Raw genomic sequence first — 45,220 nt, forward strand, 5'->3', positions numbered from 1 at the left:
GGTGGCGAAGATCATCAAGTGACGAATCGGCCCGTGCGCGCGTAAGCGCGCACGGCTTTGCCGATTCGTCATTCCCGCGAAAGCGGGGGTGAGGCGACACCGCTTGCCACGTGCGTTGAAGCGCATGTCGCGTGGCGCCGAACGCCATCGCGCTCTGCGCGATGGCCGGGGTCGAAAGCCGGTGGCGACAGATCTTCGGTTCCAGCTTCATGCTTTAAAGCGGCATCCCCGGATAGCCGCCCGCCCCAAAGAAACCCGCGACGGCTCAAAACCGTCGCCGGTTTTCTCAATCGCGGTCCCGCGACCCCGATTGAGAAAACCGGTAGTCCAAGCCAGGCCCGCAAGGGCAGGCCGTATTCATAGCCCGACGAGCCGAGTGCTTGCACTCCGCTCCAAGCTGCATGTAGAATGCGCGACCACCGCGCCACCCCTGTTCACGCCGGGGCGGCGCAACCAGCGAAATGAGGAGCAGGATGCCCCTCGTATTCGCCAGACAGGGACATGTCGCACGGCAGCGCTCCATACGTTCTGGGCCCGCAAGGGCATCCAAAGAACGCTGATGGGGCCCTTCCTGCGTTCTATTCCGTCTGGGCGGGCCGGGTAACCGGGCCGCCTTAGCTTTTCCAGGCAGGGAAGCTCCGGGGCGAGGGTGTTGTCCTGGAGTGTTTGCATTTCGTGGGGTCGGCGCACCCAGAAGCCGTCCCGTCGCTCTTTCAACCAAGGAATTCCGTCATGGCGGACCAAAAGATCCGGATTCGGCTGAAGGCGTACGATCATCGTTTGATCGACCGTTCGGCCAGCGAGATCGTCGAGACGGCTAAGCGGACCGGCGCGCAAGTGCGCGGCCCGATCCCGCTGCCGACCAAGATCGAGCGTTACACCATCCTGGTGTCCCCGCACGTCGACAAAGACGCGCGTGACCAGTACGAAACCCGCACGCACAAGCGTGTGCTCGATATCGTCGACCCGAACGACAAGACCGTGGACGCGCTGATGAAGCTCGAACTCGCGGCTGGCGTCGACGTGCAGATCAAGCTGACCTGAGGCCACCACTATGACCGCGAAGAAATATTCGTTGGGCATCGTCGGTCGCAAGGCCGGCATGAGCCGCTTCTTCACTGAAGACGGCAAATCGGTTCCGGTGACCCTGATCGAGGCGACCCCGAACCGCATTACCCAGATCAAGACCACGGATACCGACGGCTACAGCGCCGTGCAGGTGACCGTCGGCGTGCGCCGCGCGGCGCTCGTCAACAAGCCCGAAGCCGGACACCTCGCCAAGGCGAAGGTCGAAGCCGGTCGCGGCTTGTGGGAACTGCGCGTGGAAGACGACAAGATCGGCGCGTTCGAAGTCGGCGGCGAAATCAAGGCCGACATCTTCGAAGTGGGCCAGATCGTCGACGTCCAGGGCATCACCAAGGGCAAGGGCTTCCAGGGCACGATCAAGCGCTGGAACTTCAAGATGGGCGACGCGACCCACGGTAACTCGCTGTCGCACCGTTCGCCGGGTTCTATCGGCCAGCGTCAGACGCCGGGCCGCGTGTTTCCGGGCAAGAAGATGTCCGGTCACATGGGTTTCGTTCAGCAGAGCACGCAGGGCCTGGAAGTGGTCAAGGTCGACGCCGAGCGCGGCCTGATCGCGATCAAGGGCGCCGTGCCGGGCGCTCCGGGCGGTGACGTGATCGTCCGCCCGTCGAGCAAGGGAGCATAACGATGGAACTTGCCATCAACGGTAGCGACAAGAAGCTGTCGGTTTCCGACGCCATCTTCGATCGCGAATTCAGCGAAGACCTGATTCACCAGGTGGTCGTGGCCTACCGCAACGCGGGCCGCGCCGGCACCAAGGCGCAGAAGACGCGTTCGGAAGTGAACGGCACCACCAAGAAGTCGAAGAAGCAGAAGGGCGGCGGTGCGCGTCATGGCGCGCTGACGGCTCCGATCTTCGTCGGCGGCGGCGTGACCTTCGCGGCCAAGCCGCGCAGCTTCGCCCAGAAGGTGAATCGCAAGATGTACCGCGCGGCGATCGCGTCGATCCTGTCGGAACTCAACCGCCAGGGCCGCATCACCGTCGTCGAAAAGCTCGACATCGACTCGCCGAAGACCTCGGGCATGATCTCCATGCTGAAGTCGCTCGACATGGGCCGTCGTCCGCTGCTCGTCACCGAGGAAGCCTCCGAGAACCTGTATCTCTCGGCGCGCAACCTGCCTTACGTGGAAGTCCGCGACGTGCAGGGACTCGATCCGGTCGCCCTCGTCGGCGCCGATTCGATCGTGTTCACCGCCGATGCGGTCAAGAAGATCGAGGAGTGGCTGGCATGAACGAGGCCAAGCTCTACAGCATCATCCGCGCGCCGCGCGTGTCCGAAAAGACCGCCCGTCTGCAGGAAGTCTCCAACCAATACGTCTTCGAAGTCGCGACGGACGCTACCAAGGCCGATATCAAAATCGCCGTGGAAAAGCTGTTCGACGTGAAGGTCGAGGCTGTCAATGTGGTCAACGTGAAGGGCAAGAACAAAGCCTTCAAGTTCCGCATGGGCCGTCGCGCCGACTGGCGCAAGGCGTACGTGAAGCTGGCCGAAGGCCAGTCGATCGACGTGATGGCCAAGGCCTGAGGAAAGATCCATGGCATTGATGACATTCAAGCCCACGTCCGCCGGCCGCCGCAACGCGGTTCGCGTCGTGACCCCGGGCCTGCACAAGGGCGCGCCGCACGCGGCGTTGGTCGAAAAGCAGAGCAAGAGCGGCGGTCGTAACCACCACGGCCGCATCACCACCCGTCACATCGGCGGTGGCCACAAGCAGCATTACCGCATCATCGACTTCAAGCGCGACAAGGTCGGCATTCCGGCCCGCGTCGAGCGGATCGAATACGATCCCAACCGCACCGCGCACATCGCGCTGCTGTGCTACGTCGATGGCGAGCGTCGTTACATCATCGCCCCCAAGGGCCTGAAGGACGGCGATCAGGTGATCGCTGGCCGTGACGCCCCGATCCGCGTCGGCAACACGCTGCCGCTGAGCAACATCCCGGTCGGCTCCACGGTGCATTGCATCGAGATGAAGCCGGGCAAGGGCGCTCAGCTCGCCCGCGCCGCCGGCGCCGGCGTCCAGCTGGTCGCTCGCGAACAGGGTTACGCCACGCTGCGTCTTCGCTCCGGCGAAATGCGCAAGGTGCCGGTCGACTGCTGCGCGACCATCGGCGAAGTCGGCAACGACGAGCACAGCCTCGAGAAGCTCGGCAAGGCCGGCGCCAAGCGCTGGCGCGGTATCAAGCCGACCGTCCGCGGCGCCGCCATGAACCCCGTCGACCACCCGCACGGTGGTGGTGAGGCGAAGGCTGGCCAGGGCAACCCGCATCCGGTCACCCCCTGGGGTGTTCCGACCAAGGGTTACAAGACGCGCAAGAACAAGCGCACCACGCAATTCATCGTGCGCGATCGCAGGGGTTAATCGGCCATGGCACGTTCTCTCAAAAAAGGTCCGTTCGTCGACCACCATCTCATCAAGAAGGTGGAGACCGCGGGCAACAACAAGAAGCCGATCAAGACCTGGTCGCGCCGCTCGATGGTGCTGCCGGAAATGGTGGGCTTCACCATCGCCGTGCACAACGGCAAAAACCACATCCCGGTGCTGGTCAACGAAAACATGGTTGGCCACAAGCTTGGCGAATTCGCCCTGACCCGTACGTTCAAGGGTCACGGCGGCGACAAGAAGTCGGGTAAGTAAGGAGATGACCATGGAAGCGAAAGCCATCCTGCGCACCGCGCGCATCTCCCCGCAGAAGGCCCGCCTGGTCGCCGACCAAGTGCGCGGTCTGTCGGCCGAGCGCGCCGTCAACCTGCTGAAGTTCTCGGACAAGAAGGCAGCTGCACTGATCCGCAAGGTCGTGGAGTCCGCCATCGCCAACGCCGAGAACAACCAGGGCGCTGACATCGACGAGCTCAAGGTCACGACCATCATGGTGGACGAGGGTCCCGCACTGAAGCGCTTTATGGCTCGTGCGAAAGGCCGCGGCACCCGCATCCTCAAGCGCACCAGCCACATCACTGTGGTTGTGGGCGCCGGCAAGTAAGGCGGAGTCAGACAATGGGTCATAAAGTTCATCCGACCGGAATCCGCCTTGGTATCTCCAAGGACTGGAATTCCAAGTGGTTTGCCGGCAAGAAGCAGTATGCCGAGTACCTCGCCGCCGACCTCAAGGTCCGCGAGATGCTCCGCAAGAAGCTTGCTCAAGCGGGTATTTCCAAGATCTTCATCGAGCGTCCGGCGAACAACGCCCGCGTGACGATCCACACCGCCCGTCCGGGCGTGGTGATCGGCAAGCGCGGCGAGGACATCGAGAAGCTGCGTAAGGAAGTCAGCACCCTGATGGGCGTTCCGGCGCACATCAACGTGACCGAGGTCCGCAAGCCGGAACTCGACGCGCAGCTGGTCGCCGAGTCCATCGCGCAGCAGCTCGAACGCCGCATCATGTTCCGCCGCGCGATGAAGCGCGCGGTCGGCAATGCGATGCGCCTGGGTGCCCTGGGCATCAAGGTCAACGTCGCCGGCCGCCTCAACGGCGCCGAAATCGCGCGTTCGGAGTGGTACCGCGAAGGTCGCGTGCCGCTGCACACGCTGCGCGCCGACATCGACTACGGCTTCGCTGAAGCCAAGACGACGTACGGCATCATCGGCATCAAGGTATGGGTCTACAAGGGCGAAATCTTCGATTTCTCCCAGGTCGGCCAAGAGAAGCAGGACGATTCGCCGCGCAGCGATCGTGGTGACCGCGGCGATCGCGGTGATCGTAACGACCGCCCGGGCCGTCCTGCCCGCGAACAGAGGTAATCCATCATGTTGCAACCCAAGCGAACCAAGTACCGCAAGGTGCACAAGGGCCGCAATGATGGCCTGAGCTGGAGCGGCAATGCCGTTAGCTTCGGCGAATACGGCCTCAAGGCGACCGCGCACGGTCAGCTGACCGCGCGCCAGATCGAAGCGGCCCGCCGCTCGATCAGCCGCTACGTCAAGCGCGGCGGCAAGATGTGGATCCGCGTGTTCCCGGACAAGCCGATCACCAAGAAGCCGATCGAAGTCCGAATGGGCTCCGGTAAGGGCAACGTCGAGTACTGGGTCGCTCAGATCCAGCCCGGTCGCATGATTTACGAGATCGAAGGCGTGGCCGAAGACGTGGCGCGTGAAGCGTTTCGCCTGGCCGCCGCCAAGCTCTCGGTGACCACCACTTTCGTTACCCGGACGGTGCGCTAATGGAACTCAAGCAACTGCGCCAGAAGTCGGCGGACGAGCTCAAGGCCCACCTGGTCGACCTGCACAAGGAGAGCTTCGCTCTGCGCATGCAGAAGGCCACCGGTCAGCTCGCAAAGACCCATGAAGCCCGCCGTGTGAAGCGCGAGATTGCTCGCGTGAACATGCTGCTGGGCGAGAAGAAGTAAGGACCCGCCATGACCGACAACAATACAGACAAGGCGCTGCGCACGGTTGAAGGCCGGGTCGTCAGCAACAAGATGGACAAGACCGTCACCGTGCTCGTCGAGCGCCAGGTCAAGCACGCGCTGTACGGCAAGTACATCCGTCGCTCGACCAAGCTCCACGCCCACGACGCCGAAAACGCCTGCAAAGAAGGCGATATCGTGCGGGTGAAGGAAATTGCTCCGATGTCCAAGACCAAGAACTGGAGCGTGGTTGAAATCGTCAGCCGCGCGGCCATTTAAGAGGAGGCTGAACCATGATCCAGATGCAAAGCTACCTCGGCGTGGCCGACAACTCCGGTGCTAAGGAAGTGATGTGCATCAAGGTGCTCGGCGGCTCCAAGCGCCGTTACGCGCACATTGGCGACATCATCAAGGTCACCGTGAAAGACGCGATCCCGCGTGGCAAGGTCAAGAAGGGCGACGTCTATGACGCCGTCGTGGTTCGCACCCGCAAGGGTGTGCGCCGTCCGGACGGCTCGCTGATCCGCTTCGATGGCAACGCCGCGGTGTTGCTCAACAACAAGCATGAGCCGATCGGCACCCGTATCTTCGGACCCGTGACTCGCGAGCTTCGCTCGGAGAAGTTCATGAAGATCGTCTCGCTCGCGCCTGAAGTGCTCTGAGCGGAGGAACTAGACCATGAACCGTATCAAGAAGGGCGATCAAGTGATCGTCACTGCCGGCAAGGACAAGGGCAAGAAGGGCGATGTGGTGCGCGTGCTCGGCGACAAGGTCGTCGTGTCGAACATCAACATCATCAAGCGCCACACCAAGCCGAATCCGCAGGCCAATCAGCCGGGCGGCGTGATCGAGCGCGAAGCGCCGATTCACATTTCCAACGTCATGCTGTTCAACCCGGCCTCCGGCAAGGGCGAGCGCATCGGTTTCAAGGTACTGGAGGATGGACGCAAACTGCGTGTGTTCCGCTCCAGTGGTGAGGCGGTTGACGCCTGAGGAATGCTGAAATGACCACCCGTCTGGAAGAGTTCTACAAGAAAGAAGTGGTTCCGGTGCTGACTGAGAAGTTCGGCTACAAGAACCCGATGGAAGTGCCGCGCCTCGTCAAGATCACCCTGAACATGGGCGTGGGCGAAGCGGCCACCAACAAGAAGATCCTGGAAAATGCCGTTGCGGACATGACCAAGATCGCCGGCCAGAAGCCGATCGTGACCAAGTCCCGCGTGTCGGTGGCTTCGTTCAAGATCCGCGACGGTTGGCCGATCGGCGCCAAGGTCACCCTGCGTCGCGCCAAGATGTACGAGTTCCTCGACCGCCTGGTCAACATCTCGTTGCCGCGCGTGCGCGACTTCCGTGGTGTCTCCGGCCGTTCGTTCGACGGCCGTGGCAACTACAACATGGGCGTCAAGGAACAGATCATCTTCCCGGAAATCGATTTCGACCAGGTCGACGCGCTGCGCGGCATGGACATCGCGATCACCACGACCGCGAAGACCGATGCCGAGGCCAAGGCCCTGCTCGAAGCCTTCCGCTTCCCGTTCCGCAACTGAGTCTAGGATTGAACAATGGCTAAGACTTCCATGATCAACCGCGACATCAAGCGGACCAAGCTGGCGAAGAAGTTCGCCGGCAAGCGTGATGCGCTCAAGAAGATCATCTCCAGCGACAACTCGTCGTACGAAGAGAAGGCCGAGGCGGTCATCAAGCTGCAGAAGCTGCCGCGCGACTCCTCGCCGAGCCGCCAGCGCAACCGCTGCGTCCTGACCGGTCGTTCGCGCGGCGTCTACAGCAAGTTCGGCCTCGGCCGCAACAAGCTGCGCGAAGCCACCATGCGCGGCGATGTGCCGGGCCTGCGTAAGGCAAGCTGGTAAATCTCTGGTACGATAGCCGGCTACCCGGTTCAACCGCCGCGGCCCTCGGGCCGCGGCGGCGTTATTGAAAGCGCTGTAACCCGTTGTAATTACTACTGAAATTCGCAATCCCGCGGATATCGGTGCTACTCATAGGTGACTCACAATGAGCATGACTGATCCCATCGCCGACATGCTGGTCCGCATCAAGAATGCGGCCGCTGTGCGCAAGCAGACGGTGAAAATGCCCGCTTCCAAGATCAAGGTGGCGATCGCCGCCGTGTTGAAGGACGAGGGTTACATCCTGGATTCGCGCGTGACCGAAATCGGTCCGGGCAAGTCCGAACTCGAAATTTCGCTGAAGTACTACGAAGGCAAGCCGGTGATCGAGCGCCTGCAGCGCTACTCCCGCTCGGGCCTGCGTCAGTACCGCGGCAAGGACGCGATCCCGAAGGTCCTCGGCGGCCTGGGTATCGCGATCATCTCCACCTCCAAGGGCATCATGACCGATGCGCAGGCGCGCCAGCAGGGCGTCGGCGGTGAAGTCCTGTGCTTCGTGGCTTAAGGGAGTAAACGACCATGTCCCGAGTTGCCAAGAAGCCGATCGCTCTCCCGAAGGGCGTCGAACTCAACATCCAGGCCGATTCGATCGCCGCCAAGGGCCCGAAGGGCACCCTGTCGATCGGTAAGCCGGCCGCCATCAGCCTCAAGGTCGAGAACGGCGAAGCGCTGTTCACCACCGAAGACGCGGCGCTGATCCCGCTGACCGGCACCCTGCGCGCGATCCTCGCCAACATGGTGAAGGGCGTGTCCGAAGGCTTCGAGCGCAAGCTCGAGCTGGTCGGCGTCGGTTACCGCGCCTCGATGCAGGGCGCCGACCTGAACCTGGCCCTGGGTTTCTCCCATCCGGTCCTGTTCAAGGCTCCGGAAGGCATCACCATCGCGACTCCCACCCAGACCGAAATCCTGGTCCAGGGCGCGGACAAGCAGCGCGTCGGTGAAGTTGCCGCCAAGATCCGCGGTTTCCGTCCGCCGGAGCCCTACAAGGGCAAGGGTGTGAAGTACGCCGGCGAAGTCATCATCCGCAAGGAAGCCAAGAAGGCCTAACGGGTAGGGCGCCGGTCCCGCATCGGCTCCCACGACACCAAGCCTTCAGCTTTCGGAGATCAGAACATGAACAAGAACATCGCTCGTCTGCGCCGCGCCAAGTCGACCCGGTCGCACATCCGCAATCTCGGCGTCGCCCGTCTGACCGTGCTGCGCACCGGTCAGCACCTGTACGCCCAGGTCTTCACCGCCGACGGCTCCAAGGTCCTGGCTTCGGCTTCGACCGTGCAGGCCGACGTCAAGGAAGGCCTGAAGAACGGCAAGAACGCCGAAGCCGCCGTCAAGGTCGGCAAGATGATCGCCGAGCGCGCCAAGGCCGCGGGCATCGAGAAGGTCGCGTTCGACCGCTCGGGCTACCGCTACCACGGCCGCATCAAGGCGCTGGCCGATGCCGCTCGCGAAGGCGGTCTGCAGTTCTAAGTCTTTCGAGACTTGAAAGCGTGGAGATTCGTCTCCACGCCTTTCGCACCGAATAGTTTCAACCGCCGACACGGGCTTGTGTCGGGCGCTCTGGTGGATTCCCGCCACGGCGAGGCACCCGAACCACTTCACAATCATAAGCGGCCACGCCGCAAATCCCATTAATCAACGAGACACCGAAATGGCAGACGATAGAGCCCCGCGGGGCCGCGACCGTGATCGCAACCGCGAAGAGATCGACGACGGCATGATCGAGAAGCTGATCGCGGTCAACCGCGTCAGCAAGACCGTCAAGGGCGGTCGCCAGTTCACCTTCACCGCGTTGACGGTGGTCGGTGACGGCAACGGCAAGGTCGGCTTCGGCTACGGCAAGGCGCGCGAAGTGCCGGTCGCGATCCAGAAGTCGATGGAATACGCCCGCAAGGCGATGAACAACGTGGACCTCAACGGCGGCACCTTGTGGCATGCCGTGAAGTCGGGCCATGGCGCGGCGCATGTGTACATGCAGCCGGCGTCGGAAGGTACCGGCGTGATCGCCGGCGGCGCGATGCGCGCCGTGCTCGAAGCGGTCGGCGTCAAGAACGTGCTGGCCAAGGCCACCGGTTCGCGTAACCCGATCAACCTGGTTCGCGCTACGCTCAAGGGTCTGACCGGCATGCACTCGCCGGCCAAGATCGCGGCCAAGCGCGGCAAGAAGGTGGAGGATCTCAACCATGGCTAAGGCTGCTAACACGCCCGTCGAAGGCGGCACCGTCACGGTGCGCCTGGTCAAGGGTCTGCGTGGCTGTCAGTCGCGTCACCGCCTGTCGGTGAAGGCGCTCGGCCTGAACAAGCTCAACGACGTGCGGACGCTGAAAGACAGCCCGCAGGTTCGTGGCCTGATCAATACGGTCCACTACCTGGTTCAGGTCGAGGGCTAAGGAGCACATCATGCGTCTCAATACACTCAAGCCGGCTGACGGCGCCCGCGAAGACCGCAAGCGTGTCGGTCGCGGTATCGGTTCGGGCCTCGGCAAGACCGCGGGCCGCGGCCACAAGGGTTCGTTCGCGCGTTCGGGCAAGGGCAAGATCAAGGCCGGTTTCGAAGGCGGCCAGATGCCCATGCAGCGTCGTCTGCCGAAGATCGGCTTCCGCTCCAAGCTGAAGAACGACACGGCCGAAGTGCTGCTGTATCAGCTGGACAAGCTGGAAGCCGGCGAGATCGATTTCGCCGCGCTCAAGGCCGCGAAGCTGGTTCCGAGCAACGCCAAGCAGGCCAAGATCGTGAAGAAGGGCGAGCTGACCAAGAAGTTCGTGCTCAAGGGCGTGCTGGCCACGGCCGGCGCGAAGGCCGCGGTCGAAGCGGCCGGCGGCAAGGTCGAGGAGTAAGGGCTCAATGGCGCGCAGCGGCAACGCAATGGCTGGAATCGGCGGCGGACTCGGTAAGTTCACCGAGTTGCGTCAGCGTTTGCTGTTCGTCATCGGCGCGTTGATCGTCTATCGCATCGGCAGCTACATCCCGGTGCCGGGTATCAACCCGGAAGCGATGGTCAAGTTCATGGAGACCAAGCAGGGCACCATCGTGGACATGTTCAACATGTTCTCCGGTGGCGCTCTGCACCGCTTCAGCCTGTTCGCGTTGAACGTGATGCCGTATATCTCGGCGTCCATCATCGTGCAGCTGCTGGTGCAGATCGTGCCGAGCCTGAAAGCCATCCAGAAGGAAGGCGAATCGGGTCGTCGCAAGATCAATCAATGGTCGCGCATGGGTGCGATTCCGCTGGCGATCTTCCAGGCCTGGGGCATCGCCACGGGCCTGCAGTCGAGCCTCGCGCCCGACGGCACGCCGGTGGTCTACGCACCGGGCATGGGCTTCATCCTGACCGCGGTGATCGCCTTGACGGCGGGCACCATGTTCCTGATGTGGCTGGGCGAGCAGATCACCGAGCGCGGCGTCGGCAACGGCGTTTCGCTGATCATCTTCGCGGGTATCGTCGCCGGCCTTCCGGCCGCGGTGATCCAGATGTTCGAGCAGATCCGCAACGGCGACATGAGTCCGATCGTGGCGATTCTGATCATCGCCTTGGTGGTGGCCTTCACCTACCTGGTGGTGTTCGTCGAACGCGGCCAGCGTCGGATCACGGTCAACTACGCGCGTCGCCAGGGCGGTCGCAACGCCTACATGAATCAGGCGTCGTTCCTGCCGTTGAAGCTCAACATGTCGGGCGTGATTCCGGCGATCTTCGCCTCCAGCATCGTGATGTTCCCCGCCACCGCCGCGACCTGGTTCGCCCAGAGCAACAGCGGCAGCGGCGTGTCCGGTTTCCTCCAGCGCCTGAGCCAGTGGCTCAGCCCGGGCGAGCCGGTCCACATGATCCTGTATGCTGGCTTGATCATCGGTTTCGCGTTCTTCTACACCGCGCTGGTGTTCAATTCGCAGGAAACCGCCGACAACCTCAAGAAGTCGGGCGCGCTGATCCCGGGCATTCGCCCCGGCAAGGCCACCGCGGACTATGTTGACGGCGTGCTGACCCGCTTGACGGCGGCCGGCGCAATTTACCTGGTGATCGTCTGCCTCCTTCCGGAGGTCATGCGTACCCAGCTCGGCACCTCGTTCTACTTCGGCGGTACGTCGCTGTTGATCGTGGTGGTCGTGATCATGGATTTCATCGCTCAAATCCAGGCTCATCTGATGTCGCATCAGTACGAGAGCCTGTTGAAGAAAGCGAACTTGAAGGGCGGCTCGCGCGGCGGTCTCGCGCGCGGGTGAGTCAGGACCGTTCCGCGCGCCAGAGTAGCGCGCGGGGCTGGGCAGGGCAGGTCATCGCATTGTTCAGCCAGTTCAGACTCGTCGCCGGAGCATGGGCACACTCCCCATGCCGTGGTTCCGTGGCACCTTTGGTGCCGCGGGGCTTCCTATTAACCCGAGACCTAGATATAATTTCCAGTTCACTCCGCCGGGATTAATCCGTCTCGGCCGCCAAATCAGTTGGAGATCGCCTTATGGCGCGTATTGCGGGCGTTAATTTGCCTGCCCAGAAGCATGTCTGGGTTGGCCTGCAAAGCATTTTCGGCATCGGCCGTACCCGTTCGAAGCAGATCTGCCAGACGGCGGGTGTGACTTCGACCACGAAGATCCGTGACCTGTCCGAGCCCGAAGTCGAGCGCTTGCGCGCCGAAGTCGGCAAGTTCGTGGTCGAAGGCGACTTGCGTCGCGAGGTCGGTATTGCGATCAAGCGTTTGATGGACCTGGGCTGCTACCGCGGCCTGCGTCACCGCCGCGGCTTGCCGCTGCGTGGTCAGCGCACGCGTACCAACGCACGTACCCGCAAGGGTCCGCGCAAGGCCATCAAGAAGTAAGGGAACCTAGACCATGGCCAAGCCGGCAGCAGTCAAGACCAAGAAGAAGATCAAGCGCATCGTCACCGACGGTATCGCCCACGTCCACGCTTCTTTCAACAACACCATCATCACGATCACCGACCGCCAGGGCAACGCGCTCTCGTGGGCGACCTCGGGCGGCGCGGGTTTCCGCGGTTCCCGCAAGTCGACCCCGTTCGCCGCCCAGGTGGCAGCCGAAAAGGCTGGCCGTGCTGCGCTCGACTACGGCGTCAAGTCGTTGGAAGTGCGCATCAAGGGCCCGGGTCCGGGTCGTGAGTCCGCCGTTCGTTCCTTGAACAACGTCGGTTACAAGATCATCAACATCATCGACGTGACGCCTATCCCGCACAACGGGTGCCGTCCGCCGAAGAAGCGTCGCGTCTGAGGAGCTGAAGAAAAATGGCTCGTTATATTGGCCCCACCTGTAAGCTCGCCCGTCGCGAAGGCGCCGATCTTGGTCTGAAGTCGTCCGCTCGCGCGCTCGACTCGAAGTGCAAACTGGAGCAGAAGCCCGGTCAGCACGGCCCCACCGCCCGCAAGGGCAAGCTGTCCGACTACGCCACCCAGCTTCGTGAGAAGCAGAAGGTCAAGCGTATCTACGGTCTGCTGGAACGTCAGTTCCGCAACTACTACAAGAAGGCCTCGACCAAGAAGGGCAACACCGGCGAGAACCTGCTGCAGTTGCTGGAAACCCGTCTCGACAACGTCGTCTACCGCATGGGCTTCGCCGTGACTCGTCCGGCTGCCCGTCAGCTGGTCTCGCACCGCGGCGTCACCGTCAACGGCAAGTCGGTCAACCTTCCGTCGTACCAGGTCAAGGCCGGCGACGCGATCGCGTTGTCCGAGCGCGCCCAGAAGCAGCTTCGCGTGCAGGAATCCCTGACCGTGTCGTCGCAGATGGACCTGTCGCCGTCGTGGGTCGAAGTGGACAGCAAGAAGTTCAGCGGCGTGTTCAAGGCGGTTCCGGATCGTGCGGACCTGCCGGCCGACATCAACGAAGCGCTGATCGTCGAGTTGTACAGCAAGTAATAGTGCAGGGCATCCGCCGGCGTCCCTCAGGATCCGGCGGAGAACCCGCAACCCAGGTCGGTGCGCCATGCGCACCGGCCGCTCTCTCGTTAAGAGAGGGCTCCAAGAGCTAAAGCCTCCCGCCGCCCCCCGGTGGAGGTCATTGGAGACACCGAAACATGACGGTTACCGCCAATCAGGTACTGCGCCCGCGTGGTCCGCAGATCGAACGCCTCACCGGCAATCGCGCGAAGGTCGTGATCGAGCCGCTGGAGCGCGGTTACGGCCACACGCTGGGCAACGCGCTGCGGCGCGTGCTGCTGTCGTCGATCCCGGGTTTCGCCATCACCGAGGTCGAAATCGATGGCGTGCTGCATGAATACACCACGGTCGAAGGTCTGGAAGAGGACGTGCTGGAGGTTCTGCTGAACCTCAAGGACGTCGCCATCCGCATGCACACCGGCGACGCGTCGACGCTGTCGCTGGCCAAGCAGGGTCCCGGCATCGTCACCGCCGGCGACATCAAGACCGACCACAACGTCGAAATCCTCAACACCGACCACGTGATCTGCCACCTGACCAAGGATACGGCGATCAACATGCGTCTGAAGATCGAACGCGGTTTCGGCTACCAGCCGGCGGCTTCGCGCCGTCGTCCGGACGAAGAAACCCGCGCGATCGGTCGTCTGATGCTGGACGCGAGCTTCTCGCCGGTTCGTCGCGTCGCCTACGCGGTGGAAGCCGCGCGCGTCGAGCAGCGCACCGACCTCGACAAGCTGGTGCTGGACATCGAAACCAACGGCACGATCGACGCCGAGGAAGCCGTGCGCACCGCCGCCGACATCCTCACCGATCAGCTGTCGGTGTTCGGCGACTTCACCCACCGCGACCGCGGTGCGGCGAAGCCGGCCACCAGCGGCATCGATCCGATCCTGCTGCGTCCGATCGACGATCTCGAGCTCACCGTGCGTTCGGCCAACTGCCTCAAGGCCGAGAGCATCTACTACGTCGGCGATCTGATCCAGAAGACCGAAGTCGAGCTGCTCAAGACCCCGAACCTCGGCAAGAAGTCGCTCACCGAGATCAAGGAAGTGCTGGCTCAGCGCGGCCTGTCGCTCGGCATGAAGCTGGAAAACTGGCCGCCCGCCGGCATCGCCTCGCACGGGATGATGGGGTGAGGCCCAGCCTAGCTCGCGCGGCACTGCCGCGCGGCTGGGCCGAACGCCCTGCGCCCTGCGCAGGGCCGGGAACGAAAAGAGTCCACGCCGAGGTTCCCCGAAGCGTGGGCTCTTGATCCATAAGCAACACCAAAATTCGTAACAAGCACCAAGCACCACCCCGTCGACGGACAAAAAAGCCCGCGACCCGCCGATCAAGGACCGATCGGTTCGGACCACCCGCAGTCCAATGCTCCAACGCCTGGATGGCGACAGCGAAGTCCAACCGTTTCACCATTCATCAGGAATCACAGTCATGCGCCATCAGAAATCCGGCCGTAAGTTCAGCCGCACCAGTGCTCACCGCGACGCCATGTTCACCAACATGGCCGCCTCGCTGATCAAGCACGGTCTCATCCGCACCACCCTGCCGAAGGCCAAGGAGCTGCGTCGCGTCGCCGAGCCGCTCATCACCCTGGCGAAGAAGGACGGCGTGGCCAATCGCCGCCTGGCGTTCTCGCGCCTGCGTGACAAGGAAGCCGTCGGCACCTTGTTCGTCGAACTCGGCCCGCGCTACGCGTCGCGTCCGGGCGGTTACCTGCGCATCCTCAAGTGCGGTTTCCGCGCTGGCGACAATGCGCCGATGGCCTACGTCGAGCTGGTCGATCGTCCGCAAGCCGCGGCCGAGTAATTCCGCCGCGCCGGGCGACCGGCGCAGCGTGGTTCCATCTGCAAGCCTCTACCGTCCATGGCCGTTCGCGGTCGTGGCGGCAGCCAGCAAAGCCCCGGCCTCGGCCGGGGTTTTTGCGTTCTGGCAACGGTTACTCGCGCAACGGTTGCGGTCGAAAGCGACGCGCCGTTGCAGGGTTCGGTCGTCCCATGCATCGGAGGGGTTTTCAGGGTCGTGAACGGGGCGGCAACTTTCGTCCCCGGGCGCAGTCGATGTTGCTGCGACGAAATGCCGCGTTGCGAAAATACATGCCGATTCGACATTGGCACGACCCGACCCAGACCCGTATGGTGTGAGCATGAACCCCCTCAAAGCCTCCTTCCGGATTCAATTTCTGCTTGGTTTTCTGGCCTGCGCGGGCCTGCTCGCGTATGCCTTCTACCTGCAGCTCTACGAGCACCTCGAGCCGTGCCCGCTGTGCATCTTCCAGCGCGTGGCGTTCGCCGCGCTCGGCCTGGTGTTTCTGCTCGGCGCGCTGCACGGCCCCAAGAAGCCCGGCGGGCGTCGCGGTTACGGCGTGCTGGCCCTGCTAGCCTCGCTGGGCGGTATCGCGGTCGCCGGCAATCACGTGCGCCTGCAGCACCTGCCGCCGGACCAGGTCCCGGCCTGCGGCCCGGGCCTGAACTACATGCTCGATGCGATGCCGATCACCGGCGTGATCAAGAAGGTCATGACGGGTTCGGGCGAATGCGCCAACGTGGACTGGACCTTCCTGGGCCTGTCCATGCCGGCCTGGAGCCTGGTCTGCTTCGTCGTGCTGGCGCTGTGGGCGGCCTATGCCGCGTTCCGCGGCCGTTGAACCAGATAAGCCTTCGCCGTTCCATCGCCGTCTCCATCCTCCCATCCATCCCAACCACCCACCACACACCGCGACACCAACTGGAATCAAGGAAATGAGCGCTTCCGATCGCAACAGCAACCTCCGTGCCGTCAACCTGCCCGCCGACTGGAGCCCGACCTCCTGGCGCGAGCGCACCGCACTGCAGTTGCCCAGCTATCCGGACGCGGCCGATCTTGAATCCGCGTTGCAGGAATTGCGTCAGCTGCCGCCGTTGGTGACCTCGTGGGAGATCCTCTCGCTCAAGCAGCAACTGGCCGAAGCGCAGGAAGGCAAGCGATTTTTGCTGCAAGGCGGCGACTGCGCCGAGAGCTTCGACCAGTGTTCGTCGGACGTCATCTCCAACCGTCTGAAGGTGTTGCTGCAGATGAGCCTGGTGCTGGTCCACGGCATGCGCAAGCCGGTGGTGCGGGTCGGGCGTTTCGCCGGCCAGTACGCCAAGCCGCGTTCGGCCGACAGCGAGACCATCGACGGCGTGACCCTGCCGAGCTACCGCGGCGACATGGTCAACGCGCCGGCCTTCAACGAGGCCGCGCGCCGGCCCGACCCGCGTCGCATGATCAAGGGCCATGCGCGTTCGGCGATGACGATGAACTTCGTGCGCGCGCTGATCGACGGCGGTTTCGCCGACCTGCACCATCCCGAGTACTGGAACCTGAGCTGGGTCGGCCATTCGCCGCTGGCCGACGAGTACCGGCGCATGGTCAACGCGATCGGCGACGCGGTGCGCTTCATGGAGACCTTGTCGGGTTCGGAGGTGCACAACCTCAACCGGGTCGATTTCTACACCTCGCACGAAGCGCTGCTGCTGCCGTACGAAGAGTCGATGACCCGGCAGGTGCCGCGTCACTGGGGCCACTTCAATCTCAGCACCCACTACCCGTGGATCGGCATGCGCACCGCCGCGGTCGATGGCGCCCATGCCGAGTACTTCCGCGGCATCCGCAACCCGATCGCGCTCAAGGTCGGTCCGTCGGTCACGCCCGATCAGCTGCTGCGCACGATCGACCTGCTCAATCCCGAGGACGAGCCGGGCCGGTTGACCTTCATCCATCGCATGGGCGCGACCGCGGTCGCCGAGAAGCTGCCGCCGCTGCTCGATGCGATGCGTCGCGACGGTCGTCGCGTGCTATGGGTGTGCGATCCGATGCACGGCAATACCGAGAGCACCAGCAACGGTTACAAGACCCGCCGCTTCCGCAACATCCGCGCCGAGATCGAGACCTCGTTCGAGCTGCATGCCGCGGCCGGCACGCGATTGGGCGGTGTGCATCTGGAGCTGACCGGCGAAGACGTGACCGAATGCCTGGGCGGCGCGCGTGAGTTGACCGAGAGCGATCTCGAGCGCGCTTACCGTTCCACGGTCGATCCGCGTTTGAACTACGAACAGGCGCTGGAGGTGGCGATGCTGATCGTGCGCAAGCAGGCGCAGATCGCGGCGCCGGCCTGAGGCGGGTTGTCGGTCATCGGTTCGCAAGGACCATGAGCGGCGAACGTAATCGGGCCTTGATGGCGGCGGGTGCGCTCAGCGCGCTCGCCGCCTTTTTGCATCTGGGCTGCATCGTGTTCGGCGCGCCGTGGTATCGCGCGCTGGGGGCCGGCGAATGGATGGCGCAGGCCTCGATCGCGGGTCACTGGTATCCGGTGGTCGCCACGCTGGTGATCGCCTCGGTGCTGATGGTCTGGTCGCTGTACGCGTTTTCCGCGGCGGGTGTGTTGCGGCGATTGCCATTGCTGCGCACGGTGCTGGGTCTGGTCACCGCGGTGTATCTGCTGCGCGGGGTGGCCGCGGTGCCGATGATGAGTGCGTTTCCGGGGCGCAGCGTGAGTTTCTGGCTGTGGAGTTCGGGGATTTGCCTTGGCATCGGCGTGGTTCATTTGATTGGCTTGCTGCAGGTGTGGAAGCGGCTTGGGCGGTCGGTGTAACGCGAGCTTGAATGCAGATAACAAAAACCCGCCGATGAGGCGGGTTTTTGGTTTTCGGGGTTTGGTGGCGGGACGTGTTTGCGTCGTTGCCGTGGTGTCGTGGTCGCGGCTTGCGCCGCTCCTACAGGGGGCTGATGCGCTAACGACGCGAGGCGAACTCAGGGACTCAGCGTCACCCGATACCCCGGCGGCGTGCGCGCCAGGGTCAGTTGTTCGAACGCATAGCCCAGCGACAGCAGTTGCGCGTCGCTCCAGCGCTTGCCCATGAACACCAGGCCGATCGGCAGGCCGGAGGCGTCGCCCATCGGCACGGTCAGGCTCGGGTAGCCGGCGACCGCGGCCGCGCCCCAGCTGGCGCCGCCGAACGGGTCGCCGTTGACCGGATCGACCATGAAGGCCGGCGTGGTGGCCGGCGCGATCAGCGCGTCGAGCTTATGCCGCTTGAGCGTCGCGTCGATGCCTTGCGGGCCGGCGAGCTGCCGCGCCTGCGCGGCGAACTTGCGGTAGGCCGGGTCCTTGAGGCTGCCCTTCTTGTTGGCCTGCTCGAACAGTTCCTGGCCGAAGTAAGGCTGCTCGCGCGCGGCGTGGGCCAGGTTGAACGCGATCAGTTCGCCGAGTGTTTTCACCGGCGCGCCGCTTTCGCGCAGATAGCGCTCCAGGCCGTCCTTGAATTCGTAACGCAGCACCTCGCCCTCGGCGCGGTCCCACTGGCCCGCGGTGGCGATCTTGACCTCGACGATGGTGGCGCCGGCGTCGCGCAAGGTCTTGATCGCGCGTTCGAGCGCGGCGTCGATCGCCGGCAACTGACCGACACCCGATTCGCGCAGCAGGCCCAGGCGTGCGCCGTGCAGCGCGTCGCCGTCCAGTCCGGCGACGTAATCGGCCAGACGCTTGTCGGCGCCGGCCAGCGCGGCGCTGTCGCCGCCGGCTTCGGCCGACGCGAGCACGCTGAGCAGTTGCGCGGCGTCGGCGACGCTGCGCGCCATCGGTCCGGCGGTGTCCTGGCTGTGCGAGATCGGAATGATGCCCTGGCGACTGACCAGCCCGACCGTGGGCTTGAACCCGACCAGGCCGTTCATCGCTGCCGGGCACAGGATGCTGCCGTCGGTTTCGGTGCCGACGCCGACCGCGGCCAGGCTGGCGGCGATCGCCGCGCCGGTGCCGCTGCTGGAGCCGCAGGCGGTGCGGTCGAGCACGTAGGGATTGCGGGTCAGGCCGCCGCGGCCGCTCCAGCCGGAGATCGAATGGGTCGAACGGAAATTCGCCCATTCGCTGAGGTTGGTCTTGCCCAGGATCACCGCGCCGGCGCGGCGCAGCGCGGCGACGATCGGCGCGTCGGTCTTGGGCCGGTGTTCGGCCAGGGCCAGCGAGCCGGCCGAATTGACCATCGGGGTGGCGTCGATGTTGTCCTTGATCAGCACCGGGATGCCGTGCAGCGGGCCGCGCAGCTGGCCGGCCTTGCGTTCTTCGTCGAGCTTGCGCGCTTCGGCGATCGCGTCGGGGTTGAGTTCGATCACCGCGTTGAGCTGCGGGCCGGCGTCGTCGAGCGCGGCGATGCGGTCGAGGTAGCCCTGGGTCAGGCGCACGCTGCTGAGCTCGCCGCCGGCCATGCGCGCGCTCAGCGCGGCGGTGTCGGCTTCGGCCAGGCGCAGCGGGTCGGTCGGCAGGAAGCCCTTGGCGGCTTCGTCGGAGGCCGCCACCGGCCGTGGCGCGCGCACGGCCTGGGTGCCGGTGCATGCGGCCAGCGCGAGCGTCAGCGCCGCGAGGCCGAGGCGGGCGGTGCAATGAAAGGCGGGCATGGCCGGTTCCTGATCGTGGCGCGCGAGGGATTCGCTCGAGTATGCCCGCAGTCGGCGACGCGGCAAGCCTGTTCGAACGGCCCAGGATCCCGGGCGGAACGATGGGGTGCCTGCGTGCTTGCGTCGCGCGGTGCGGATGGCACCGTTACGATGTCTCGTGGCCTCGTCGCGGCTTGAGGTGGGTGGTCGCGGCCGCGCGGGTTTTCTATTCGAAAGGACGCAGCGATGATTTCGACGGTTCCGACTCAAGCCGCGCCGCGCGATCCGCGGATCGATGCGGCCATCGCCCATCTGCTGAGCAATCGCGACGACGCGATCGAAGGCACGTTCTGCCATGGGCTGTTCGAGCTCGGCGTGTTCGACGCGGGCTTGTTCGAATCGCTCGTCGCCGACATGCAACTGGTATCGAGCGACGCAACCGCGCGCGCCGCGCATCGCGCGACCATCGTCTGGATTGCGTTGGGCGTGTGCCGTTGCGTGTTCTCCCACTTCGACGTCGACGACGGCTATCGGATCGTCAATCTCGACGATGCGCTGTATTCGACATGGAGCGGCGATTATTTCGAGCGGCTGCGCGAGCTGCTGGACTGACGGTTACCGACGCGAGTCGCCAACGCGGCGTCAGTCAGTCGCGGCCTTGGCGCCTGTCGTGCGCAGGCGGCGGTAGACGAACTCCGGCGCCGGCGCGGCCGACTCGGCTTCGGCCAAAGCGCGAACCCGTGCGTGATCGGGCGATTTCTCGCACACCGGATCGAGGGTGTCGGCGCGGCCGCTGAGCGCCAGCGCTTGGCAGCGGCAACCGCCCCAGTCGATTTCGCGGCGCTCGCAGCCGCGGCAGGGCTCGGGCATCCAGTCGGTGCCGCGGTAACGCACGAACGCGTCGGAGTCGCGCCAGATGTCGCCGAGGCTGCGTTCGCGCACCGAGTCGAAATGCAGCTCGGTCAGGGTCTCGGCGGCGTGGCAGGGCAGCACCTTGCCGTCCGGGGTGATGTTGACGAAGCGCTGCGCCCAGCCGCCCATGCAGGCCTTGGGCCGGCGCGCGTAATAGTCGGGAGTGACGTAGTCGATGGTCAGCCGGCCGCGCAGCCGCTGGCGCGCGTCCTCGACCACGGCGGTGACCGCATCGAGTTGCGCGCGCGTGGGCATCAGCGCGGCGCGATTGGTCAGGCCCCAGCCGTAGTACTGGGTGTGCGCGACTTCGAGCCGGCCGGCGCCCAGGTCGAGCGCGAGTTCGATCATCTGCGCGACGCGTTCGGCGTTGTGCCGATGCACGACGGCGTTGAGGGTCAGCGGCAGATCGAGTTCGCCGCACCAGCGCGCCAGCGCGAGCTTGCGTTCGTGGCTGCCGGCGTAACCGGCGATGCGGTCGGCGCCCGCGGCCTGGCTGTCCTGGATGCTCAGCTGCAGATGATCCAGGCCAGCTTGCTGCAACTCCTGCAGACGCTCGCGCGTCACGCCGACGCCGGAGGTGATCAGGTTGCAGTACAGGCCGAGCGCGCGCGCATGCCGCAGCAGCTCGGGCAGGTCCTTGCGCAAGGTCGGTTCGCCGCCAGAGTAATGCACCTGCAGCACGCCGAGCTCGGCGGCCTGATCGAGCACGCGCAGCCAGTCGGCGGTGGTCAGTTCTTCGCGCATGCCGACCAGTTGCAGCGGGTTGGAGCAGTACGGGCACGACAGCGGGCAGCGATGGGTCAGTTCCAGCAGCACCGCCAGCGGCGGCGCGGGCACGGCTGTCGGCGTCTTGCGTGGCGCAAGCTCCGGGGCGATGCCGACGACGCTGGCGGCCTCGGCGCTCATGGCATCGGCGCGCTCAGCGTGAGCATGCGCTTTTCCAGCAAGGTCGCGAACAGTTCGATCACGTCGCCGTGCACTTGCGAAGGCTCGGCGCCGTACTCGGCGGCCAGCGCCTGCACGATGGTGTCGACGTCGCTCGCGGCATCGACGCGGGCGAGCACGGCGTGAGCGATCTCGTCGAGTTCGACCACCCGTTCCGGCGCGAGCAGCACCCACTGATCGCGCGCGCGATCGTGCTGCAGGCGAACCCCGGCGGGGAAGCGCGGCACCGTGTTCGATTCGATCGTTGCGCTCATGCCGACACCTCATCCGGACGGAACGCACCCGGAGGAATCAAGCGCGGTTCTACATACGCCAGGTGCAGCGCATCGAGCATCGACCACAGCACCTCGCACTTGAACCGCAGCGCCGCGCACACCGCGTCCTGCTGCTCGCGGGTGAGGGCGTGGCGCTTGACGTAGTCGAGGGCGAAGTCGGCGTCCTGCGGCGCCTGGTGCAGGCGCGAATCGAAATAGGCCAGCGATTGCCGCGATACGAAATCGTAATTGGCCAACATGCCGCTGACCCGCTGGCCGATGATGGTCGGCGCGAACAGTTCGGTCAGCGAGGAGGCGATCGCTTCGAGCAGGCTGCGTTCGCGCACGAAGTGGATATAGGCCTGCACCGCGAAACGCGTCGCAGGCAGCAGGGCGCGGCCGGATTCGACCATCGCCCGGTCCAGGCCCAGCGCATCGGTCAGATGCAGCCAACGCGCGATGCCGCCGTCGCCGTCGCGCTCGCCGTCGTGATCGACGATGCGCTGGCGCCAGACCCGGCGCAGTTGCGGATCCTCGATGCGCGCGAGCAGGGCAGCATCCTTGAGCGGGATGCAACGCTGGTATTCGAAACGGTTGAGCGCCCAGGCCTGGACTTGGCCGCGGTTCAACTGGCCGCTGTGCAGCAGATGATGGAACGGATGTTTGTCGTGATAACGCTCGGCGCCGATCGCGCGCAGCCGCGCTTCCAGTTGCGCCGGGGTCAGCAACGCATCGTCGCCGATGAAATCGGTGTCGATCGCCTGGGTCGCGCTTGCGTTCACAGCTGCAGCTCCATGCCGTCCTCGGCGACTTCCCAGCCGTGCGCGCGCGCCTGCGCGCGTTCGGGCGAATGATCGTCGAGCAGCGGGTTGGTGGTGTTGAGATGGATGAACAATTTGCGCCGCACTTCAAGCGGAGCGAATGCGGCGAGCGTGCCGCCGTCCTCGCCGCCGTCGCCGGCGATGTTCATATGGCCCATGCGCGCGCCGGTCTTGCTGCCGACGCCGGCGCGGACCATTTCGTCGTCGCGCCACAAGGTACCGTCGAACAACACCAGCGAGGCGCCGTGCAAGCGCCGGCGCAGGTCGTCGGTCATCGCGGCGCAGCCGGGGATGTAGAGAAATCGTTCGCGGCCATCGCTGATTTCCAGGCCGACCGTTTCTTCGTCGCCGCCCTGCAGATTACCGTTCGCGCGCGACTCCATGAACAACGGCACCTTGCCGGGCACGCTGAACGCGTTGACCCACAAGCCCAACGGCGCGTCGTGGCCCGCGACCTCGATCGGCTTATCCAGGGTCAGCGTCTTGCGCGCGACGTAATCGGGATGCAGCGAGTCGAAGATCGGATTCTGGCTCAGCACGTCGTGTACGCGTGAGCTCGCCCACAGGTCGAAGCGCTGGCGTTCGCGCATCGACAGCAGTCCCGCGATGTGATCGATCTCGCCGCTGGTCAGCAGCACAGCTTCGATCGGCGAGTGGCGCAGATCACGTTTCGGCCACAGCGCGGGCTGGGCGAGGATCTGCTGGCGGAAGTCGGGCGAGGCGTTGATCAGCAGCCAGCGCTGGTCGTCGGCGCTGACCGCGATGCTGGCCTGGGTGCGGCGCTGGTGGCCGGGTTCCTGGCGCCAGGCGCGCTGGCTGCCGGGGGTGTTGCAGTTCCACTGCGGGTAGCCGCCTCCGGCCGCCGCACCGAGTACGAGGATGCGCATCACCGATGATCCATCGAATGGCTGCGCGGCCCCGGGCGCGTTGCGACGGCAGAGGCGGGCATGCTCAGAACAGGTCGCCGGAGGAGTACGAATTGATTTCGCAGCCGACCGAGATTTCGCGGATCTGAGGCTTGGACCAAGTCTTCATGAGCGTTCCTCGTGGTGGGGAGTGAGCCGTGCCAGCATCGACAGCGCGCGCAGCGGCATGCGCGCGCCCGCATCGGATGGTTCGGACGCGCAGGCCGCGCGATGCGGCGCGCGGCGTGCATCGCGGCCGATCGCCGCGACCTGGAAACCATACACCGGCGCGGCGCGCGATGCCTGTGACTGCAGCCCGATCGGGGTGGAACCCAGGCACGGTGCGGTTTAATCAGTCGCTAACAATTCGGGTTCATCGGGAACGGGTTCGAGGATTTTGGGGCGTGGCTGCAGGCGCGGCGCGTTTCGATCGGATCGATTCGACGGTTCGGCCGATCCGATCGGCGCCGGCGCAGTCCACGCGTGTCGATGGACTGGGCCCGGAGCGTGCCGACCGTTGCCGTGAGCTGAGCGAAAAGCGTCGCTGCCGACGCGCGTCTTACAAACGACTTCGCGATGCGCGACGTGCGATCACTGCCGACGCTTGAGGATGTCGCGCGCCAGCACCCACACCACGATCAGGTTGATGATCAGCACCGCCGTGGCCAGCCAGCCGGGATGGCGGAACATCGCGTAAATGTCGAACGGCAGGTACAACGCGGCGCCGAGACAGCCCAGCCACGAGGCCCAGGCCTTCGCCTTCCACAGGCCCCAGGCTTCGATCAGGTGCAGCAATCCGTAGGCGAGCACGACGGCCGCGGCGAGATGCACCGAATGCGGGCTGATGGTGTGGGCGAGCCACGCCAGCGAGCCGTGCTCGGGGTCCAGGTGGAAACGCTTGATCAGTTCGCCGATCCAGCGCTGCAGTGGCGCCGGCCCGAGCAATTCCAGTCCGCTCGCCGCGCTGAGCGCGAGCGCGCCCTTGACCGCTTCGACCGCGGCGATCACATGCAGGCCCGGGTGGGCCTTGGGGTTGGCGTCGTAGTGCGTTTCGGGTTGGGTCATCGGGTTGGATGGGCGACGTAGTGCTCAACCAGTCGTTGAGCCAGCGGCATGTCCATATGAGTCTGATCGCACAGCAGGCGGATCGCTTCGAGTTTCTTGTTCGCGTCGGCGAGCTTGCGGATGTCGGAGGGTAGGCGGAACTCGCCTTCGCTCAGGTGTTCGCGCGCGACCTTGCGGGCGACCGGGCCGCCGAGGGTGGCGCGGATTTTCTTGATCGCTTCGATCGTCTCGCCCTTGTCGAACAGCGCCTGCACCTCCGGCGACCATACAGGAGCGGCGGGGGCGGGCGGTTCGGGTGCGGGCGGCGCGACGGTTTGCTGTGCCGGTGCGGCGGGCGCGGCGAGTACGGGCGCGTTTTGCGCGACCGCAGGCGCAGGCTGCGGCTCAGGCGGCAGTTGCGGTTGCGGCGGGGACGGCGTGGCCGTCGCCTCGGCCTGGGTCGTGGCCGGGCGCTTGCGCGCGCCCAGCCACCAGCCCAGCAGCAGTCCGGGCGCGAGGCCCGCGAACCACCAGATCAGATCGTGTAAGTCCATTTCACTTCGATCCTTGCAACGCGCGCTGGTTCCCCAAACGCGCGGCTCTACTGCAATTACTGCTTACCGGTCAGGCGATCAGGCCGCGCGCGAGGCGCGCTTGCGATCGCTTTCGGTGAGGAACTTCTTGCGCAGACGGATTTCCTTCGGCGTGACTTCGACCAGCTCGTCGTCTTCGATGAAGTCCAGCGCCTGTTCCAGCGTGTACTTGATCGCCGGGCTCAGCTGGATCGCATCGTCCTTGCCCGAGGCGCGCATGTTGGTCAGCGGCTTGGTCTTGATCGCGTTGACGGTGAGGTCGTTGTCCTTCGAGTGGATGCCGATCAGCTGGCCCTCATACACGTTGTCGCCTTCGGCAGCGAACAGCTTGCCGCGTTCCTGCAGCGGTCCCAACGAGTAAGCCGGGGTGGTGCCCGGCGCATTGGCGATCATCACGCCGTTGATGCGCTTGGCGATCGCGCCCTGTTCCTTCGGACCGTAGTGGTCGAACACATGGAACAGCAGGCCCGAACCCTGGGTCAGCGTGCGGAATTCGTTCTGGAAGCCGATCAGACCGCGAGCGGGGATCATGTAGTCCAGACGCACGCGACCCTTGCCGTCGGACACCATGTCCTTGAGCTGAGCCTTGCGGGTGCCGAGCTTCTCCATGACGCCGCCCTGGTGCTGCTCTTCGATGTCGACCACCAACTGTTCGACCGGCTCCATCAGCTTGCCGTCGATTTCCTTGATGATGACTTCCGGACGCGACACCGCCAGCTCGAAGCCTTCGCGGCGCATGTTTTCGATCAGCACCGACAGGTGCAGTTCGCCGCGGCCCGAGACCAGGAACTTGTCCGGATCGGAGCCTTCTTCGACCTTCAGCGCCACGTTGTGCAGGGTTTCGCGCTGCAGACGCTCGCGCAGCTGGCGGCTGGTGAGGAACTTGCCGCCACTGTGTTCCTTCTGGCCGGCGAACGGCGAATTGTTGACCTGGAAGGTCATGCTGATGGTCGGCTCGTCGACGGTCAGCGCGGGCAGGGCTTCGGGGGTATCCAGCGCGCACACGGTGTCGGAGATCGACAGGTCGGCGACGCCGGAGATGGCGACGATGTCGCCGGCCTCGGCTTCCTCGGTCTCCAGGCGCTCAAGGCCCATGAAGCCGAGCACCTGCAGGACCTTGCCCTGGCGCTTCTTGCCTTCGCGGTCGACCACGCTGACCGGCATGTTGCGGCGGACCTTGCCGCGCTGGATGCGGCCGATGCCGATCAGGCCGACGAAGTTGCTGTAGTCCAGCTGGCTGATGCGCATCTGGAACGGGCCGTCGAGATCGACTTCCGGCGGCGGGACGTGCTTCATGATCGCTTCGTACAGCGGGGTCATGTCGCCCGAGCGCGCGGCGTCGTCCAGGCTGGCGTAGCCGTGCAGCGCCGAGGCGTAGACGATCGGGAAGTCGAGCTGCTCGTTGGTGGCGCCGAGCTTGTCGAACAGGTCGAACACCTGGTCGATGACCCAGTCCGGACGGGCGCCCGGGCGGTCGATCTTGTTGACCACCACGATCGGCTTGAAGCCCATCGCGAAGGCCTTCTGGGTGACGAAGCGGGTCTGCGGCATCGGGCCGTCCATCGCGTCGACCAGGATCAGCACCGAGTCGACCATCGACAGCACGCGCTCGACCTCACCGCCGAAGTCGGCGTGGCCTGGGGTGTCGACGATGTTGATGCGGTTGCCCTGCCAGGTGATGGCGGTGTTCTTGGCCAGGATCGTGATGCCACGTTCCTTTTCCTGGTCGTTGCTGTCCATCGCGCGCTCGGCGAGCACCGTGCGTTCGGACAGGGTGCCGGACTGCTTCAACAGGCAGTCGACGAGGGTGGTCTTGCCGTGGTCGACGTGGGCGACGATGGCGATATTGCGCAGGCGTTCGATGGACATGCGATTGGACGCCGGAAGGCGCTATAGCTGAGGAAGATAGCCGGCCATTATACCGGTCAAAGGTGGCAAGTGCCTGCCGTGGCGGGGCCTATTCATATTTGGATGGCGTTATGCGACGGCAATGCCTGTGAAAACGGTTTCTTGTGTTAGTTCGGCGCAGGTCAGTGGCCCCGAGGCCCGACCGATCCAGCCGCCCGGCCGTTTCGGGGGACCCTGCCGTTTCCGGCCGGGCGCCGCAGAACGGCCCGGCACGGGACCGTCCCGGGGCACTGCGCGGGGTCGGCTTTGGACGGCGGCGTTCAGCCAGCCCTGGGCGGCCGCGACCCGCGCCGGCTGCGCGGCTTCGGTTGGGCGGCTGCTTTTTCGCTTCGGTACCATTGTGGATTGCCTCGACAGTCGCCATGTCGGCGAGCGAGCCACATTTCCCCATCCCCATCGCTACACCTGGAGTGCGTTGCATGAGCCTGATCGCCACCTTCGACACCTCGCGCGGCCCGATCCGCGTCGAACTCGCCGCCGACAAGGCGCCGCTGACCGTCGCCAACTTCGTCAACCTGGCCCAGCGCGGCTTCTACGACGGCCTGGCCTTCCATCGCGTGATCCCGAACTTCATGGTTCAGGGCGGCTGCCCGCAGGGCACCGGCACCGGCGGCCCGGGCTACCGGTTCGAGGACGAGACCCGCAACGGCCTGAGCCACCAGCGCGGCGTGCTGTCGATGGCCAATGCCGGCCCGGGCACCAACGGCAGCCAGTTCTTCATCACCCACGTCGTGTGCGACTGGCTGGACGGCAAGCACACCGTGTTCGGCAAGGTGCTCGAGGGCCAGGAGATCGTCGACACGATCAAGCAGGGCGATGCGATCAACTCGATCAAGATCGAGGGCGACACCGCCGCGGTGCTGGCCGCCAAGGCCGATCGCGTGGCCGACTGGAACAAGATTCTCGACGAAAACAAGCGCCCGTAAGGGTTGCCGTCCGCGGCGCGCCGACCGGAGGCCGCGGACGAACGAAAAAGACGGCCTCGCGGCCGTCTTTTTTTTATTTCGTTTTCGGGCGCTGCCCGCGCGAGCCGCGATCGCCGGTTTCGGCGCGACGATGCGAGCGCCAAAGACCCGCACGCCGCCCCCCGTTCACCGCGCAAGCGTCGGACGGATTGTCCGCCCGCGCGCATCGCACTCACTGCGCGAACTGCATCCCGTCGAGCATGCGATTGACCGCGACCACGTCGCGGTCGTGGTAATGCTCGCCCGGCGCCAGCCACACCAGCGCGGTCAGCTTGCCGTCGCGTTCGACCGCAGCTGCCGTGCCCTTGTAGTTCAAGCCGCCGGCATCGGTCATGGCGAAGTCGAAACGCACCCCGTCGACGTTGCTGAAACGCTGCGGACGCAGTTGGCTGCCGCTGACGTTGACCGCGCCTTCCTCGCGCAGGCCGTCCAGGATCAGGTCGCGCAACTCGTCGGCGCGCATGCCGCCGCGGAACCAGGGGCCGTCGGGCTTGGAGGCTTTTTCCTTGCGCGCCATGAATACGTGCTCATTCGGCTTCACGCCCGAATAGATCCGCAGTTGATTGAGCTTGCTGCCATCGATCGTCCACAGCTCCTGGCGCGCGCCCTTGATGCGCGCCCAGTCCAATTCGCTGTCCAGACGCAGATCGAACACCGTCGCCGCGCCCTTGCGCTGCAGGGTATTGGTGGCGCAGCCGGTCAGCGCGAGCATCGCCAGCGCGGCGGCCAGCAACATCAGGCGCGCGGCGCGGACGTTGCGAATGGGTAGGTTCACGACACGGGCATTCACTGCGCACTCTCCAGATCGGCGATGGTTTTTTCGATGAAACTGCGTTCGTCCGCGCTCGGCGCGGCGGCGAGATAACGCCGGAACGCGTCGGCGGCCGGCTTGGGTTCCTTGCGATCGCGCAGCACGTAGCCGTACTCGCGCCATGCCGCCGGCGGCGCGTCGTCATGGGTCACCGCTTCGGCGACGAGTCTGGCGGCTTGCTCGCGATCGTCGTTCTTGCCGCGCCGGCGATAGGCCTCGGCCAGATAGAACGCGTACAGGCCCTGGCTGCCCAGGTCGGCGGCGGTCTGCGCTTCCTGCTTGAGATCGCCGATCACCTGGATCGAGGTGTCGTAGGTGCGGCGCGACAGCTCCGCCGCCAGCCAGCGGTCCAGGAACGGCCGCATCGCCGCCTGATAAGCCTCGCGGCCGATCTGGTGCGGCGTCTGCGCGTGGGTCTTGGCCGCGGCGGCGGTGTCTTCCAGCCGCTCGGCGGTGTTCGGATGGCTGGCGAACACCGGCCAGGGCTTGCGCGCCTTGCTGGATTTTTCCTCGCGCAGCATCCGTCCCCACACTTCGGCGCCGGCCTTGGGGTCGTAGCCCTGGCCCAGGGCATGGCCGTAGCCGATGCGGTCGGCCTCGCGTTCCATGTCGCGGGAGAACTTGCTGACGTTGGCCAGGCCGCCGATCGAAGCGGCCAGCGCGACCAGGTTCAAACCCGGAATCGCGCCGAAGCTGGCCATGAACGCGGTCGTGCCCTTGGCCTTGGTCCAGTAACGCAGGCTGTGGCGCTGTTGGTAGTGGGCGAACTCGTGGCCCAGGACCAGCGCCAGCTCGGATTCGTCCTGCATGCGCAGCAGCGCGCCGGTGAACACCAGCATCGCGCCGTTGGGCGCCATCGAGGCGTTGAACACCGGCACGTCGACGATATAGACGCGCAGGTCCTGGCAATGCGGCCCGGCGACCCGGCAGGCGACGCCGTGGACGTAGGCGTTCAGGGCCGGGTCGCGGACCAGGATCGGCGCGGTCTTGAGGTCGCGCTCGGCCTGGTCCATGCCGTACCACAGCTCGGCCTCGGTGCTGTTGACGGCCGGCCGCTCGCCCGGTTGCAGCGGCATCGGCGCGGTTTCGGCCGCGGCCGACGGCGCGGGCAGCGCCGCCAGCGTTGTCGCCAGCGCGACGGCCGCGGCGATCGGGAATCGGATCCGGCCGCGGGCCGCGGTCGCGCGCGCCGGGGAAACCGGCGCGGCGCTCACAGCGGAATGTCCTTCAACATGCTCGCGACCGTGCCCTTGGCGCCTTTCTCGTCGCGCAGGTCGCCGCTTTGCTTGGCCATCAAGTTGAACCACACCACCTGGCCGGTGCGCAGGTCGACCAGGGTGGCCACGCCGATCTGGCTGCCGCCGCCGACGTCGACGTACGCGCCCAGGGCCGCGCCGGTGATCATCGCCAGCATCCGCACGGCCTTGCGGCCGCCGCTGGCGTACGAATCGCGGACGTAGGTGAACAGGCCGTAATCGGCGCCGGTCGCCTCGCGCAGTTCGGTCACGCCCGGGCCGAGGGTCCAGTCCAGACGCGGCTTGTTGGTCTTCGGGTCTTTCTTGGTCGCCAGGGCGTTGTTACCGGCCTGCGAGTACTGGGCGATGCTCAGCGCGACCGCCTGATTCAGGCGCATGACCTGGCCCAGGCGCGAGTTCGGATCGAGGTCGTCGGGAACGTCGTAATCGTCCTTGCGCTGGGTCTTGGCGCCGCCGAGCAGGTCGTGCACGGCCCGCGGGTACAGCTTGCGCGCGTTGTCGGACCATTCCTTGCGCGGCTCGTTGAGGCCGCCGGCGGTGATCAGGCTCAGTTCGATGTCCGGCTCGATCAGCACCACGGTGCCGTCGACCTTGAGCTGATGACCGCTGGTGTCGGTCGCGGTGCGGGTCTGCGCATGGGCCGCCGGCAGCGGCAGGCCGCTCAGGCACAGCACTACGACCGCGCCCGTCAGCGCTTGCTTGATTCGATTCATGACCGGCCCCCTGGTGCCGATGGTCCCGCGTTGGTGTTGCCGTTCGCGCGGCCGAGCCGGCGCGAATCCCCGCGATACTAAAACGCAAACCCGTACACGTTTTCAAGTGACAGGATATGCAAGGCGCGGTGGCGGATCGGGCACGGCGAACGCCCGGGTCCGGGCAGGTGGCGGCGGCTCGGCGGCGCGCGGCGAAACCGGTCCGACGCCGTCGCTGTGCTACCATTTTGCGGCTCGAACCCGTGGTTCCGGCGGTAGTTTTCGGCCATTCCCGCGCCGTCGGGGATGCGATTCCGGCAGCGATCGCCGCGGCGTCACGGCCGTTCGGCCCACGCATCTGTCCCGCACACGCTCCGTCGTACATCACCCCACGAGCCATCCCCACGAGGTTCTCACGATGCCCCAGCTCGCCCGGCGCATCGGTCGCGCCAAGCCCAGCGCGATCATGCAGGTTGCCGAAAAGGCCAAGCGGCTCAAGGCCGAAGGTCGCGACATCATCAGCTTCTCGATCGGCGTTCCCAACTTCCTGCCCGGCGATCACGTCTACGCCGCCGTGCGCGAAGCCCTGGCCAAGGACAGCGGCCAGTACGGCAGCAACCGCGGCGCCGATGCGCTGCTGGACGCGTTCATCGAGCACATGAGCAAGATCGGCCTGAGCGGTTACGGCCGGGTCAACTGCGCCACCGGCATCGGCGCCAAACACGTGATCTACAACATCGCCGAGGCGCTGTTGGACGAAGGCGACACCATCGTCTTCCCGACCCCGTACTGGACCAGCTATCTCGACATCGCCGAGATCGTCAACGCCAAGATCGACCTGCTGCCGTGCCCGGCCTCGCAGGACTACAAGCTCACGCCCGAACAGCTCGACGCCGCGCTGGCGAAGAAGCCGCGCGTGTTCCTGTTCAACAATCCCTCCAACCCGACCGGCATGGTGTACGGGAAGGAAGAGATCGATGCGCTGGCCGACGTCGTCGCCAAGTACCCGGACACCTGGGTCATCACCGACGACATCTACAACCGCATGGTGTTCGACGGCCTGGGCTATCACAACTTCGTGCATGCGCGGCCCGAGTTGCGCGACCGGGTGATCTTCATCGACTCGCTGTCCAAGACCTACGGCATGCCGGGTTGGCGGGTGGGCTTCATGGCCGGTCCGGAAGTGGTGGCGCAGGCCGTGACCACGATGAACTCCAACCACATCACCAACATCCCGGAAATCGTCACCGCCGCCGCCGTGGCCGCGCTGTCGGGTCCGCAGGACGTGCCGACCGCGCGCTGCGCCGAGTTCCAGGCCAAGCGCGATCAGGTCATGGACGTGATGAACGCGATTCCGGGCGTGATCTGCCCGCGTCCGCAGGGCGCGTTCTACGTGTTCCCGGACATCAGCGTCGCGTTCGGCAAGACCCATGCGCCGAGCGGACTGAAGATCGAAAACGACATGGACTTCTGCAACGCGCTGCTGGAAACCAAGGGCGTGGCCTGCGTGCCGGGCTCGGCGTTCGGCGAGCCGCGCGCGCTGCGTATCAGCTACACCTGTCCGACGCCGCAGCTGGCGCCGGGTCTGCAGCGGTTCCAGGAATTCTTCGCCGAGCTCGCCTGAGCCCGGCGCGGAATCATGGCAACCGGTCCGTCACGGCGATCGTAGAGACAAGGAATTCGACATGCGTGTTACCACCGTGCTCTGGATCGCCCTGGCCGCCGCCGTCGGCATCGGCGGAGTCAAGCTGATCAAGGCGAACGGCTTCGATCTGTTCGCCTCGCGTCCGGCCGAACTCAAGCCCGACGATCCGCGCCATACCACCGGCGACAAGCGCATCGTGATGTTGGCCGCGGACTGGTGCGGCTACTGCGAAAAACTGCGCAAGGATTTCGAATTGGCGAACGTGCGCTACAGCCTGATCGACATCGACACCGAAGCCGGCCAGCGCGCGATGGAGGCCGTCGGCGCGCGCGGCGTGCCGGTCACCATCATCGGTCAGGACATCGTCTACGGTTACAACATGGACGAGATCAAGGACCGGATGGAGCCGCTCGGCTACCGCCTGTAAGCGAACTCCCCGGCGCGCGGCGCAGGCCGCGCGCGGTTTCCAATCAACCCTGCGGGCCGCGTGCCCGCCATACCGTTCACTCGTGAAGGAAAGACCCCGATGAAGACCCCCGTCCGCGTTGCCGTCACCGGTGCTGCCGGCCAGATCGGCTACTCGCTGCTGTTCCGCATCGCTTCCGGCGAAATGCTCGGCAAGGATCAGCCCGTCATCCTGCAGTTGCTGGAACTGCCGCTGGAGAAGGCCCAGGCCGCGCTCAAGGGCGTGATCATGGAGCTGGAAGACTGCGCGTTCCCGCTGCTGGCCGGCGTGGTCGGCACCGACGACGCCGAAGTCGCGTTCAAGGACGCCGACGTGGCCCTGCTGGTCGGCGCGCGTCCGCGCGGCCCGGGCATGGAGCGCAAGGACCTGCTGCTGGAAAACGCCAAGATCTTCACCGCGCAGGGCGCGGCGTTGAACAAGGTCGCTTCGCGCAACGTCAAGGTGCTGGTGGTCGGCAACCCGGCCAACACCAACGCCTACATCGCGATGAAGTCGGCGCCGGACCTGCCGGCCAAGAACTTCACCGCGATGCTGCGCCTGGACCACAACCGCGCGCTGAGCCAGCTCGCCGCGAAGGCCGGCGTGGCCGTGGGCGACATCGAAAGCCTGGTGGTGTGGGGCAACCACAGCCCGACCATGTACCCGGACTACCGCTTCGCCACGGTCAACGGCCAGTCGCTGAAGGACAAGATCAACGACGCCGACTGGAACGCGAACACCTTCATCCCGCAGGTCGGCAAGCGCGGCGCGGCGATCATCGAAGCACGCGGCCTGTCCTCGGCGGCGTCGGCGGCCAATGCCGCCATCGACCACGTGCGCGACTGGGTGCTCGGCAGCAACGGCAAGTGGGTGACCATGGGCGTGCCGTCCGACGGCAGCTACGGCATCCCGGAGACGGTGATGTACGGCGTGCCGGTGATCACCGAGAACGGCGAGTACAAGCGCGTGGAAGGTCTGGAAGTGGACGCGTTCAGCCGCGCCGCGATGGACAAGACCCTGGCCGAGCTCGAGGAAGAGCGCGCCGGCGTGGCGCATCTGCTGGGCTGATCGATCGCGCGATGTGATGGATGAACGGGGCGGCTTCGGCCGCCCCGTTTTTTTGTGGGCGAGTCCTTCTCCCGTTTACGGGAGAAGGTGGCCCGCAGGGCCGGATGAGGGCTCGCGAATCTTGGCTGCGACGCGAGCTCCTTGTCCTCGANCCGCGGGCGGGAGAGGGAGCAGTAGCAAGAGCAGGAACTGTCGGCGCGATGGCATAAGCGATGGGCGCCTACCGGGATCAACCCCGGCGCCCCATCCCCGCGACCGTGTAGCATCGACCCCGCTGTGAATCCGAGCGGACCTATCCGATGAGCGACACCCTGCGCATCCTGATCGCCGACGACCACCCGATGTTCCGGGCGGCGTTGCGCTTCGCGCTGGGCGAGATCGCGCCCGGCGCGGCGATGGTCGAGGTGTCCAGCCAGAGCGCGCTGGAGGCGGCGATCGCCAGCGGCGAGGAATTCGACCTGGCCATGCTCGACCTGATGATGCCCGGTGCGATGGGTTTCTCCTCGCTGGTGTACGCGCGCGGCGAACGTCCCGAGCTGCCGGTAGTGATCATTTCCTCGAACGAACACCCGCGCACGATCCGCCGTGCGCAGCAGTTCGGCGCCTCGGGCTTCGTGCCCAAGTCGGCGCCGTCGACGGTGCTGGCCGAAGCGGTCGAGGCGGTGCTCGCAGGCAACATCTGGTTTCCGCCGCAGCAGGTCGAGCGCGACGAAGGCGACGCGCAACTCGCCGATCGCCTGGCCCAGCTCACTCCGCAGCAGATGCGGGTGCTGTTGCGGCTGGCCGACGGCCTGCTCAACAAGCAGATCGCCTACGAACTGTCGCTGGCCGAGAACACGGTCAAGATCCACGTCACCGCGATCCTGCGCAAACTCGGTTGCCATTCGCGCACGCAGGCGGCGGTGTTGGTGAAGGGGTTGTCGCTGGAAGACGATGCGGCTGGGTTGCACGGCTAAGGGGTTGCCGCGCGGCGGTCGAGGTCGATGTATCGCTGTTGGCAAGCTCTCTCAATCGTCGCTCTCAATGAAGACGGCCCGGAGTGCGACTTTTGCATCGTCTGATGCGAACAGCGAATCCCCCGCGCACCGATAGCCACCCAGGATCGAACCACGCCGGGCGCTCGCCCCCTTTTCCAAAGTGGACACCGATTTCAGCCGCGACTTCAAAGGTGGGCTCCGTTTTCAGCTGCGACTTCGAAAGTGGGCGCCGATTTCAGCCGCAGCTTCGAAAGTGAGCGCCGACTTCAGCGATGACTTCGAAAGTCGACGCTGTTTTTAACTGCCAACTCGAAAGTAAGCGCCGATTTCAGCAACTGCTTCTCGCCAATGTAGTTCCTTCGCTGTCGCCGTTGCTGTTCCCCCCTTTGTAAAAGGGGGGTAGGGGGATTCGCTTTTGCTTTACCAGCCACGACGCGGAAAACGCCCGGTGCCAGCAGATCGCCCATCGACATCGCATCCGCGCGCTACACAACCACGACGCGAAGAACACAAATTCGCGCCGTATCGGCCTGAGCCTCAACCCCCGCGCATCACCATCCGCGTAACCAACGCCCGCAACGCCGCCGGCTTCAGCGGCTTCGGCAGAAAACTCCACCCACGCTCGCTAGCGCGCGTACGCAGCCCGGGATCGGCATCGGCCGACATCAACACCACCGGCGGCATGCGTTTCCATTTGGCTTCCAACTGCGTGCCCAATTCGAAGCCGGTGCTCTCGCCCAATCGGTAATCGAGCAACAACAGCTCCGGCATCGGCAAGTGATCAGCGTGGGTCAGCGCGCAGGCCGCGGTCGCGGCGGTCTCGATCCGGCAACCCCAATCTTCGAGCAGGCGCTGCGCGGCCTGACGCGAATGCGGGTCGTCGTCGACCACCCACACCTGACGCCCGTAAAGCGGCGAGTCTTGATCGCGATCGATACTGACCAGGGAGGCGTCCTGCGTCGCCGCCAGCGGGCTCGCTGCGGCATCGTCGACCGCCACGCTTGTATACGGCACCTCGACCGAAAACACGCTGCCGCGTCCTGGCCACGAACGCAGGCCGATGCGATGGTCGAGCAACAGCGCGACTCGCCGCACGATCGCCAATCCCAGGCCGGCGCCGCGCTGCGGCGCTTCCACGCCGGTGTCCAGGCGCTGGAATTCCTCGAAGATCAGTTCGCGCTTGTTCGGCGCGATGCCCGGCCCGGTGTCCCACACCTCGATGCGCACGCCATCGTGCAAGCGTCGCGCGCCGAGCACGATGCGGCCGTCGCGCGGGGTGAACTGCATCGCGTTGGAAAGAAAGTTCTGCACGATCCGGCGCAGCAACACTTCATCGCTGTCGACGATCGCGCTGCAGGGCAGGCAATGCAGATGCAGGCCGCGCGATTCGGCCAGGATGCGGAACTGGCTTTCGATCGCGCTCAGCACGCGCGCCAGCGGCAGCGCGCCGCGTTTGACTTCCAGCGCGCCCGACTCGAGCCGAGAAATATCCAGCAGGCTCGACAGAATGTCGTCCTGCGCGGCCAGCGCGGCCTCGATGTGGTCGGTCAGCTCGCGGCCTTCGGCATCGACGCGCCGGCGCAGCGACGACAGGTACATGCGCGCCGCATTCAACGGCTGCAGCAGGTCGTGGACTGCGGCGGCGACGAAGCGGGTCTTGGAGCGGTTGGCGCGCTCGGCTTCGCCCTTCGCGCTTTGCAGGTCGCTGGTGCGTTGCTCGATCCCGCGCTCCAGGCTGTCGGCGAGCGTGCGCAGATCGCGCGCGGCCTGCTTGTACGCGGTGATGTCGGCGTAACTGGTGACGAAGCCGCCATCGGGCATGGGATTGCCGCGGATCTCGATCACCGTGCCATCGGGCCGCTCGCGTTCGTGCAGATACGGCTGGCCGCGCTGCAGATGATCCAGGCGGCGACGGATCGCGTCTTCGGGATCGCTGCCGAGCAGGCCGCGGCGCGCGTTGTAGCGGATCAGGTCTTCGATCGGGCGGCCGACCTGCAGCAAGTCGGGCGGATAACGGAACAGTTCGGCATAGCGCTGATTCCACGCGACCAGGCGCAACTCAGCATCGACCACGCTGACGCCCTGCGGCAGATGCTCCAGGCTGTGGCCTTCGCCCAGGCTCGCCTGCCGCGCCGCCTGGACCACGCCATCCTGCGCGTTGCGCAAGGCTTCGGCGTGATGCTCGACCATCTTCTCCAGTTCCTGCCGGCTGCGCAGCCGCAGCGCGGCGATGCGGTTGCGTTGCATCAGCAGCAGCACGACCGAGACCAGCAGCAGCCACGCACCGGCAGCGACCGCGCGGGCGATCCAAGCGGTACGGATGCTCGGCGTGGTATCGCGCAGCAGATGCAAGGTCCAGTCTTCGCGCGGCAGATGCAGCGATTGCCACAGCATCGGTTCGCGCATCAGCGGATCGCGCAGGCGCACCACGCGCGCGCCGTCGCCGACTTCGCGTTCGACCCGGACCGTGGCCGGTCGCAGGGTTTGTCCCTGGTATTGCCGGGTGCTTTGCAGTTGCAGGTTCTGCGCCGGCGTCGGCGTGCGCAGCAGGCGATAGCGCCACTGCGGCTGCGCGGTCAGGAACACCACGCCGCTGGCGTCGCTGAGCAGGACCAGATCGCCCCGACCGCTCCAGTCCGAGCGGATGTCTTCGAGTTCGACCTTGACCGCGACCGCGCCGACCGCGCCGCCGCGTTCGTCGTGGATCGCGCGGGCGATGAAGTGGCCCGGCACATGCGTGGTAACGCCGATCGCGTAGAACTCGCCGGCACCATCGCTCATCGCCTTCTGGAAATACGGGCGGAACGCATACGACTGACCGACGTTGCTGTTGGGCAGGTCCCAGTTGCTCGCGGCGATGCCGATGCCCTTGCTGTCGATCAGGGTCAGGGTGCTGGTGCGGTTGGCGAAATTGAGCTGGACCAGGCGCTCGTTGGCGCGCTGGCGCTGAGTGCGGTCGTCGGGATAGGCGAGCGTCGCGCGCAGTTGCGGATCCAGCGACAACACCGCCGGCATGATCCGATACCGGTCGATGTGCTGCTCGATCACCTGCGCGCGCTGGGCCAGCAACGCGCGCGCTTCGCCGGCCTGGCGTTGCAGCGCCTGCGAATACGCGATGCGTCCGGCGATCAGCATCGACAGCGCCACGCCGATCGCGATCAGGGCGATCCACAGGGCGGTTTGCAGCTGGCGGCGGTGGGGGATCAATGGGCGGCGGGAATCGGGAATGGGGAATCGGGAATTGGAAAAGCGCGAGCGACGCGATCGGTCAGGTGCGTTGGGATGGCAGGCGACGATTACCCCGGAATACCGGCGTCGTGATGCGTAAGCCATCGTCGCGACCCGAAGGCGCAAAGTCAAAGCGCCCGCGGACTGCCGCTTTTACGACTCCCGATTCCCCATTCCCGATTCCCAGCCCTCAAAACTGCAACTGCGCCCGAACTTCCATCACATCCGGATCCCCCGACAACAGCCCCTTGTCCGCCTTGACCTGCACCCAGTTCGCCTGGAATTTGAAATGCGTGGTCAGGTACCAGTTCACGCCCAAGGTCAGATCGCGCTGCCGGCCACCGGCGATGCCGTCATCGTCTAGATCGAGCTCGCCGTAGCGCGCGAGCAGTTCGACCGCGCCATAACCATGCGCCGGTTTGATATTGGCGACGTTGTTGCCGGTGTAAGGCCGGGTTTCGCCGGTCAGCACCCAACTGCCGGTGACGTAGTAACCGTCGGCGGTGAAATCGCGCGCGCCGTTTTCGCGTTGCGCCGTGGCGCGCAGATACTCGGCCTGCACCGACCACGGTCCGTCGATCCAAAGCGCTTCCAGGCCGTTGCGCAGCACCTTGTCGGTGTTGCGCAGGCTGCCCGAATCGACCAGCCGCACCGCGGTCAGGCCGTTCATCGGCCGCGCGCGGAAGCGGGTGGACGGGCCGAAATACGCGCCGCGTCCATCGGTGAAACCGTGCGGGTTTTCGACCGATGCGGTCAGGCCCAGATGCACGACATGATCCTTGTCCTTGACCGGCGTCCACACCGCGCGTCCGGCCGCGGTGGTGCCGGGGTTGTCGCCCTGCAGGTCGTGACCGAAGAAATACGCCGCGCTGACCGCGTAACGCGGCCGCTCCATCGACCATTCCACGCCGGTGCGGCGGGCCTGATAGATCGCCTGCGACGCCGCCGACAATTCGATCATGCTGCCGCTGCGCGACGCCGCCACGCTCTCCATGCTGACCGGGGTCTTGAAGTAACCCACGCGCAGCTTGCCGTAGTCGGCGCCGAACAAGGCCTTGGTCTCCATGCGCAGGGCGACGTCGAGCCAGACCTTGGCTTCGAAATCGAACACCGCGGTGAAGTCGTACACGTCCTTTTTCTTCAGGTTCACGCCGAACTCGCGGCGACGGAAATGGCCGTCGTCGGACAACGCGGTCGCGGCGGTGCCGTAGCCGTTGTCGCCGGAGAAATCGACCACGTCGTAAGCGACGTTGGCGGTGCCGGAAATCTCGGTGCCGTCGTCGAAGGTGTATTTGGTCGGCCAATCGTCGAAATTGGCGGCCAGCGCGCTACACGGCAGCGTGGCGGCCAGGATCGCGGCGGACAGGGCGAAGGCGAGGCGGTCGATACGGATCATCGGTCGGAACTCCAGGTCGTGACCGCCGTCCTGGCAGCAGGAAACCGCGCCGGGCGCAGCGCGCCCGGCTCGTGGTGATCAGGTTGGATGAGCCGGGCTGATCAAACCGCCCGGCGAAGCTGCGGCGGCGCTAGATCAGGCGGCTTTCTCGGCCAATGGCCCGTGGTGATCCGACGGCAGATCGTCGTCGAGATCGGTCGCGCTCGGCGGATTGGCCAGTTCGTGATTGAGCTTGTCGCGGTCAAGCTCGTTCTCCCAGCGCGCGACCACGATCGTCGCCACGCCGTTGCCGATGAAGTTGGTCAGCGCGCGCGCTTCGCTCATGAATCGATCGATGCCGAGGATCAGGGCCAAGCCCGCGACCGGCACCGACGGCACCACGGTCAAGGTCGCCGCCAACGTGATGAAGCCCGCGCCGGTGACGCCCGAGGCGCCCTTGGAGGTCAGCATCGCCACCATCAGCAGGGTCAGTTCCTGGGTCAGGGTCAGATCGACGCCGAGCGCCTGGGCGACGAAGATCGTCGCCATCGTCAGGTAGATGTTGGTGCCGTCGAGATTGAACGAATAACCGCTGGGCACGACCAGACCCACCACCGACTTGGAGCAGCCCAGGCGTTCGAGCTTGCGCATCAGCGGCACCAGCGCCGATTCCGACGACGAGGTGCCCAGCACCAGCAGCAGTTCGTCGCGGATGTAGCGGATGAAGCGCAGGATGCTGAAACCGGTGAAGTGCGCGATCGTGCCGAGCACGATCAGGATGAACAGCGCGCAGGTCAGGTAGAAGCTGCCCATCAGCTTGGCCAGCGGGCCGAGCGAATCCACGCCGTACTTGCCGATGGTGAAGGCCATCGCCGCGCCGGCGCCGATCGGCGCGAGCTTCATGATCATGCTCATCATGCCGAAGAACACCTTCGACACCGCTTCGAGCAGGTCCATCACCTTCTCGCCGCTCTTGCCCATGTGCAGCAGGGCGAAGCCGAACAGCACCGCCATCAGCAGCACCTGCAGCAGATCGCCGTTGCCGGTGAAGGCATCGGTGAAGGTCTTGGGGATGATGTGCAGGATGAAATCGACGGTGCTCTGGTCCTTGGCCGCGGCGGCGTATTTCTCCACCGCGCTGGCGTCGAGCGTGGCCGGGTCGACGTTGAAACCGGCGCCGGGCTTGAGCGTGTTGACCACCACCAGGCCGATCACCAGGGCGATGGTCGAAACCACTTCGAAATACACGATCGCCTTGACCCCGACCCGGCCGACCTTCTTCACGTCGGACACGCCGGCGATGCCGAGCACCACGGTCAGGAAGATGATCGGCGCGATCAACATCTTGATCAGCGAGATGAACCCGTCGCCGAGCGGCTTGAGCTTGACCGCGATGTCCGGGAAGAAGTGCCCGAACACGCCGCCGAGCACGATCGCGCCCAGCACCCACAAGTAGAAACGCGAACCGGACTTCTTCATGGGCGGGATTCCTGTACTCGTACGACGGCGAAAAGGGTGGGGAAGGGAGCTGCGTTCGGGTGCGCGACGACGGGCATCAGTCGCGATCGATGGTCGAATGCTTGCGCGTGTCGGGCATGAAGAAATAGACCAGCAGCGAACAGGCGATGCAGGCGCTGACGTACCAGAAGAAACCGCTCTCCATGCCGTGCTGCTTGAACTGCAGGGCGATGATCTCGGCGGTGCCGCCGAACAGCGCGACGGTCAGCGCATACGGCAGGCCGACGCCGAGCGCGCGCACTTCGACCGGGAACAGCTCGGCCTTCACCACCGCGTTGATCGCGGTGTAGCCGCTGACCGCGCCGAGCAGCACCATGATCAGGAAGAACGCTTCCAGCGGCGTCTGCGCATCGCGGATCCAATGCATCACCGGCACCGTCAGCACCGCGCCGAGCACGCCGAACGCGATCAGCAGCGGGCGCCGGCCGATCCGGTCCGACAGCGCGCCGATCAGCGGCTGCAGCAGCATGTACACGAACAGGGTCGAGGCGTTGATCAGGGTCGCGGTTGATTCACTGAACCCCGCGCTCAGGCTGAGGAACTTCAGCATGTAGTTGGAGTAGGTATAGAACGCCAGCGTGCCGCCCATGGTCAGACCGATCACGGTCAGCACCGCGCGCGGGTGCTGCATCAAGGTGCGCAGCGAACCTTCCTTGCGCTGCGGCGTGTCGCTGGCCTTGAGCTTGGCGAACGATTCGGTCTCGTGCATGTTGCGGCGCAGGTACAGCGCGACCACCGCGGCGACCGCGCCGATCGCGAATGGAATGCGCCAGCCCCACGAGCGCAGTTGTTCGTCGGTCAGCACGAACTGCTGCAGCACCACCAGCACCAGCACCGCGAGCAGCTGGCCCATGATCAAGGTGACGTAGAGGAAGCTCGACCAGAAGCCGCGGTGCTTGCTCGACGCCATTTCGCTCAGGTAAGTGGCCGAGCTGCCGTACTCGCCGCCGACGCTCAGGCCCTGCATCAAGCGCGCGGCCAGCAGCAGGATCGGCGCGAGCAGGCCGATGGTTTCGTAACCCGGGGTCAGGGTGATGATCAGCGAGCCCAGACACATCAACTGCACCGACAGCATCAGCGAGGCCTTGCGGCCATGGCGATCGGCGTAGCGGCCGAACACCCAGCCGCCGATCGGGCGCATCAGGAAGCCGACCGCGAAGATCGCCGCGGTCTTGAGGTTCTGGCTGAGCTTGTCGCCGCTGGGGAAGAACACGTGCGAGAAGTACAGCGAGAACGAGGTGTAGACGTACCAGTCGTAGTACTCGACCAGGTTGCCGACCGAGCCGGAGAAGATCGATTTCAGGCGTTGCCCCGGGCTCACGCTCGGGGCGCTGGGCACGGTGTCGGCGAGGGTGACGGCGCTCACGTTATGGCGGCTCCTGGGCAGCGAATACTGAAGATGCGAAAGCGGTTGTTGCGCTGGCGGTAACACCGAAACGGGCGTGGATGCTTTGCACGAACGGCTCGCGGCATGCGCAGGCAACGGCAAGGCAAGCGCAGGTCCCTGCGTTCGGTGCCGATAGTGGTCCGGGTCGCGGCGGCGACCAATACCACCTTAGGGTTAGGGGCGCTGTTCATCCGCGCCCGTTCGCCATCAGCGCGTCATCTGCGCCGCCCATGCTTCTCCGGATTTTTGCCCGAACTTCCCCCGGAGATTGCAATGAAGTACCCCCTTGCCACGCCCGCGCTCGTGCTGGCGATCTGGACCGCGCTGTCGACCTCGGCCGTTCACGCCGACCCGCGCGAGGCCGCGCCCGCGCCCGAGACCGCGCTCGACGGTGCCGCAGGCGAAGCGGCGGGCCGCGACGCGACCACGCTCGACGCGGTGTCGGTGATCGGCATGGGCGAGACCCGCCAGGTGCAGCGGGTCAAACTGGCGGATATCGAAAAGCGCGCGCCGGGCACCAGCCCGCAGAAGATCCTCAACAAACTGCCGGGCATCTCGGTGCAGTCCAACGACGCCTACGGCGCCAACGAGGAATCGCAGACCATCAGCCTGCGCGGCTTCAACCAGCGCCTGCTCGGCTACACCCTCGACGGCATTCCGCTCGGCGACAACAGCTACGGCAACTACAACGGCCTGGGCATCAGCCGCGCATTGATCGGCGAGAACCTGGCCGGCGCGGAACTGGCCGCGGGCATCGGCTCGCTCGGCACCGCCTCGACCAGCAACCTCGGCGGCACCTTGCAGTATTTCTCCTCCGATCCGCAGACCGAATTCGGCCTGCGTCTGGCCCAGACCTTCGGCAGCGACAGCACCCGCCGCACTTATGCGCGGCTGGACACTGGCGATCACGGCGGCTTCTCGATGTATCTGTCCGGCTCGCTGCTCAGCGCCGACATGTGGTCCAAGCCCGGCGACAATCAGGATCAGAACCAGGTCAACCTCAAGGCGCTGTATCAGTTCGGCGACGGCAACCGGATCAGCGCGTTCGTGTCCAGCGCCGAAACCAGTCAGGCCAACTTCGCTTACCTGTCCAAGGGTTTGCTGTCGCGCGGCTCGGGTTGGGACTGGAATCTGTACAAGCCCGATTGGCAGCGCGCGCTCGCCGCCGCGTACTGCGCTCCCAAGCCGTGGCCGGCTAATCAGCACCGCGCCGGCGATCCACGCTGCGGCTTCAGCGGCCCGGCGGCGACCATCGACGATGCCTACTACGCCAGCCGCGCGCTACGCACCGACCATTTGGCCGCGCTGGCCGGCGAGTTCAATCTCGGCGAAGGCCTGACGTTGAAGTCACAGGCGTATTACCACGACGACCGCGGCCAAGGCCATTGGTGGTCGCCGGGCAATTACTCGTATCCGAACACGCCCAAGGCGATCCCGATCTCGATCCGCAGCACCAACTACGGCATCAACCGCTACGGCGCGATGAGTTCGTTGGCCTGGGAAATCGGCAACCACCGCATCGAAGGCGGGTTCTGGTACGAGAGCAACCACCACGACGTACAACGCAATTTCTATTTCATCGAAGGCCCGGTCAACGACGACCGTTTCCTCAACGATCCCGATCGTCGCCTGTTCTTCCAGAAGTACCGCATCAACACCCGCCAGGCGTATCTGCAGGACACCATCAGCCTGCTCGACGGCCGCATGACCGTGGACGTCGGCGCCAAGAGCACCCAGGTCGACATGCGCGCGCGCCAGGTCGATCCGCGCGCGATGGAAGTGCCCAATGCGAGCGGGCGCCTGGAAACCAAGGACAGCTTCCTGCCGCAGCTCGGCGTCGGCTACAAACTCGGCGAAGGCCAGGAACTGTTCGCCGCCTACACCGAAAACGTCGCGGCCTTCGTCGGCGGCGGCGCCGGCGGTCCGCTGGCGATCGGCCAGGCCGCGTTCGACGTGCAGAAGGCCAGCCTCAAGCCCGAATCGTCCAAGACTCTGGAAGCCGGCTATCGTCGCGTGGGCGAGACCTACCAGGCCTCTTTCAGCGTCTACAAGGTCAAGTTCGACAACCGCCTGCTGTCGTTGAACCCGTGTTCGAGCATCGAAGCCGGCACGCGTCCGGAGTGCGTCACCCAGTTCTTCAACGTCGGCTCGGTCGACAGTTTCGGCAGCGAGTTGGTCTTCATCTGGAAGCCCACGGCGCAGTTCGAGTGGTACAACGCGCTGTCGTGGAACAAGTCGACCTATCAGGACAACTACATCGACAGCGGCAAGGTCGTGCAGACCCGCGACAAGCGCGTGGTCGATGTGCCAGACAAGATGCTGTCGAGCGAGCTGAGCTATCGCAGCGGGCCGTGGTTGGCGAGCGTGAGCGGCAAGTACACCGGCAAGCGCTATTACACCTACACTAACGACAATGGGTTCGGCGGTTCGACTCAGTTCGACGCGGCCTTGCGCTACACCTTCGAGCCGATGGGGCCGTTGCGGCAGTGGTCGATTGCGCTCAATGGCAGCAATCTGACCGACAAGCGCACGGCCAGCAATCTGACGGCGTTCAGTGCGTCGGATCCGCAGGGGAAGGCGTTCGCGTTTCATGCCAATGCGCCGCGGCAGGTATTTTTGACGATCGATGCGCAGTTCTGATTTGGATGGGTTCGTAGCTCGCGACTGGTGATTCGAGCGCGTCGTAATCTGCGCCGTGGCCGGGTTTGCGCGGTCGCGGCTTGCGCCGCTCCTACAGGTAGGCCATGTCGCTTCGGCTCGAGCTCGAAGCCGCGCAGTTCTTCCAGCGCTGCGAAGCCGCTGACTCGCGAGAACAAAAGCACACCCGTAGGGCGGCGCACATGGATGTGCGCCGTGCGCCACCGA

The 45,220-nt window shown here is 65.4% G+C and carries 53 protein-coding genes; 37 read left to right on the forward strand and 16 right to left on the reverse strand.

The genetic code is table 11. The features are described from left to right. Nucleotides 1-732 precede the first annotated feature (732 nt). The 30 genes from rpsJ (at nt 733) to ASD86_RS12130 (ending at nt 17,828) form a co-directional block, all read left to right on the forward strand. Nucleotides 733-1,044 (forward strand): 30S ribosomal protein S10, encoded by a 312-nt coding sequence (gene rpsJ / locus ASD86_RS11985; protein WP_027070119.1) that lies wholly within the window; start codon nt 733-735, stop codon nt 1,042-1,044. 10 nt (nt 1,045-1,054) lie between these two features. Continuing rightward, nucleotides 1,055-1,711 (forward strand): 50S ribosomal protein L3, encoded by a 657-nt coding sequence (gene rplC, locus ASD86_RS11990; protein ID WP_036111814.1) that lies wholly within the window; start codon nt 1,055-1,057, stop codon nt 1,709-1,711. A 2-nt stretch (nt 1,712-1,713) separates the two neighbouring features. Next, nucleotides 1,714-2,319, forward strand: coding sequence for a 50S ribosomal protein L4 (gene rplD, locus ASD86_RS11995; protein WP_036111811.1), 606 nt, complete (start codon nt 1,714-1,716; stop codon nt 2,317-2,319). Then, a complete protein-coding gene (gene rplW / locus ASD86_RS12000; protein WP_056110758.1) occupies nt 2,316-2,612 on the forward strand; it encodes a 50S ribosomal protein L23 in 297 nt (98 codons plus the stop codon). Before rplD ends, rplW begins: the two co-directional genes overlap by 4 nt. 10 nt (nt 2,613-2,622) lie before the next feature. Further along, nucleotides 2,623-3,450: a 50S ribosomal protein L2 gene (gene rplB, locus ASD86_RS12005; RefSeq protein ID WP_036111804.1), complete on the forward strand. Its 828-nt coding sequence runs from the start codon at nt 2,623-2,625 to the stop codon at nt 3,448-3,450. A 6-nt stretch (nt 3,451-3,456) separates the two neighbouring features. Then, on the forward strand, nt 3,457-3,726 hold the full coding sequence (gene rpsS, locus ASD86_RS12010; protein ID WP_031373832.1) for a 30S ribosomal protein S19: 270 nt from the start codon (nt 3,457-3,459) through the stop codon (nt 3,724-3,726). A 10-nt stretch (nt 3,727-3,736) separates the two neighbouring features. Continuing rightward, nucleotides 3,737-4,072 carry a 50S ribosomal protein L22 gene (gene rplV / locus ASD86_RS12015; protein ID WP_036111801.1) on the forward strand — a complete coding sequence of 112 codons (336 nt, stop codon included), beginning with the start codon at nt 3,737-3,739 and terminating at the stop codon, nt 4,070-4,072. Between the two features lie 14 nt (nt 4,073-4,086). Further along, nucleotides 4,087-4,830: a 30S ribosomal protein S3 gene (rpsC, locus tag ASD86_RS12020; protein WP_036111800.1), complete on the forward strand. Its 744-nt coding sequence runs from the start codon at nt 4,087-4,089 to the stop codon at nt 4,828-4,830. A 6-nt stretch (nt 4,831-4,836) separates the two neighbouring features. Continuing rightward, a complete protein-coding gene (gene rplP, locus ASD86_RS12025; protein ID WP_036111797.1) occupies nt 4,837-5,250 on the forward strand; it encodes a 50S ribosomal protein L16 in 414 nt (137 codons plus the stop codon). Beyond that, on the forward strand, nt 5,250-5,435 hold the full coding sequence (gene rpmC, locus ASD86_RS12030; RefSeq protein WP_036111794.1) for a 50S ribosomal protein L29: 186 nt from the start codon (nt 5,250-5,252) through the stop codon (nt 5,433-5,435). The genes rplP and rpmC overlap by 1 nt, the downstream gene beginning before the upstream one ends. 9 nt (nt 5,436-5,444) lie before the next feature. After that, nucleotides 5,445-5,714 carry a 30S ribosomal protein S17 gene (rpsQ, locus tag ASD86_RS12035; RefSeq protein ID WP_056110760.1) on the forward strand — a complete coding sequence of 90 codons (270 nt, stop codon included), beginning with the start codon at nt 5,445-5,447 and terminating at the stop codon, nt 5,712-5,714. A 14-nt stretch (nt 5,715-5,728) separates the two neighbouring features. Continuing rightward, nucleotides 5,729-6,097 carry a 50S ribosomal protein L14 gene (rplN, locus tag ASD86_RS12040; RefSeq protein WP_031373826.1) on the forward strand — a complete coding sequence of 123 codons (369 nt, stop codon included), beginning with the start codon at nt 5,729-5,731 and terminating at the stop codon, nt 6,095-6,097. Between the two features lie 16 nt (nt 6,098-6,113). Further along, the gene (gene rplX / locus ASD86_RS12045; RefSeq protein ID WP_036111786.1) at nt 6,114-6,428 is read left to right on the forward strand and encodes a 50S ribosomal protein L24; all 315 of its coding nucleotides are present in this window, start codon (nt 6,114-6,116) and stop codon (nt 6,426-6,428) included. Nucleotides 6,429-6,439: 11 nt separating this feature from the next. Continuing rightward, entirely contained in the window at nt 6,440-6,982 is a 543-nt protein-coding gene (gene rplE / locus ASD86_RS12050) for a 50S ribosomal protein L5 (protein WP_036111783.1), read from the forward strand. A gap of 15 nt (nt 6,983-6,997) precedes the next feature. Continuing rightward, nucleotides 6,998-7,303, forward strand: coding sequence for a 30S ribosomal protein S14 (rpsN, locus tag ASD86_RS12055; protein ID WP_056110761.1), 306 nt, complete (start codon nt 6,998-7,000; stop codon nt 7,301-7,303). Nucleotides 7,304-7,448: 145 nt separating this feature from the next. Further along, entirely contained in the window at nt 7,449-7,847 is a 399-nt protein-coding gene (rpsH, locus tag ASD86_RS12060; protein WP_036111776.1) for a 30S ribosomal protein S8, read from the forward strand. A 14-nt stretch (nt 7,848-7,861) separates the two neighbouring features. After that, nucleotides 7,862-8,389, forward strand: coding sequence for a 50S ribosomal protein L6 (gene rplF / locus ASD86_RS12065; protein WP_036111772.1), 528 nt, complete (start codon nt 7,862-7,864; stop codon nt 8,387-8,389). A gap of 66 nt (nt 8,390-8,455) precedes the next feature. Beyond that, a complete protein-coding gene (gene rplR / locus ASD86_RS12070; RefSeq protein WP_036111769.1) occupies nt 8,456-8,809 on the forward strand; it encodes a 50S ribosomal protein L18 in 354 nt (117 codons plus the stop codon). Between the two features lie 181 nt (nt 8,810-8,990). Beyond that, a complete protein-coding gene (rpsE, locus tag ASD86_RS12075) occupies nt 8,991-9,530 on the forward strand; it encodes a 30S ribosomal protein S5 (protein ID WP_046657640.1) in 540 nt (179 codons plus the stop codon). Then, entirely contained in the window at nt 9,523-9,729 is a 207-nt protein-coding gene (gene rpmD, locus ASD86_RS12080) for a 50S ribosomal protein L30 (RefSeq protein WP_056110763.1), read from the forward strand. The genes rpsE and rpmD overlap by 8 nt, the downstream gene beginning before the upstream one ends. A gap of 10 nt (nt 9,730-9,739) precedes the next feature. Beyond that, nucleotides 9,740-10,177, forward strand: coding sequence for a 50S ribosomal protein L15 (gene rplO, locus ASD86_RS12085; RefSeq protein WP_036111758.1), 438 nt, complete (start codon nt 9,740-9,742; stop codon nt 10,175-10,177). Between the two features lie 7 nt (nt 10,178-10,184). Then, complete coding sequence (gene secY / locus ASD86_RS12090) at nt 10,185-11,558, forward strand: preprotein translocase subunit SecY (protein WP_056110765.1); 1,374 nt, start codon at nt 10,185-10,187, stop codon at nt 11,556-11,558. A 233-nt stretch (nt 11,559-11,791) separates the two neighbouring features. Further along, nucleotides 11,792-12,148, forward strand: a complete 357-nt coding sequence (rpsM, locus tag ASD86_RS12095) for a 30S ribosomal protein S13 (protein ID WP_036111754.1) — start codon at nt 11,792-11,794, stop codon at nt 12,146-12,148. A 13-nt stretch (nt 12,149-12,161) separates the two neighbouring features. Continuing rightward, nucleotides 12,162-12,554, forward strand: coding sequence for a 30S ribosomal protein S11 (gene rpsK, locus ASD86_RS12100; RefSeq protein ID WP_036111750.1), 393 nt, complete (start codon nt 12,162-12,164; stop codon nt 12,552-12,554). Nucleotides 12,555-12,568: 14 nt separating this feature from the next. After that, nucleotides 12,569-13,198: a 30S ribosomal protein S4 gene (rpsD, locus tag ASD86_RS12105; RefSeq protein ID WP_036111747.1), complete on the forward strand. Its 630-nt coding sequence runs from the start codon at nt 12,569-12,571 to the stop codon at nt 13,196-13,198. Nucleotides 13,199-13,356: 158 nt separating this feature from the next. Then, nucleotides 13,357-14,355, forward strand: a complete 999-nt coding sequence (rpoA, locus tag ASD86_RS12110; RefSeq protein WP_036111743.1) for a DNA-directed RNA polymerase subunit alpha — start codon at nt 13,357-13,359, stop codon at nt 14,353-14,355. Nucleotides 14,356-14,650: 295 nt separating this feature from the next. Then, entirely contained in the window at nt 14,651-15,025 is a 375-nt protein-coding gene (gene rplQ / locus ASD86_RS12115; RefSeq protein ID WP_031373811.1) for a 50S ribosomal protein L17, read from the forward strand. Nucleotides 15,026-15,362: 337 nt separating this feature from the next. Next, nucleotides 15,363-15,863: a disulfide bond formation protein B gene (locus tag ASD86_RS12120; protein WP_056110767.1), complete on the forward strand. Its 501-nt coding sequence runs from the start codon at nt 15,363-15,365 to the stop codon at nt 15,861-15,863. A gap of 94 nt (nt 15,864-15,957) precedes the next feature. After that, the gene (locus ASD86_RS12125) at nt 15,958-17,352 is read left to right on the forward strand and encodes a 3-deoxy-7-phosphoheptulonate synthase class II (protein WP_056110770.1); all 1,395 of its coding nucleotides are present in this window, start codon (nt 15,958-15,960) and stop codon (nt 17,350-17,352) included. A gap of 32 nt (nt 17,353-17,384) precedes the next feature. Next, the gene (locus ASD86_RS12130) at nt 17,385-17,828 is read left to right on the forward strand and encodes a hypothetical protein (protein ID WP_056110771.1); all 444 of its coding nucleotides are present in this window, start codon (nt 17,385-17,387) and stop codon (nt 17,826-17,828) included. Between the two features lie 158 nt (nt 17,829-17,986). Here ASD86_RS12130 and ASD86_RS12135 read toward each other — a convergent pair whose 3' ends face one another. Next, entirely contained in the window at nt 17,987-19,627 is a 1,641-nt protein-coding gene (locus ASD86_RS12135; RefSeq protein WP_082578301.1) for an amidase, read from the reverse strand. Between the two features lie 225 nt (nt 19,628-19,852). Between ASD86_RS12135 and ASD86_RS12140 the strand changes: the two genes are divergently transcribed. Beyond that, the gene (locus tag ASD86_RS12140; RefSeq protein ID WP_056110773.1) at nt 19,853-20,218 is read left to right on the forward strand and encodes a hypothetical protein; all 366 of its coding nucleotides are present in this window, start codon (nt 19,853-19,855) and stop codon (nt 20,216-20,218) included. Between the two features lie 30 nt (nt 20,219-20,248). Here the strand turns inward: ASD86_RS12140 and pqqE are convergent, their stop codons facing one another. From pqqE to typA, 7 genes are all read right to left on the reverse strand, one after another. After that, entirely contained in the window at nt 20,249-21,424 is a 1,176-nt protein-coding gene (gene pqqE / locus ASD86_RS12145; protein WP_235567744.1) for a pyrroloquinoline quinone biosynthesis protein PqqE, read from the reverse strand. After that, nucleotides 21,421-21,717, reverse strand: coding sequence for a pyrroloquinoline quinone biosynthesis peptide chaperone PqqD (gene pqqD / locus ASD86_RS27810; RefSeq protein ID WP_056110775.1), 297 nt, complete (start codon nt 21,715-21,717; stop codon nt 21,421-21,423). Before pqqD ends, pqqE begins: the two co-directional genes overlap by 4 nt. Continuing rightward, nucleotides 21,714-22,460, reverse strand: a complete 747-nt coding sequence (gene pqqC / locus ASD86_RS12155; protein WP_235567775.1) for a pyrroloquinoline-quinone synthase PqqC — start codon at nt 22,458-22,460, stop codon at nt 21,714-21,716. The genes pqqD and pqqC overlap by 4 nt, the downstream gene beginning before the upstream one ends. 35 nt (nt 22,461-22,495) lie before the next feature. Beyond that, nucleotides 22,496-23,425, reverse strand: coding sequence for a pyrroloquinoline quinone biosynthesis protein PqqB (gene pqqB, locus ASD86_RS12160; RefSeq protein ID WP_056110777.1), 930 nt, complete (start codon nt 23,423-23,425; stop codon nt 22,496-22,498). A gap of 609 nt (nt 23,426-24,034) precedes the next feature. Continuing rightward, the gene (locus tag ASD86_RS12170; protein WP_056110780.1) at nt 24,035-24,508 is read right to left on the reverse strand and encodes a DUF2127 domain-containing protein; all 474 of its coding nucleotides are present in this window, start codon (nt 24,506-24,508) and stop codon (nt 24,035-24,037) included. Beyond that, on the reverse strand, nt 24,505-25,041 hold the full coding sequence (locus ASD86_RS12175) for a hypothetical protein (protein WP_056110782.1): 537 nt from the start codon (nt 25,039-25,041) through the stop codon (nt 24,505-24,507). The genes ASD86_RS12170 and ASD86_RS12175 overlap by 4 nt, the downstream gene beginning before the upstream one ends. Before the next feature lie 78 nt (nt 25,042-25,119). Beyond that, entirely contained in the window at nt 25,120-26,949 is a 1,830-nt protein-coding gene (typA, locus tag ASD86_RS12180) for a translational GTPase TypA (RefSeq protein ID WP_056110783.1), read from the reverse strand. Nucleotides 26,950-27,407: 458 nt separating this feature from the next. Here typA and ASD86_RS12185 point away from each other — a divergent pair, with 458 nt between their 5' ends. After that, nucleotides 27,408-27,914: a peptidylprolyl isomerase gene (locus ASD86_RS12185; protein WP_056110785.1), complete on the forward strand. Its 507-nt coding sequence runs from the start codon at nt 27,408-27,410 to the stop codon at nt 27,912-27,914. A 211-nt stretch (nt 27,915-28,125) separates the two neighbouring features. Here the strand turns inward: ASD86_RS12185 and ASD86_RS12190 are convergent, their stop codons facing one another. Genes ASD86_RS12190 through ASD86_RS12200 form a run of 3 tightly spaced genes read right to left on the reverse strand, consistent with a single transcriptional unit; the run spans nt 28,126 to nt 30,733 of the window. Next, nucleotides 28,126-28,728 carry a hypothetical protein gene (locus ASD86_RS12190; RefSeq protein ID WP_056110788.1) on the reverse strand — a complete coding sequence of 201 codons (603 nt, stop codon included), beginning with the start codon at nt 28,726-28,728 and terminating at the stop codon, nt 28,126-28,128. 11 nt (nt 28,729-28,739) lie between these two features. Then, nucleotides 28,740-29,978: a M48 family metallopeptidase gene (locus tag ASD86_RS12195; RefSeq protein ID WP_056110790.1), complete on the reverse strand. Its 1,239-nt coding sequence runs from the start codon at nt 29,976-29,978 to the stop codon at nt 28,740-28,742. Continuing rightward, nucleotides 29,975-30,733 (reverse strand): hypothetical protein, encoded by a 759-nt coding sequence (locus ASD86_RS12200; protein ID WP_056110791.1) that lies wholly within the window; start codon nt 30,731-30,733, stop codon nt 29,975-29,977. The genes ASD86_RS12195 and ASD86_RS12200 overlap by 4 nt, the downstream gene beginning before the upstream one ends. A 397-nt stretch (nt 30,734-31,130) precedes the next feature. Between ASD86_RS12200 and ASD86_RS12205 the strand changes: the two genes are divergently transcribed. From ASD86_RS12205 to ASD86_RS12220, 4 genes are all read left to right on the forward strand, one after another. Beyond that, on the forward strand, nt 31,131-32,336 hold the full coding sequence (locus ASD86_RS12205; protein ID WP_056110793.1) for a pyridoxal phosphate-dependent aminotransferase: 1,206 nt from the start codon (nt 31,131-31,133) through the stop codon (nt 32,334-32,336). A gap of 61 nt (nt 32,337-32,397) precedes the next feature. Next, nucleotides 32,398-32,784, forward strand: a complete 387-nt coding sequence (locus tag ASD86_RS12210) for a glutaredoxin domain-containing protein (RefSeq protein ID WP_056110795.1) — start codon at nt 32,398-32,400, stop codon at nt 32,782-32,784. Nucleotides 32,785-32,883: 99 nt separating this feature from the next. After that, nucleotides 32,884-33,870: a malate dehydrogenase gene (locus ASD86_RS12215; RefSeq protein ID WP_056110797.1), complete on the forward strand. Its 987-nt coding sequence runs from the start codon at nt 32,884-32,886 to the stop codon at nt 33,868-33,870. A gap of 299 nt (nt 33,871-34,169) precedes the next feature. After that, nucleotides 34,170-34,826: a response regulator transcription factor gene (locus ASD86_RS12220; protein ID WP_056110799.1), complete on the forward strand. Its 657-nt coding sequence runs from the start codon at nt 34,170-34,172 to the stop codon at nt 34,824-34,826. Nucleotides 34,827-35,113: 287 nt separating this feature from the next. Here ASD86_RS12220 and ASD86_RS26725 read toward each other — a convergent pair whose 3' ends face one another. The 5 genes from ASD86_RS26725 to ASD86_RS12240 all read right to left on the reverse strand — a co-directional run bounded on the left by ASD86_RS26725 (nt 35,114) and on the right by ASD86_RS12240 (nt 42,334). Further along, a complete protein-coding gene (locus ASD86_RS26725) occupies nt 35,114-35,314 on the reverse strand; it encodes a hypothetical protein (RefSeq protein ID WP_157476560.1) in 201 nt (66 codons plus the stop codon). Between the two features lie 70 nt (nt 35,315-35,384). Continuing rightward, the gene (locus tag ASD86_RS12225; RefSeq protein ID WP_056110801.1) at nt 35,385-38,054 is read right to left on the reverse strand and encodes a PAS-domain containing protein; all 2,670 of its coding nucleotides are present in this window, start codon (nt 38,052-38,054) and stop codon (nt 35,385-35,387) included. Nucleotides 38,055-38,265: 211 nt separating this feature from the next. Continuing rightward, nucleotides 38,266-39,468 carry a porin gene (locus ASD86_RS12230; RefSeq protein WP_056112631.1) on the reverse strand — a complete coding sequence of 401 codons (1,203 nt, stop codon included), beginning with the start codon at nt 39,466-39,468 and terminating at the stop codon, nt 38,266-38,268. Nucleotides 39,469-39,606: 138 nt separating this feature from the next. After that, complete coding sequence (locus ASD86_RS12235) at nt 39,607-40,929, reverse strand: dicarboxylate/amino acid:cation symporter (protein ID WP_056110803.1); 1,323 nt, start codon at nt 40,927-40,929, stop codon at nt 39,607-39,609. 76 nt (nt 40,930-41,005) lie between these two features. Continuing rightward, a complete protein-coding gene (locus ASD86_RS12240; protein WP_056110804.1) occupies nt 41,006-42,334 on the reverse strand; it encodes an MFS transporter in 1,329 nt (442 codons plus the stop codon). Between the two features lie 294 nt (nt 42,335-42,628). Between ASD86_RS12240 and ASD86_RS12245 the strand changes: the two genes are divergently transcribed. Continuing rightward, nucleotides 42,629-44,995: a TonB-dependent receptor gene (locus ASD86_RS12245; RefSeq protein WP_056110806.1), complete on the forward strand. Its 2,367-nt coding sequence runs from the start codon at nt 42,629-42,631 to the stop codon at nt 44,993-44,995. Nucleotides 44,996-45,220 lie beyond the last annotated feature (225 nt).

Source organism: Lysobacter sp. Root690 (assembly GCF_001427785.1).
Lineage (GTDB): Bacteria > Pseudomonadota > Gammaproteobacteria > Xanthomonadales > Xanthomonadaceae > Lysobacter.

Excerpts from the sequence above, each read along its gene's own strand:
- rpsJ (WP_027070119.1), top strand. The coding sequence starts at position 733 with ATGGCGGACCAAAAGATCCGGATTCGGCTGAAGGCGTACGATCATCGT.
- rplC (WP_036111814.1), top strand. The coding sequence starts at position 1,055 with ATGACCGCGAAGAAATATTCGTTGGGCATCGTCGGTCGCAAGGCCGGC.
- rplD (WP_036111811.1), top strand. The coding sequence starts at position 1,714 with ATGGAACTTGCCATCAACGGTAGCGACAAGAAGCTGTCGGTTTCCGAC.
- rplW (WP_056110758.1), top strand. The coding sequence starts at position 2,316 with ATGAACGAGGCCAAGCTCTACAGCATCATCCGCGCGCCGCGCGTGTCC.
- rplB (WP_036111804.1), top strand. The coding sequence starts at position 2,623 with ATGGCATTGATGACATTCAAGCCCACGTCCGCCGGCCGCCGCAACGCG.
- rpsS (WP_031373832.1), top strand. The coding sequence starts at position 3,457 with ATGGCACGTTCTCTCAAAAAAGGTCCGTTCGTCGACCACCATCTCATC.
- rplV (WP_036111801.1), top strand. The coding sequence starts at position 3,737 with ATGGAAGCGAAAGCCATCCTGCGCACCGCGCGCATCTCCCCGCAGAAG.
- rpsC (WP_036111800.1), top strand. The coding sequence starts at position 4,087 with ATGGGTCATAAAGTTCATCCGACCGGAATCCGCCTTGGTATCTCCAAG.
- rplP (WP_036111797.1), top strand. The coding sequence starts at position 4,837 with ATGTTGCAACCCAAGCGAACCAAGTACCGCAAGGTGCACAAGGGCCGC.
- rpmC (WP_036111794.1), top strand. The coding sequence starts at position 5,250 with ATGGAACTCAAGCAACTGCGCCAGAAGTCGGCGGACGAGCTCAAGGCC.
- rpsQ (WP_056110760.1), top strand. The coding sequence starts at position 5,445 with ATGACCGACAACAATACAGACAAGGCGCTGCGCACGGTTGAAGGCCGG.
- rplN (WP_031373826.1), top strand. The coding sequence starts at position 5,729 with ATGATCCAGATGCAAAGCTACCTCGGCGTGGCCGACAACTCCGGTGCT.
- rplX (WP_036111786.1), top strand. The coding sequence starts at position 6,114 with ATGAACCGTATCAAGAAGGGCGATCAAGTGATCGTCACTGCCGGCAAG.
- rplE (WP_036111783.1), top strand. The coding sequence starts at position 6,440 with ATGACCACCCGTCTGGAAGAGTTCTACAAGAAAGAAGTGGTTCCGGTG.
- rpsN (WP_056110761.1), top strand. The coding sequence starts at position 6,998 with ATGGCTAAGACTTCCATGATCAACCGCGACATCAAGCGGACCAAGCTG.
- rpsH (WP_036111776.1), top strand. The coding sequence starts at position 7,449 with ATGAGCATGACTGATCCCATCGCCGACATGCTGGTCCGCATCAAGAAT.
- rplF (WP_036111772.1), top strand. The coding sequence starts at position 7,862 with ATGTCCCGAGTTGCCAAGAAGCCGATCGCTCTCCCGAAGGGCGTCGAA.
- rplR (WP_036111769.1), top strand. The coding sequence starts at position 8,456 with ATGAACAAGAACATCGCTCGTCTGCGCCGCGCCAAGTCGACCCGGTCG.
- rpsE (WP_046657640.1), top strand. The coding sequence starts at position 8,991 with ATGGCAGACGATAGAGCCCCGCGGGGCCGCGACCGTGATCGCAACCGC.
- rpmD (WP_056110763.1), top strand. The coding sequence starts at position 9,523 with ATGGCTAAGGCTGCTAACACGCCCGTCGAAGGCGGCACCGTCACGGTG.
- rplO (WP_036111758.1), top strand. The coding sequence starts at position 9,740 with ATGCGTCTCAATACACTCAAGCCGGCTGACGGCGCCCGCGAAGACCGC.
- secY (WP_056110765.1), top strand. The coding sequence starts at position 10,185 with ATGGCGCGCAGCGGCAACGCAATGGCTGGAATCGGCGGCGGACTCGGT.
- rpsM (WP_036111754.1), top strand. The coding sequence starts at position 11,792 with ATGGCGCGTATTGCGGGCGTTAATTTGCCTGCCCAGAAGCATGTCTGG.
- rpsK (WP_036111750.1), top strand. The coding sequence starts at position 12,162 with ATGGCCAAGCCGGCAGCAGTCAAGACCAAGAAGAAGATCAAGCGCATC.
- rpsD (WP_036111747.1), top strand. The coding sequence starts at position 12,569 with ATGGCTCGTTATATTGGCCCCACCTGTAAGCTCGCCCGTCGCGAAGGC.
- rpoA (WP_036111743.1), top strand. The coding sequence starts at position 13,357 with ATGACGGTTACCGCCAATCAGGTACTGCGCCCGCGTGGTCCGCAGATC.
- rplQ (WP_031373811.1), top strand. The coding sequence starts at position 14,651 with ATGCGCCATCAGAAATCCGGCCGTAAGTTCAGCCGCACCAGTGCTCAC.
- ASD86_RS12120 (WP_056110767.1), top strand. The coding sequence starts at position 15,363 with ATGAACCCCCTCAAAGCCTCCTTCCGGATTCAATTTCTGCTTGGTTTT.
- ASD86_RS12125 (WP_056110770.1), top strand. The coding sequence starts at position 15,958 with ATGAGCGCTTCCGATCGCAACAGCAACCTCCGTGCCGTCAACCTGCCC.
- ASD86_RS12130 (WP_056110771.1), top strand. The coding sequence starts at position 17,385 with ATGAGCGGCGAACGTAATCGGGCCTTGATGGCGGCGGGTGCGCTCAGC.
- ASD86_RS12135 (WP_082578301.1), bottom strand. The coding sequence starts at position 19,627 with ATGCCCGCCTTTCATTGCACCGCCCGCCTCGGCCTCGCGGCGCTGACG.
- ASD86_RS12140 (WP_056110773.1), top strand. The coding sequence starts at position 19,853 with ATGATTTCGACGGTTCCGACTCAAGCCGCGCCGCGCGATCCGCGGATC.
- pqqE (WP_235567744.1), bottom strand. The coding sequence starts at position 21,424 with ATGAGCGCCGAGGCCGCCAGCGTCGTCGGCATCGCCCCGGAGCTTGCG.
- pqqD (WP_056110775.1), bottom strand. The coding sequence starts at position 21,717 with ATGAGCGCAACGATCGAATCGAACACGGTGCCGCGCTTCCCCGCCGGG.
- pqqB (WP_056110777.1), bottom strand. The coding sequence starts at position 23,425 with ATGCGCATCCTCGTACTCGGTGCGGCGGCCGGAGGCGGCTACCCGCAG.
- ASD86_RS12170 (WP_056110780.1), bottom strand. The coding sequence starts at position 24,508 with ATGACCCAACCCGAAACGCACTACGACGCCAACCCCAAGGCCCACCCG.
- ASD86_RS12175 (WP_056110782.1), bottom strand. The coding sequence starts at position 25,041 with ATGGACTTACACGATCTGATCTGGTGGTTCGCGGGCCTCGCGCCCGGA.
- typA (WP_056110783.1), bottom strand. The coding sequence starts at position 26,949 with ATGTCCATCGAACGCCTGCGCAATATCGCCATCGTCGCCCACGTCGAC.
- ASD86_RS12185 (WP_056110785.1), top strand. The coding sequence starts at position 27,408 with ATGAGCCTGATCGCCACCTTCGACACCTCGCGCGGCCCGATCCGCGTC.
- ASD86_RS12200 (WP_056110791.1), bottom strand. The coding sequence starts at position 30,733 with ATGAATCGAATCAAGCAAGCGCTGACGGGCGCGGTCGTAGTGCTGTGC.
- ASD86_RS12205 (WP_056110793.1), top strand. The coding sequence starts at position 31,131 with ATGCCCCAGCTCGCCCGGCGCATCGGTCGCGCCAAGCCCAGCGCGATC.
- ASD86_RS12210 (WP_056110795.1), top strand. The coding sequence starts at position 32,398 with ATGCGTGTTACCACCGTGCTCTGGATCGCCCTGGCCGCCGCCGTCGGC.
- ASD86_RS12215 (WP_056110797.1), top strand. The coding sequence starts at position 32,884 with ATGAAGACCCCCGTCCGCGTTGCCGTCACCGGTGCTGCCGGCCAGATC.
- ASD86_RS12220 (WP_056110799.1), top strand. The coding sequence starts at position 34,170 with ATGAGCGACACCCTGCGCATCCTGATCGCCGACGACCACCCGATGTTC.
- ASD86_RS26725 (WP_157476560.1), bottom strand. The coding sequence starts at position 35,314 with ATGGGCGATCTGCTGGCACCGGGCGTTTTCCGCGTCGTGGCTGGTAAA.
- ASD86_RS12235 (WP_056110803.1), bottom strand. The coding sequence starts at position 40,929 with ATGAAGAAGTCCGGTTCGCGTTTCTACTTGTGGGTGCTGGGCGCGATC.
- ASD86_RS12245 (WP_056110806.1), top strand. The coding sequence starts at position 42,629 with ATGAAGTACCCCCTTGCCACGCCCGCGCTCGTGCTGGCGATCTGGACC.